The 56,142-nt window shown below is 70.4% G+C and carries 56 protein-coding genes (2 of these 56 only partly in view); 34 read left to right on the top strand and 22 right to left on the bottom strand.

Annotated elements, in window-relative coordinates; genetic code table 11:
* The 4 genes from OG595_RS23045 to OG595_RS23030 all read right to left on the bottom strand — a co-directional run.
* On the bottom strand, positions 1 to 863 hold the 5' portion of the coding sequence (locus OG595_RS23045) for a hypothetical protein (RefSeq protein ID WP_329274944.1). The gene continues 196 nt to the left of window position 1, outside the view; only the first 863 of its 1,059 coding nucleotides appear in the window; its start codon is at positions 861 to 863; the stop codon falls past the left edge of the window.
* A 335-nt stretch (positions 864 to 1,198) separates the two neighbouring features.
* Positions 1,199 to 1,864 carry a SigE family RNA polymerase sigma factor gene (locus OG595_RS23040; protein WP_329274942.1) on the bottom strand — a complete coding sequence of 222 codons (666 nt, stop codon included), beginning with the start codon at positions 1,862 to 1,864 and terminating at the stop codon, positions 1,199 to 1,201.
* A 390-nt stretch (positions 1,865 to 2,254) separates the two neighbouring features.
* Entirely contained in the window at positions 2,255 to 3,379 is a 1,125-nt protein-coding gene (locus OG595_RS23035; RefSeq protein ID WP_329274940.1) for an aspartate-semialdehyde dehydrogenase, read from the bottom strand.
* Between the two features lie 86 nt (positions 3,380 to 3,465).
* Entirely contained in the window at positions 3,466 to 4,746 is a 1,281-nt protein-coding gene (locus tag OG595_RS23030; protein WP_329274938.1) for an aspartate kinase, read from the bottom strand.
* 235 nt (positions 4,747 to 4,981) lie between these two features.
* Here OG595_RS23030 and OG595_RS23025 point away from each other — a divergent pair, with 235 nt between their 5' ends.
* Together OG595_RS23025 and OG595_RS23020 are read left to right on the top strand one after the other, a co-directional pair.
* The gene (locus tag OG595_RS23025) at positions 4,982 to 5,698 is read left to right on the top strand and encodes a response regulator transcription factor (RefSeq protein WP_329274936.1); all 717 of its coding nucleotides are present in this window, start codon (positions 4,982 to 4,984) and stop codon (positions 5,696 to 5,698) included.
* Complete coding sequence (locus OG595_RS23020; RefSeq protein ID WP_329274933.1) at positions 5,695 to 7,056, top strand: sensor histidine kinase; 1,362 nt, start codon at positions 5,695 to 5,697, stop codon at positions 7,054 to 7,056. Before OG595_RS23025 ends, OG595_RS23020 begins: the two co-directional genes overlap by 4 nt.
* A gap of 81 nt (positions 7,057 to 7,137) precedes the next feature.
* Here the strand turns inward: OG595_RS23020 and OG595_RS23015 are convergent, their stop codons facing one another.
* The gene (locus OG595_RS23015) at positions 7,138 to 7,635 is read right to left on the bottom strand and encodes an SgcJ/EcaC family oxidoreductase (RefSeq protein ID WP_329274931.1); all 498 of its coding nucleotides are present in this window, start codon (positions 7,633 to 7,635) and stop codon (positions 7,138 to 7,140) included.
* A gap of 274 nt (positions 7,636 to 7,909) precedes the next feature.
* Here OG595_RS23015 and OG595_RS23010 point away from each other — a divergent pair, with 274 nt between their 5' ends.
* The gene (locus tag OG595_RS23010; protein ID WP_329274929.1) at positions 7,910 to 8,899 is read left to right on the top strand and encodes a hypothetical protein; all 990 of its coding nucleotides are present in this window, start codon (positions 7,910 to 7,912) and stop codon (positions 8,897 to 8,899) included.
* A 117-nt stretch (positions 8,900 to 9,016) separates the two neighbouring features.
* Positions 9,017 to 9,649 carry a hypothetical protein gene (locus OG595_RS23005; protein ID WP_329274926.1) on the top strand — a complete coding sequence of 211 codons (633 nt, stop codon included), beginning with the start codon at positions 9,017 to 9,019 and terminating at the stop codon, positions 9,647 to 9,649.
* A 15-nt stretch (positions 9,650 to 9,664) separates the two neighbouring features.
* Here OG595_RS23005 and OG595_RS23000 read toward each other — a convergent pair whose 3' ends face one another.
* The 3 genes from OG595_RS23000 to OG595_RS22990 all read right to left on the bottom strand — a co-directional run bounded on the left by OG595_RS23000 (position 9,665) and on the right by OG595_RS22990 (position 11,410).
* Positions 9,665 to 10,324 carry a DUF5063 domain-containing protein gene (locus OG595_RS23000; RefSeq protein ID WP_329274923.1) on the bottom strand — a complete coding sequence of 220 codons (660 nt, stop codon included), beginning with the start codon at positions 10,322 to 10,324 and terminating at the stop codon, positions 9,665 to 9,667.
* Positions 10,317 to 10,916: a recombination mediator RecR gene (gene recR, locus OG595_RS22995; RefSeq protein WP_329274921.1), complete on the bottom strand. Its 600-nt coding sequence runs from the start codon at positions 10,914 to 10,916 to the stop codon at positions 10,317 to 10,319. Before recR ends, OG595_RS23000 begins: the two co-directional genes overlap by 8 nt.
* Before the next feature lie 146 nt (positions 10,917 to 11,062).
* Positions 11,063 to 11,410 carry a YbaB/EbfC family nucleoid-associated protein gene (locus OG595_RS22990; RefSeq protein WP_006373444.1) on the bottom strand — a complete coding sequence of 116 codons (348 nt, stop codon included), beginning with the start codon at positions 11,408 to 11,410 and terminating at the stop codon, positions 11,063 to 11,065.
* A 339-nt stretch (positions 11,411 to 11,749) separates the two neighbouring features.
* Here OG595_RS22990 and OG595_RS22985 point away from each other — a divergent pair, with 339 nt between their 5' ends.
* Positions 11,750 to 12,523: an SLATT domain-containing protein gene (locus tag OG595_RS22985; RefSeq protein WP_329274919.1), complete on the top strand. Its 774-nt coding sequence runs from the start codon at positions 11,750 to 11,752 to the stop codon at positions 12,521 to 12,523.
* A 255-nt stretch (positions 12,524 to 12,778) separates the two neighbouring features.
* Here the strand turns inward: OG595_RS22985 and OG595_RS22980 are convergent, their stop codons facing one another.
* The gene (locus tag OG595_RS22980) at positions 12,779 to 14,605 is read right to left on the bottom strand and encodes a serine/threonine-protein kinase (protein WP_329274917.1); all 1,827 of its coding nucleotides are present in this window, start codon (positions 14,603 to 14,605) and stop codon (positions 12,779 to 12,781) included.
* 141 nt (positions 14,606 to 14,746) lie between these two features.
* Between OG595_RS22980 and OG595_RS22975 the strand changes: the two genes are divergently transcribed.
* The 4 genes from OG595_RS22975 (at position 14,747) to OG595_RS22960 (ending at position 20,432) form a co-directional block, all read left to right on the top strand.
* The gene (locus OG595_RS22975; RefSeq protein ID WP_329274914.1) at positions 14,747 to 16,111 is read left to right on the top strand and encodes an aspartate aminotransferase family protein; all 1,365 of its coding nucleotides are present in this window, start codon (positions 14,747 to 14,749) and stop codon (positions 16,109 to 16,111) included.
* A gap of 118 nt (positions 16,112 to 16,229) precedes the next feature.
* Entirely contained in the window at positions 16,230 to 17,096 is an 867-nt protein-coding gene (locus OG595_RS22970) for a GntR family transcriptional regulator (protein WP_329274912.1), read from the top strand.
* On the top strand, positions 17,093 to 19,528 hold the full coding sequence (locus tag OG595_RS22965) for a dolichyl-phosphate beta-glucosyltransferase (protein ID WP_329274910.1): 2,436 nt from the start codon (positions 17,093 to 17,095) through the stop codon (positions 19,526 to 19,528). Before OG595_RS22970 ends, OG595_RS22965 begins: the two co-directional genes overlap by 4 nt.
* A 253-nt stretch (positions 19,529 to 19,781) precedes the next feature.
* Entirely contained in the window at positions 19,782 to 20,432 is a 651-nt protein-coding gene (locus tag OG595_RS22960) for a hypothetical protein (protein ID WP_329274908.1), read from the top strand.
* Positions 20,433 to 20,480: 48 nt separating this feature from the next.
* Here the strand turns inward: OG595_RS22960 and OG595_RS22955 are convergent, their stop codons facing one another.
* Positions 20,481 to 20,771: a hypothetical protein gene (locus OG595_RS22955; RefSeq protein ID WP_329274906.1), complete on the bottom strand. Its 291-nt coding sequence runs from the start codon at positions 20,769 to 20,771 to the stop codon at positions 20,481 to 20,483.
* A 147-nt stretch (positions 20,772 to 20,918) separates the two neighbouring features.
* On the opposite strand from OG595_RS22955, the gene OG595_RS22950 reads away from it, so the two are divergent.
* From OG595_RS22950 to OG595_RS22940, 3 genes are read left to right on the top strand one after another with little or no spacing between them, the layout of a single operon-like run.
* Complete coding sequence (locus OG595_RS22950) at positions 20,919 to 21,347, top strand: hypothetical protein (RefSeq protein ID WP_329274903.1); 429 nt, start codon at positions 20,919 to 20,921, stop codon at positions 21,345 to 21,347.
* On the top strand, positions 21,344 to 22,159 hold the full coding sequence (locus tag OG595_RS22945) for a pectate lyase (RefSeq protein WP_329274901.1): 816 nt from the start codon (positions 21,344 to 21,346) through the stop codon (positions 22,157 to 22,159). The genes OG595_RS22950 and OG595_RS22945 overlap by 4 nt, the downstream gene beginning before the upstream one ends.
* Positions 22,160 to 22,177: 18 nt before the next feature.
* Positions 22,178 to 23,014: a GH12 family glycosyl hydrolase domain-containing protein gene (locus tag OG595_RS22940; RefSeq protein WP_329274898.1), complete on the top strand. Its 837-nt coding sequence runs from the start codon at positions 22,178 to 22,180 to the stop codon at positions 23,012 to 23,014.
* A gap of 86 nt (positions 23,015 to 23,100) precedes the next feature.
* Here OG595_RS22940 and OG595_RS22935 read toward each other — a convergent pair whose 3' ends face one another.
* The 4 genes from OG595_RS22935 to OG595_RS22920 form a co-directional block, all read right to left on the bottom strand.
* The gene (locus OG595_RS22935; protein WP_329274895.1) at positions 23,101 to 23,520 is read right to left on the bottom strand and encodes a hypothetical protein; all 420 of its coding nucleotides are present in this window, start codon (positions 23,518 to 23,520) and stop codon (positions 23,101 to 23,103) included.
* Between the two features lie 44 nt (positions 23,521 to 23,564).
* Entirely contained in the window at positions 23,565 to 23,828 is a 264-nt protein-coding gene (locus OG595_RS22930) for a hypothetical protein (RefSeq protein WP_239148886.1), read from the bottom strand.
* Positions 23,829 to 23,948: 120 nt separating this feature from the next.
* Positions 23,949 to 24,830 (bottom strand): hypothetical protein, encoded by an 882-nt coding sequence (locus OG595_RS22925; protein WP_329274887.1) that lies wholly within the window; start codon positions 24,828 to 24,830, stop codon positions 23,949 to 23,951.
* 198 nt (positions 24,831 to 25,028) lie between these two features.
* The gene (locus OG595_RS22920; protein ID WP_329274885.1) at positions 25,029 to 25,502 is read right to left on the bottom strand and encodes a hypothetical protein; all 474 of its coding nucleotides are present in this window, start codon (positions 25,500 to 25,502) and stop codon (positions 25,029 to 25,031) included.
* A gap of 124 nt (positions 25,503 to 25,626) precedes the next feature.
* Here OG595_RS22920 and OG595_RS22915 point away from each other — a divergent pair, with 124 nt between their 5' ends.
* Together OG595_RS22915 and OG595_RS22910 are read left to right on the top strand one after the other, a co-directional pair.
* Complete coding sequence (locus OG595_RS22915; protein WP_329274882.1) at positions 25,627 to 26,463, top strand: helix-turn-helix domain-containing protein; 837 nt, start codon at positions 25,627 to 25,629, stop codon at positions 26,461 to 26,463.
* Complete coding sequence (locus tag OG595_RS22910) at positions 26,460 to 26,714, top strand: DUF397 domain-containing protein (RefSeq protein WP_329274880.1); 255 nt, start codon at positions 26,460 to 26,462, stop codon at positions 26,712 to 26,714. Before OG595_RS22915 ends, OG595_RS22910 begins: the two co-directional genes overlap by 4 nt.
* A gap of 28 nt (positions 26,715 to 26,742) precedes the next feature.
* Here the strand turns inward: OG595_RS22910 and OG595_RS22905 are convergent, their stop codons facing one another.
* A complete protein-coding gene (locus tag OG595_RS22905; protein WP_329274877.1) occupies positions 26,743 to 27,483 on the bottom strand; it encodes a hypothetical protein in 741 nt (246 codons plus the stop codon).
* A gap of 194 nt (positions 27,484 to 27,677) precedes the next feature.
* Between OG595_RS22905 and OG595_RS22900 the strand changes: the two genes are divergently transcribed.
* From OG595_RS22900 to OG595_RS22885, 4 genes are all read left to right on the top strand, one after another.
* Positions 27,678 to 28,319: an RNA polymerase sigma factor gene (locus OG595_RS22900; RefSeq protein WP_329274874.1), complete on the top strand. Its 642-nt coding sequence runs from the start codon at positions 27,678 to 27,680 to the stop codon at positions 28,317 to 28,319.
* Positions 28,316 to 29,251, top strand: a complete 936-nt coding sequence (locus OG595_RS22895; protein ID WP_329274871.1) for a CU044_5270 family protein — start codon at positions 28,316 to 28,318, stop codon at positions 29,249 to 29,251. The genes OG595_RS22900 and OG595_RS22895 overlap by 4 nt, the downstream gene beginning before the upstream one ends.
* Before the next feature lie 266 nt (positions 29,252 to 29,517).
* On the top strand, positions 29,518 to 30,321 hold the full coding sequence (locus OG595_RS22890) for a hypothetical protein (RefSeq protein WP_329274869.1): 804 nt from the start codon (positions 29,518 to 29,520) through the stop codon (positions 30,319 to 30,321).
* On the top strand, positions 30,314 to 30,784 hold the full coding sequence (locus tag OG595_RS22885; RefSeq protein WP_443073115.1) for a GntR family transcriptional regulator: 471 nt from the start codon (positions 30,314 to 30,316) through the stop codon (positions 30,782 to 30,784). Before OG595_RS22890 ends, OG595_RS22885 begins: the two co-directional genes overlap by 8 nt.
* Before the next feature lie 93 nt (positions 30,785 to 30,877).
* Here the strand turns inward: OG595_RS22885 and OG595_RS22880 are convergent, their stop codons facing one another.
* From OG595_RS22880 to OG595_RS22870, 3 genes are all read right to left on the bottom strand, one after another.
* A complete protein-coding gene (locus OG595_RS22880) occupies positions 30,878 to 31,234 on the bottom strand; it encodes a DoxX family protein (protein WP_329274866.1) in 357 nt (118 codons plus the stop codon).
* A gap of 563 nt (positions 31,235 to 31,797) precedes the next feature.
* Complete coding sequence (locus OG595_RS22875; protein ID WP_329274863.1) at positions 31,798 to 32,502, bottom strand: hypothetical protein; 705 nt, start codon at positions 32,500 to 32,502, stop codon at positions 31,798 to 31,800.
* A gap of 13 nt (positions 32,503 to 32,515) precedes the next feature.
* Positions 32,516 to 33,487 (bottom strand): hypothetical protein, encoded by a 972-nt coding sequence (locus OG595_RS22870; RefSeq protein ID WP_329274860.1) that lies wholly within the window; start codon positions 33,485 to 33,487, stop codon positions 32,516 to 32,518.
* A gap of 377 nt (positions 33,488 to 33,864) precedes the next feature.
* Between OG595_RS22870 and OG595_RS22865 the strand changes: the two genes are divergently transcribed.
* The gene (locus OG595_RS22865) at positions 33,865 to 35,127 is read left to right on the top strand and encodes a hypothetical protein (RefSeq protein WP_329274858.1); all 1,263 of its coding nucleotides are present in this window, start codon (positions 33,865 to 33,867) and stop codon (positions 35,125 to 35,127) included.
* A 75-nt stretch (positions 35,128 to 35,202) separates the two neighbouring features.
* On the opposite strand, the gene OG595_RS22860 is transcribed toward OG595_RS22865, so the two are convergent.
* Entirely contained in the window at positions 35,203 to 37,038 is a 1,836-nt protein-coding gene (locus tag OG595_RS22860) for a bifunctional metallophosphatase/5'-nucleotidase (protein WP_329274856.1), read from the bottom strand.
* A gap of 317 nt (positions 37,039 to 37,355) precedes the next feature.
* Between OG595_RS22860 and OG595_RS22855 the strand changes: the two genes are divergently transcribed.
* The gene (locus tag OG595_RS22855; RefSeq protein WP_329274853.1) at positions 37,356 to 39,347 is read left to right on the top strand and encodes an Ig-like domain-containing protein; all 1,992 of its coding nucleotides are present in this window, start codon (positions 37,356 to 37,358) and stop codon (positions 39,345 to 39,347) included.
* Positions 39,348 to 39,921: 574 nt separating this feature from the next.
* Here OG595_RS22855 and OG595_RS22850 read toward each other — a convergent pair.
* Entirely contained in the window at positions 39,922 to 41,298 is a 1,377-nt protein-coding gene (locus OG595_RS22850; protein WP_329274850.1) for an FAD-binding oxidoreductase, read from the bottom strand.
* Between the two features lie 160 nt (positions 41,299 to 41,458).
* Here OG595_RS22850 and OG595_RS22845 point away from each other — a divergent pair, with 160 nt between their 5' ends.
* From OG595_RS22845 to fabG, 9 genes are all read left to right on the top strand, one after another.
* Positions 41,459 to 42,478 carry a beta-ketoacyl-ACP synthase III gene (locus OG595_RS22845; RefSeq protein WP_329274847.1) on the top strand — a complete coding sequence of 340 codons (1,020 nt, stop codon included), beginning with the start codon at positions 41,459 to 41,461 and terminating at the stop codon, positions 42,476 to 42,478.
* Positions 42,479 to 42,597: 119 nt separating this feature from the next.
* Entirely contained in the window at positions 42,598 to 42,840 is a 243-nt protein-coding gene (locus tag OG595_RS22840; RefSeq protein WP_329274844.1) for an acyl carrier protein, read from the top strand.
* Entirely contained in the window at positions 42,837 to 44,057 is a 1,221-nt protein-coding gene (locus OG595_RS22835) for a beta-ketoacyl-[acyl-carrier-protein] synthase family protein (RefSeq protein WP_329274841.1), read from the top strand. The genes OG595_RS22840 and OG595_RS22835 overlap by 4 nt, the downstream gene beginning before the upstream one ends.
* A gap of 93 nt (positions 44,058 to 44,150) precedes the next feature.
* Positions 44,151 to 45,998, top strand: a complete 1,848-nt coding sequence (locus tag OG595_RS22830) for an acyl-CoA dehydrogenase family protein (protein WP_329274839.1) — start codon at positions 44,151 to 44,153, stop codon at positions 45,996 to 45,998.
* 5 nt (positions 45,999 to 46,003) lie between these two features.
* Positions 46,004 to 46,426 (top strand): acyl-CoA thioesterase, encoded by a 423-nt coding sequence (locus tag OG595_RS22825; protein ID WP_329274837.1) that lies wholly within the window; start codon positions 46,004 to 46,006, stop codon positions 46,424 to 46,426.
* Between the two features lies 1 nt (position 46,427).
* On the top strand, positions 46,428 to 47,366 hold the full coding sequence (locus OG595_RS22820; protein ID WP_329274835.1) for a fumarylacetoacetate hydrolase family protein: 939 nt from the start codon (positions 46,428 to 46,430) through the stop codon (positions 47,364 to 47,366).
* Positions 47,367 to 47,458: 92 nt separating this feature from the next.
* On the top strand, positions 47,459 to 49,054 hold the full coding sequence (locus tag OG595_RS22815; RefSeq protein WP_329274833.1) for an acyl-CoA carboxylase subunit beta: 1,596 nt from the start codon (positions 47,459 to 47,461) through the stop codon (positions 49,052 to 49,054).
* 40 nt (positions 49,055 to 49,094) lie between these two features.
* Positions 49,095 to 50,177 carry a branched-chain amino acid aminotransferase gene (locus tag OG595_RS22810; RefSeq protein ID WP_329274831.1) on the top strand — a complete coding sequence of 361 codons (1,083 nt, stop codon included), beginning with the start codon at positions 49,095 to 49,097 and terminating at the stop codon, positions 50,175 to 50,177.
* Positions 50,178 to 50,230: 53 nt separating this feature from the next.
* Positions 50,231 to 50,950, top strand: a complete 720-nt coding sequence (fabG, locus tag OG595_RS22805) for a 3-oxoacyl-ACP reductase FabG (protein ID WP_329274829.1) — start codon at positions 50,231 to 50,233, stop codon at positions 50,948 to 50,950.
* A gap of 79 nt (positions 50,951 to 51,029) precedes the next feature.
* Here fabG and OG595_RS22800 read toward each other — a convergent pair whose 3' ends face one another.
* On the bottom strand, positions 51,030 to 51,599 hold the full coding sequence (locus tag OG595_RS22800) for a helix-turn-helix domain-containing protein (RefSeq protein WP_329274827.1): 570 nt from the start codon (positions 51,597 to 51,599) through the stop codon (positions 51,030 to 51,032).
* 68 nt (positions 51,600 to 51,667) lie between these two features.
* Here OG595_RS22800 and OG595_RS22795 point away from each other — a divergent pair, with 68 nt between their 5' ends.
* The 4 genes from OG595_RS22795 to OG595_RS22780 all read left to right on the top strand — a co-directional run bounded on the left by OG595_RS22795 (position 51,668) and on the right by OG595_RS22780 (position 54,610).
* A complete protein-coding gene (locus tag OG595_RS22795) occupies positions 51,668 to 52,351 on the top strand; it encodes an AzlC family ABC transporter permease (protein ID WP_329274825.1) in 684 nt (227 codons plus the stop codon).
* Entirely contained in the window at positions 52,348 to 52,680 is a 333-nt protein-coding gene (locus OG595_RS22790) for an AzlD domain-containing protein (protein WP_329274823.1), read from the top strand. Before OG595_RS22795 ends, OG595_RS22790 begins: the two co-directional genes overlap by 4 nt.
* Before the next feature lie 832 nt (positions 52,681 to 53,512).
* Entirely contained in the window at positions 53,513 to 53,890 is a 378-nt protein-coding gene (locus tag OG595_RS22785) for a LuxR C-terminal-related transcriptional regulator (RefSeq protein ID WP_329274821.1), read from the top strand.
* A 273-nt stretch (positions 53,891 to 54,163) separates the two neighbouring features.
* Positions 54,164 to 54,610 carry a helix-turn-helix domain-containing protein gene (locus OG595_RS22780; RefSeq protein ID WP_329274818.1) on the top strand — a complete coding sequence of 149 codons (447 nt, stop codon included), beginning with the start codon at positions 54,164 to 54,166 and terminating at the stop codon, positions 54,608 to 54,610.
* A gap of 7 nt (positions 54,611 to 54,617) precedes the next feature.
* On the opposite strand, the gene OG595_RS22775 is transcribed toward OG595_RS22780, so the two are convergent.
* On the bottom strand, positions 54,618 to 55,901 hold the full coding sequence (locus tag OG595_RS22775; RefSeq protein WP_329274815.1) for an adenylosuccinate synthase: 1,284 nt from the start codon (positions 55,899 to 55,901) through the stop codon (positions 54,618 to 54,620).
* Positions 55,902 to 56,096: 195 nt separating this feature from the next.
* On the opposite strand from OG595_RS22775, the gene OG595_RS22770 reads away from it, so the two are divergent.
* Positions 56,097 to 56,142: the 5' end (the start) of a diacylglycerol kinase gene (locus OG595_RS22770; protein ID WP_329274813.1), read on the top strand. It continues 842 nt past the right edge of the window; only the first 46 of its 888 coding nucleotides appear in the window; the start codon lies at positions 56,097 to 56,099; its stop codon lies beyond the right edge, outside the window.

Genomic DNA, 56,142 nt, shown 5'->3' with positions numbered 1-56,142 from the left:
TCGGTGCTCTCGCTCGGGGTGGGCGTCGGCGACTCCGTGGAACCGCCCGTGGTGCCGCCGTCGGTGGTGCCGCCGGTCGTGGGACACGTCTCCGAGGGCACCCAGGCGAACTGCACCGTGTACGCCGCCCCGGGCGCCAGCACCAGTCCGCTGACCGAGGCTGACGGGTCGGGCAGGCCGCCGGCCGCGTCCCCCGCAGCGTGGTCGGCCGTGGCCACCTTCGACGAGTCCGCCGCGCCCTGCGCCGTCGTCGACACGGTGCCGGTGCCGCCGACCGTACAGCTGGCGCTGGAGACGTTGACGACCCGGAACGTGCCGTAGACGGTGCCGCTGGCGTCGGGGTCGCCGACCGAACCGGTGGCCGAGCCGAGCTGGGTCGCGTCACAGACGGGCGTCGTCGCGGAGCTGGACGTCGGATCGGCGCCGCCGGTCGTGCTGCCGCTGCCGCTGCCCTTGTCCGGGTTGGTCGCGCCGCCCGAGGGGCTGGTCGACGGCTTGTCCGTGACCGTGCCGGAGCCGCCTCCCGAGGTGCTCTCGCCACCGTCCGGGCCCTTGCCGTTGTCGTCGCCGCCCTCGGTCTGCGAGCCGTGGCCCGCGATGACGGAGGGGTCGGCCTCGGAACCGGTGACGTTCGAGACGTGCAGCAGGGCCGGGACGGCCGTGCCGATGAAGAGCGCGGCGGCGGCCATACCGATGGCGGCGTGCCGCTTGCGGGCCCGTCGGGCGGGCACCGCGCGCCGAAGATGGTCCAGCACCGCGTCGGTCGGCTGGATTCCGCCCACCGCCTGGTGCAGCATCGTGCGCAGTGCCAGCTCTTCCGAGCCGAGCCCGTCCAGGCTCTGGTCGTCGGGGCCGTGATTCACAGTTCCGTTCCCAGCGTGCGATTGCTTGTGCTCTTGCTCGTGGCGGCCCGGTCCATGGACTCCGGCCAGCCAACTCCCGTTGGTTCGAACCCCGTTGCCAGGAACCCTACCGGCCCCGAACCCCCCGGTCCGGAAACCGCCGCTCCCTGACCCGGCGTCCCCGCGCCCGTCGTGCCCGTCACGCCCGTCGGCCGCCGAGCCGGACCCCTCGTGTCCCGGCCCCTCGTGTCCCGGCCCCTCGGCCCTGTGCCCCGCGGGCCCCTGTGCCTGGTCCCTCTCCTGGTCCCGGTCGCGGTCCTGGCCGTCCTGACCCTGACCCTGGCCCTGATCGCCGCTCATGCCGGTTCCTCCATGGCGATGCGCAGCGCGGCGATCCCCCGCGAGCCGTACGCCTTCACCGAGCCGAGCGATATGCCCAGCGTGTCGGCGACCTGTGCCTCCGTCATGTCCGAGAAGTAGCGCAGGACGAGGACCTCGCGCTGGCGGCGCTGCAGGCCCTTCATCGCCCTGATGAGGGAGTCGCGCTCCAGCAGGTCGTACGCCCCCTCCTCCGCGCTCGCCATGTCCGGCATCGGCTTGGAGAGGAGCTTCAGGCCGAGGATGCGGCGGCGCAGCGCGGAGCGGGAGAGGTTCACCACCGTCTGGCGCAGATAGGCGAGCGTCTTCTCGGGGTCACGGACGCGCTTGCGCGCCGAGTGGACCCGTATGAACGCCTCCTGGACGACGTCCTCGCAGGAAGCGGTGTCGTCGAGGAGGAGCGCGGCGAGGCCGAGGAGTGAGCGGTAGTGCGCGCGGTACGTCTCGGTCAGGTGATCGACCGTCGTCCCCGCCGCCGCGCTCTCGTCGGCGCCGTCGCGCTGGTTGGGTATGCGGGCCGGCCGCGCTGCGGGCATCGGCGCGATCACCGGCATGCCGCCGGGCGCACCGGGCACGCGGGGTCGGCGGGGCGGACGCAGGGCTGTGCCGCGCGTCGCCGCTCTGAAATCCAGTACCTCTGCCACGCATGTTGGACACGCTTCCCCCCGTCAGGGTTGTACGCATCCGGCATCACTTTTGCGTCATCCGACACAGCCACCCTCATGCGTCCCGCTCTTCCCCTAAATCCATGGTCACCGCGCGTCCCCCGCATGGTCACGACGTCCCACGCCCTGGAAGGGCGACCGCAAAGACGCTCCCCGCCCTCTCCGCGGTTGCGGAGGGCGGGGAGCAACAACTTCTGTTCGTGCCGTTCTCGCCGATCTCACCTGGATCCTACAAACGTTTTCTGCCATCACCAGAGTGATTTCCGACAAGATCGACAGACCGCGACGGATCGGAGCAGAGGGTTACCCGCAGGTCAGGGCATGGTCAGGGCGCGGTCAGCGTGCGGTAAGGAGGAGACCAGGAGATCGTCAGGCCCGCTCGGCCGCCACCAGCTCGGCGATCTGCGCGGTGTTGAGCGCGGCGCCCTTGCGCAGGTTGTCCGCGCAGACGAACAGCTCCAGCGCGGTCGGGTCGTCCAGCGACCGCCGGATCCTGCCGACCCAGGCGGGGTCGGTGCCGACCACGTCCACGGGGGTCGGGAACTCGCCGGCCTCCGGGTTGTCGTACAGCACGACGCCGGGCGCGGTGGCGATGATCTCGCGGGCCCCGGCGACGGTGACCTCGCCCTGGAAGCGGGCGTGGACGGTCAGCGCGTGCGCGGTGACGACCGGCACACGTACACAGGTCACGGCCACGGGGAGCTTCGCCAGCCCGAGGATCTTGCGGGTCTCGTCCCGCAGCTGCATCTCGTCCGACGACCAGCCGTCCGCCCGGGCCGAACCCGCCCACGGTACGACGTTCAGCGCGACCGGCTCCGGGAACGGCCCCGTCCCCTCGCCCACAGCCCGCCGTACGTCCCCGGGGTTGGCCCCCAGTTCCGTACCGGCGACCAGGGACAGCTGCCGGCGCAGGGTGTCCACGCCGGCCCGGCCCGCCCCGCTGACCGCCTGGTACGTGGAGACCACCAGCTCGCGCAGGCCGTACTCGGCGTGCAGCGCGCCCAGGGCGACGATCATCGACAGGGTCGTGCAGTGCGGGTTGGCGATGATCCCGCGCGGGCGCTGCCGTACGGCGTGCGGATTGACCTCGGGGACGACGAGGGGCACCTCCGGGTCCATCCGGAAGACGCCCGAGTTGTCGATCACGACGACGCCCTTGGCGGCGGCGACCGGCGCCCACTGCCCGGCGATGTCGTCGGGTACGACGAACATCGCGACGTCGACGCCGTCGAAGGCCTCCTCCGACAGCGCCACCACCTCGACCTCCTCGCCGCGCACGGCCAGCTTGCGGCCGGCCGAGCGCGGGGAGGCGACGAGACGGATCTCGCCCCAGACGTCCGCGCGGTGGGACAGGATCCGGAGCATGACGGCGCCCACGGCACCGGTGGCTCCGACGACCGCGAGCGTGGGCCGCGCGGCCGACCGGGGCGCGACGACCGCCCCGGACGCGCTCGTCCGGGGTGCGCCCGACCCGGCCGCGCCCGATCGCGGCACGTCCGACCGAGGACCCGCCGTTCCGCTCACGGCGGTCGACCGGGGCACGGCCGGCGATCCGGTCGTGGTTGATCGGGGCGGAGCCATCAGCGGCCGGTGCCTCCGTAGACGACGGCTTCGTCGCTGTCGGAGTCGAGGCCGAAGGCCGAGTGCACGGCTCGGACGGCCCCGGGGACGTCGTCCTCACGGGTGACGACCGAGATGCGGATCTCGGAGGTCGAGATGAGCTCGATGTTCACACCCGCGTCGGACAGCGCCTGGAAGAAGGACGCGGTGACGCCCGGGTTGGTCTTCATACCCGCGCCGACCAGCGAGATCTTGCCGATCTGGTCGTCGTAGCGCAGCGAGTCGAAGCCGATCCCGCCCTTCGCCTTCTCCAGGGCGTCGATGGCCTTGCGGCCCTCGGACTTGGGGAGGGTGAAGGAGATGTCCGTGAGACCGGTCGACGCTGCCGACACGTTCTGCACGATCATGTCGATGTTGATCTCCGCGTCCGCGATGGCACGGAAGATCACCGCGGCCTCGCCCGGCTTGTCCGGGACGCCGACGACCGTGATCTTGGCCTCGGAGACGTCGTGGGCGACTCCGGAGATGATGGCGTGCTCCACCTGCTGGTCCCCTTGCGACTTGGGATTCTCGTTGCTGACCCAGGTGCCCGGCAGTCCGGAGAAGGACGAGCGCACGTGGATCGGGATGTCGTAACGACGGGCGTACTCCACACACCGGTGGAGCAGCACCTTGGAGCCGGACGCGGCCAGCTCCAGCATGTCCTCGGAGGAGATCCAGTCGATCTTCCGGGCCTTCTTCACCACGCGCGGGTCGGCGGTGAACACACCGTCGACGTCCGTGTAGATCTCGCACACCTCGGCGTCGAGAGCGGCGGCCAGTGCGACGGCGGTGGTGTCGGAGCCGCCGCGCCCCAGCGTGGTGATGTCCTTCTTGTCCTGGCTGACGCCCTGGAACCCGGCGACGATGGCGATGTTGCCCTCGTCCAGCGCGGTCCGGATGCGCCCCGGCGTGACATCGATGATCCGGGCTTTGTTGTGGACCGAGTCGGTGATGACGCCTGCCTGGCTGCCGGTGAACGACTGGGCCTCGTGACCCAGGTTCTTGATCGCCATGGCCAGCAGTGCCATGGAGATCCGCTCTCCGGCGGTCAGCAGCATGTCGAACTCACGCCCGGCAGGCATCGGAGACACCTGCTCGGCGAGATCGATCAGCTCGTCCGTCGTGTCGCCCATCGCGGAAACGACGACGACCACTTGGTGGCCGTTCTTCTTCGCTTCCACGATTCGCTTGGCGACGCGCTTGATGCCCTCGGCATCGGCTACGGATGAGCCTCCGTACTTCTGCACGACAAGGCCCACGTGCGCTCCTCGCTCAGTCCGTCTGCGGTCGGCTCAGTCTAACGAGCGGCCGAATTCCCCCTTCGGGGTATCGCATGGTGAGATGTCCCGCTCACCGCAGCGATCTTCGGCCGCTCCGGACGGCACCTGCCCACCCCGCCGCGGAATACACCCGCCGCGGAATACACACGTCATACGCGTCGTACGCGTCGCGACTGTTAATTAAGTTTCAAGGACTGCGGGCTAAGGTTCGGCTGTGCGCGTACTCCTGGTGGAAGACGATGAACCGGTGGCCCAGTCGCTGCGGCGCGGCCTGCTGCGCTACGGCTTCGAGGTGGCGTGGGTGGCCACGGGCGGCGCGGCGCTCAGCCACACCGAGCCCTACGACGTCGTCCTGCTCGACCTCGGCCTACCCGACACCGACGGCCTGGACGTCTGCAAGGCACTGCGCGCACGCGGTGACGTCCCGATCATCGTCATCAGCGCGCGCAGCGACGAGACGGACCGGGTGGTCGGCCTGGAGCTCGGTGCGGACGACTACGTCTCCAAGCCCTTCGGCGTACGAGAGGTCATCGCGCGCATAAGAGCGGTGATGAGGCGCGTCCAGCCGCGCGACCGGGCCGCCGAGGCGGGCCCCGACCGGTACGGCACCCGCCTGACGGTCGACCGCAAGGCCGCCCGCGTCCGGCTGGACGGCGACGAGGTCGCCCTCGCCCCCAAGGAGTACGACCTGCTGGCCTTCCTCACCGAGGAGCCGGGCGCGCTGATGTCGCGCGAGCAGATCATGGAAGCCGTCTGGGACGCGAACTGGTTCGGGCCGACGAAGACGCTCGACGTCCATGTGGCGGCGCTGCGGCGGAAGTTGAAGGGCGCGATCGCGATCGAGGCGGTACGGGGCGTCGGCTTCCGGCTGGAGATCGTCAAGGACCAGACCGCCAAGGACGAGATCGTCAAGGACGCTGAGCCCTCGTGAACCGCCAGCTCATCCGGAGTTACATCCTGCTCGTCGCGGTCGCGATCCTGCTGTTCACGGTGCCGGTGGCGTTCACACTCACCAAGCAGCTCCGGGACGACACCGAGTTGTCCGTCGTACGCGAGGCCAACACCATGGCGCTGCTGCTGGGCAACGGGGACGACATCTCGTGCGAGGCCCTGACCGAGGTGGCGAATGCGTACGGCGAGAAGACACCCGGCAAGGTCCAGGTCACCCCGCTCAGCAGTTGCGCTCCGGACCTGCCGAGGCCGGCCGGGGACGCGGCACTGACCCGGGCCATGGAGAAGAACGAGCCCACGACCGACTGGGGCTCCGACTTCATCTGGGGCAAGCACCTGACGGTCACCGTCCCCGCGCAGGGGGAGTCGGCCGTGCGGATCGTGTACTCCACCTCGGACATGACCAAGCGGCTGTGGAGCATCTGGGGGTTCCGGGCGGGACTGGCCGTGCTCGTGCTGGCCGCCGCCGCCGCGATCGGCGCCATCGCCGCCCGCCGCATCACCGCTCCCCTGCGCGAACTCAACGGCATGGCAAGCAAGTTCAGCGACGGCGACCTGACCGCACGCTCGCAGGTGACGGGCCCGCCGGAGACGCAGACGCTGGCCCGCACCCTCAACCAGGGTGCGGAGCGGCTGGACACGCTGGTCGCCTCGCAGCGGATCTTCGTGGCGGACGCCTCACACCAACTCCGCACCCCGCTCACGGCGTTGCGCCTGTCGCTGGACAACATCGCGGACGGCACCGACGACGAGTTCGTACGGGAGGACGTGGAGCAGGCGACCGCGGAGGTCGTCCGGATGAGCCGTCTGGTCAACGGGCTGCTGGTGCTGGCCCGGGCCGAGGCGAAGGTCACGGCGGCGGAGCCGCTGTCCCTCGGGGACATCGTGGACGAACGCCTGTCGGTGTGGAGGCCGGCCGCCGACGAGCGTGGAGTCACCATCACGCTCAGGGGGAGTGGGGGTGCCGACGGCCGGCTGCTTGTGCTGGCCAGCCCCGGTCATCTGGACCAGGTACTGGACAACGTGCTGTCGAACGCCCTGGAGGTGTCACCGGACGGCGGGACGATCACCGTACGGGCCCAACCACAGGGCGACGAGATGGAGTTGACAGTGACGGACGAGGGTCCGGGCATGTCGGACGCCGAGAAGTCCCGTGCCTTCGACCGCTTCTGGCGCGGCCAGGGCCTCACCGGGCGCTCCGGCTCGGGCCTCGGCCTGGCCGTCGTCAGGCAACTGGTGACGGACGACGGCGGCACGGTGACCCTGGCGGACGCGCCCGGGGGCGGGTTGAGCGTGGTGATCAGCCTGCGGGCGGCAACCCAGAAGAGCACAGGCTGACCTGACCGACTGGCCGACCTGACCGGCAGGGACCGTCCCATCCCGCTGTGGTCCGTTCCGGTCCGGGCTGGTCCGGGCTGATCAGCCCTCGGGCATCACCGAGGAGTGGTGGTTGACGATCAGCCACTTGCCGCCCCGCTTCTCGTACTCGTACGTGTAGCGGGCGTCGACCCTCTTCTTCTCGCCGGTCTTCGGGTCGGTGAGGATGAAGTAGTAGGAGCCGGCGTCGATCGCCGAGTTGTCGTCCAGGATGTTGATGTAGGACTTGATCTTCTTGCCGACCGGCTTGTTCAGCAGGAAGTGGTCGAAGTAGTCCTCGATCTCGGCGTGGTTGGTCCGGATCTTGTTGGAGACGGTCGGCAGCAGCACCGCGTCCTTCGCGTACCGGTCGGTGACCTTCTCCGGGTCGCCGGTCTGGAGGGTCTTGTTCCAGCCGTCGAAGAGGGCCGCGATCTGCTTCTTGGTGGGCTTCTTCGAGTCCGCGCCACCCGCCACGCTGACACCGGCCGTCACCGTGGCTGCGGTGACGAGGGCGGTGGCCGTGACGAGGGCGGCGCGTATGCGGGTCTTGCGGTTCATCGCAACTCCTGTACGGGTGAGGGGGGTTCGCCTCCTCCGCAACTCCTGCGGTGGAAGTGACTCCAGCCTCTCTTTTCGCTGGTTAGCGCCCGTACAGGGGACGTACAGGGGTCGGGAAGGAAGATTCCAACTCACTTACGGCGACGGACCGATCACGTTCCGGAGCGTCCCGGGCTGCACCATCGGTCCGCCGGTCCTCCCCAGGACGCGCACAGTTGCCCCAGTACGGTGAGCCCGGTCCGCAAGCACCGTCCCGCAGAGGAGAAGCACCCGCATGACGTCCCGGCAGAAGCTGTTCACGCTCGGCATGACGACGACGGTGGCCGCCGCACTGGCGCTCACCGGATGCGACCCGGGCTCGCAGGACAGTGCCGACGGCGCCTCCGGGAGCTCCGCGGCGAAGGGTGCCGTCACCGAGGCCCAGGCGGCGAAGATCCTCGACACCTACGAGACGGTCAACAACAAGGCCAACGCCCAGCAGGACTCAGCCCTGTTGGGCACTGTCGAGGGCGGGCAGCTGTACGAGCAGAGCAAGGCCGACTACCGCCTCTTCGAGACCGAGTCGAAGGAGGACCAGGCCTCCTACCGGAAGCCGTTCCACTACACCGGCCGGAAGTACTGGATCCCCGCGGGCAAGGACTGGTTCGCGGTGACGACCAGGTCCAGCGCCTCGAAGGACGAGGCACTGCTGGTCTTCGGCAAGGAGTACGACGACTGGAAGCTGATGTCGGCCATCCACTCGGACGTACCGCTCCCGGCGATCGCGACCGACGACTCGGGCCTCGCCACCGCCGTCGACGCCGCCACCCGCGTCGGCACGCTCGCCCCGAACCAGATCTCGGCGGCGTTCGAGGACCTGTACGCGACCGGCGGCAAGAAGGCCGGCGCGGGCATCTCGCACACCACCGCGGTCGCGAAGGACGCGATCGAAACCCACGCGAAGCGCGACAGCGGCAAGAACGCGGAGTTCGCGACCAAGGTGTACGTCAGCACACCCACCGAGTTCGACACGGTCTACGCCCTGCGCCTTAAGGACGGCGGCGTGCTGGCCGTGCTGCCGACCGCGCACGCCTCGCAGTACGTGCTGAAGGCCGCCTACCGCGAGAACTACGACATCACCCCGACCGAGGTGGAGTCGGTCTTCAACGGCCGGGATCGCGACACCGTGGTGAACACCTACCAGGGCATGGCCCTGGCCACCCTCCCGAAGACGGGCAAGCCGTCGGTGACGGCCCGCGAGTACCGAATCGTGGACTCGCAGTAACGGCAACGGCGACAACACCTACGGACAAGGCGACCGACGACAGGCCACGCGAACGAACCCCGACGAACGCCGTCCCGCCCGCACCGAACGGCCTCCCTCCGGCCCTAAGGTCTCTCCATGGGTGATGTGCGGGTGGTGCTGATCGGGGGGACGTCGAACGTCGGGAAGTCGGCCGTCGCCCAAGTCGTGGCGGAGCGGCTGGGGTTCACCTGCCGGTCGACCGACGGGCTGGCGAGGCATCCGGGACGGCCGTGGCGTACGCCGGGGTGGGAAGTGCCGGAGCATGTCGCCGAGCACTATCGCTCGCTCACCGTCGAGGAGTTGGTCTCCTCGGTCCTGGGCCACTACGAACGGCTGTGGCCCCTGATCGAGGAGCTGATCGTCCGGCACGCGGCCGGGCCGGGCGGCCTGGTCCTTGAGGGGTCGGCCCTCTGGCCCGCCCGCGTCGCGGCGCTCACCGTCCCCCGTACGGCCGCCGTATGGCTCACGGCCGAGGACTCCGTCGTACGCGCCCGGGTGCACCGGGCCGGCCGCTACCCGCAGGCGACGCCCGAGGAACGGCAGTTGATGGACAAGTTCCTTGCCCGCAGCGCCCGTTACCAGTCCCTCATGCGCGCCGAGCTGGGCCTGGACCCGGCCCGGGTCGTGGACTCGGGTGCCGGACGGCCGGTGGAGGCGGTGGCCGACGCGGTCCTGCGCACCGTGGACGCGGGGGACGGGGGACGGAGAGTCGGTCCGCGAACTCCTTGACGGGCTGCCCGACGCCTACTTGACCGTGCGCAGCCCCAGCGGTTCCGCGATCTCCTCCTCCATCACCTTGCCGGCCTCCTCCGCCAGGGTCTCGTCGCCGAGTTCCTGGTCCGTGTCCAGGCCGTCCAGTTCCGCCAGGGGCTGGTTCAGGCGGACGTGCGCGACCAGGGACTGAAGCGCGCGCAGGGTCGCGGACGCCGTCGAGCCCCAGTTGGAGAAGTAGGAGAACTGCCACCACCACAGGGCCTCCGTGGTGCGGCCCGCGCGGTAGTGGGCCATGCCGTGACGGAGGTCGGCGATGACGTCGGCCAGGTCGTCGGAGATACGGGCCGGGACCGGGGCCTTGCGGGGCTCGTAGGGGTCGAAGACCTCCGAGTAGACGTCCACCGGGTCCAGCATCAGCGCCAGGCGTTCGCGGATGTCGTCCACGTCGGGTTCCGGGCCCATGTCGGGCTCGTAGCGCTCGTCCGGGAGGATGTCCTCGTGCGCGCCGAGGCGACCGCCCGCCAGCAGGAGCTGGGAGACCTCCAGGAGGAGGAAGGGCACCGCCGAGTCCGGCTCGTCGCCCTTCGCCACCTCCGTGACGGCCACCAGGAAGCTCTCCACCTGGTCGGCGATCTGGACCGCGAAGTCGTCGGGGTCCTGCGTCGTGTCGTGCAGTGTGGCGTCAGACATCTAGAAGTCGTCTCCCCTCGAAGGCGCGGCCAAGGGTCACCTCGTCCGCGTATTCCAGGTCGCCACCCACAGGGAGGCCGCTGGCCAGGCGGGTGACCTTGAGGCCCATGGGCTTGATCATGCGGGCGAGGTAGGTCGCGGTGGCCTCGCCCTCCAGGTTCGGGTCCGTGGCCAGGATCAGTTCCGTGATCGTGCCGTCCGCGAGGCGGGCCAGCAGTTCCCTGATCCGGAGGTCGTCCGGGCCCACCCCCTCGATCGGGCTGATCGCACCGCCCAGGACGTGGTACTTGCCCCGGAACTCACGCGTCCGCTCGACCGCCACGACGTCCTTGGGCTCCTCGACGACACAGATCACCGTCGTGTCCCGGCGCGGGTCGCGGCAGATGCCGCACAGCTCCTCCTGCGCGACGTTCCCGCAGGTCGCGCAGAAGCGGACCTTCGCCTTCACTTCGAGGAGGGCGTGCGCGAGGCGCCGTACGTCCGTCGGCTCCGCCTGGAGGATGTGGAAGGCGATCCGCTGCGCGCTCTTGGGACCGACGCCGGGGAGTCGCCCCAGTTCGTCGATGAGGTCCTGGACCACGCCTTCGTACAACGGACTGCCTTTCCTGGGTGCTGCGGTGCTTCGGTCCTGCGGTGCTTCGGGGCTTGCTTACACGGTTCCGCGCGGCCTGCTGTACGTACCGTAGTTGGCCGCCGCCCACCTGAGGAAGGCAGGACCGGGGGCGCACGGTGCGAACGTCAGAACGGCAGGCCCGGGATGCCGCTGCCGCCGCCGCCCAGACCCTGGGCCAGCGGGCCCAGTTTCTGCTGCTGAAGCTGCTGCGCGTTCTCGTTCGCCGCCTGTACGGCCGCCACGACCAGGTCGGCGAGGGTCTCCGTGTCTTCCGGGTCGACCGCCTTCGGGTCGATCTTGAGGGCCCGCAGTTCGCCGGCGCCCGTCACGGTCGCCTTGACCAGACCACCGCCCGCCTGCCCGTCGACCTCGGTCCGCGCCAGCTCCTCCTGCGCGTTCGCCAGGTCCTGCTGCATCTTCTGGGCCTGCTGGAGCAGCTGCTGCATGTTGGGCTGGCCACCACCGGGGATCACGATCAGCTCCTCGTCGTCCGTAGTCATGCGAAGTCGTGCGAAGTCATACGAATGCGAAGTCGCGCGTAGGCATGCGCGCGAATTCGGCGTTCGGCACGAGCCTACGTGGTCGGCCCTGCCGTCGCTCCAGCACTCTTTCGAGTGAGCCGGTCCTGTGGCCTATACCTGATCAAGGGCTTCTTCCGAGCGGAAAAGAAGTGAAAGCCCGGTCACCGCCACCCATTGGGCGGTAGGAAGGAGGCGGCGCGACAGCTTTACACCAGCATCAGACGTCACGCGGGCGTCTTACGGTGTCACGCACTGTGATGTGGTCAGTCTGCTCAGCTAAGGGAGTGCCGGGTGAGCCAGCCGGAGATGCAGCCCGAGGGGCCGCCGCAGAGACCGCCCCACGACGGGCGGAGCGAGGGTCGCCCCGAGCTGGGCTTCGCCGGGCTGCGGCCCGGGGACCTCACCGGCCGGCCCTTCCCCCTCGGCGACTGGGGCGAGCCCGCGCCGCGCCTCGACGAGCTGTACCGGTGGGTGGAGCAGGGGGCCCTGGAGACGGCGGCCTGGTATCTCGCCGACCGCGTCTGGAAACGGCGCGGAGCCAGGGCACTGCGTACGGGCGCCGCGCTCGGGGCGGTCTCCGGGGCCGCGCTGCCGCTGCTCGATCTCACCGGGGTGATGGGCGGGGTCGCCCCCTGGGGGTATCTGGCGATGCTCGTCGCGGTGGCGTGTGTGGCCGCCGACCGGTTCTTCGGGGTCACCTCGGGCTGGATAAGGGACGTCGCCACCGCACAGGCCGTGCAGCGGCGGCTTCAGGTGCTGCAGTTCGACTGGGCGTCGGAGAGCGTGCGGGAGGTCCTGGGCCCGACGGAGGGGACGGCCGGCGAGGCCGCCGACCGGTGTCTCGGGGTGCTGCGGAGGTTCTCGGAGGACGTCACGGAGCTGGTCCGGGCGGAGACGGCGGACTGGATGGTGGAGTTCCGGACGGGGTCAGCGCCGCTGGGCATCCAGTCGGCGGGGATGGGGGTGCCCCGACAGGACGCGACGGTGCACCAGGGGCGCTTCGGGGTCGCCGCACCGGGCGCCCGCCCGAACATGCCCCGGCAGAGGCCGCCGGAGGCGCGCTGAGGCAGGTGGCTCCGGCCGAGGAAACCCCGCCAGGGAGTCCCTGACGGGGTTCCGGCGTGACCGGCCTGCCGGGATCACCGCTCGGGATGCCGCCTTGGCGGCGTCGGCCGCGTCCTGGTAGGCGGTCTTCGTGTCGCCCGTCACCTGTCGCCCGCCGCCTGTTCGGCGAGGTTCCTGGCCGGTGAAACCGCGCACACGGGGGTCCGATATCGGCCATGAATTGACCGGAAGTCGGCACCTTGCGGACCCCGGAGTTCAGTTCTCCCTCTCGTACGTCAGCTCTCCGCCGTTGTCCTCCGTCGCCCGCTGCAATGTGCCGCCGTCCTTGCTCAGGGTGAGGGTCGAGGCGGCGCCCGGGGTGCAGGCGGAGGGCGGTTCACCGGTGGTGACCTGGGAGGGGGAGATCCTCAACGCAGCGCCCTTGGCGGGCTGTTCGGCCAGGGTGGCGACGAAGACGCAGTGGTAGGTACCCGATTGCCCCGATTGCGTGGGGCCGTCGGCGACCAGTGTCAGCACCCTGTCGCCCACCCCGCCCTGCCTAATGGTCAGCCGCCGCGTGTTGTGGCCCGTGGAGTTGTCGATCGAGGCGGTCCAGGTGCCGAGGAAGCCGGACGGTACGGCACCGGCCTGCTGCGAGGTCGGTGTGGGGCTCGGGGGCGTGACCGGGGTGTCGGCGTCGCCGTTCAGCAGGGCCACTATGGACGCGCCGGCTCCGAGGGCGACGACCAGCGCGGCGACGCCGAGCGCCAGCGACAGTCGGGACCTCCTGCTCCGCGCCTGCACCCGTGCCGCGCGCACGGTGCAGGAATCGCCGCTGCCGGGGGTCGACACGCTCCAGGCCGCGGGCACGACAGGCTCGTCGAGCGCCGGGTCCCCGGGCCAGACAGGGGGCCGCCGGCTTTCACCGGGGGTGGCGGCGAAGGGCTGCGGGTGGTGCTGGGGGTGGCCGTGGCCGGGATGGACGGGCTGCTGTCCGGCGGGCGGGGCATGCTCGGGCGTGCCACCCGGCGCTTCCCGGTCCCACGGTTGCGGGTCCCGCTCTTCCCGGTTCCGTACTTCCCGGTCCCACGCTTCCCGGTCCCGCTCCTGCGCGGTGCCCTCCGGCCCTGTTCCCGTCTCAGCCCTTGTCTCAGCCCCTGCCCTCTCCCCTGCCTCCGGCTCCATCTCAAGCAACTCCACCGCGTGCCGCCCCAGTCGGGCGACCAGCGTGCCCGGCAGCCAGGTGTCCTGATCGTGGCCGTCGGTGCCGGCCGCGAGGGCGTTCGCCGGCATGCTCGTACGTTCCACTATCTGTTCCGGTGTGGGCCGCTGGGCCGGGTCCTTGTGGAGGCAGTCGCGGACGAGGGCGAGCAGGCTCTCCGGGACGCCCGTCAGGTCGGGTTCCTCCTGGGCGATGCGGAACATCATGGCGTGGGCCCCGCTGCCGGCCGCGCCGAACGGCAGGGCGCCCGTACCGGCGTACGCGAGGACGGAACCGAGGCAGAAGACGTCGGCCGCGGCGGTGACCCGGTCGCCCCGCACCTGCTCGGGTGCCATGAACCCGGGTGAGCCGACGAGCGCGCCCGCGCGGGTGAGGCCGCCCTCCGTCAGGGTCTCCAGGGCGCGGGCGATACCGAAGTCGATGACCCGGGGCCCGTCGATGGTGACCAGGACGTTGGACGGCTTGAGGTCGCGGTGGACGATCCCGGCGGTGTGGATGTCGTGGAGGGCGTGCGCGAGCCCGGCGGCGAGGACACGCACCGAGTGCTCGGGCAGCGGCCCGTGGTCGTGCCCGACGACCTGCGCGAGGCTCGGCCCGGCGACGTACCCGGTGGCGACCCAGGGGACGGCGGCCTCGGTGTCGGCGTCGAGGACGGGCGCCGTCCAGCGACCCCCGACGCGCCGCGCGGCGGCGACCTCCTGGCGGAACCGGTCGCGGAACTCGTCCTGCTCGGCCAGCTCGCGCCGGACGAGCTTGACGGCGACGGTACGTCCCCGCTCGGACCGCGCGACATACACATGCCCCATGCCGCCCGCACCGAGCCGCGCGACCAGCCGGTACGCCCCGATCCGCACCGGATCCCCGTCCCGGAGCTTCTCCATGCCCGTGCCGCCTCCCCGTCTCCCCTCCCCCGCACCCCCCTACTTTCCCATCAGGACACGCGACAACCTGTCGCGTAAAGCGCCGGACCGCAGACAGGACGCCGATATCCCGCCGCCTCCCCGGCCACCTACGCTCCCCGCATGACCCCTCAGCCCAACCCCCAGGCCGGTGCGGCCGTGAAGGCCGCCGATCGCGCGCACGTGTTCCACTCCTGGTCGGCGCAGGATCTCATCGACCCACTCGCCGTCGCCGGTGCCGAAGGGGCGTACTTCTGGGACTACGACGGCAGGCGCTACCTGGACTTCACCAGTGGGCTGGTCTTCACGAACATCGGCTACCAGCACCCGAAGGTCGTCGCGGCCATCCAGGAGCAGGCCGGGCGGATGACGACGTTCGCGCCCGCGTTCGCCGTCGAGGCGCGGTCGGAGGCGGCCCGGCTCATCGCGCAGCGGACCCCGGGCGATCTCGACAAGATCTTCTTCACCAACGGTGGCGCCGACGCCGTCGAGCACGCCGTGCGCATGGCCCGGCTGCACACCGGTCGCCCCAAGGTGCTGTCCGCCTACCGCTCCTACCACGGCGGCACCCAGCAGGCCGTGAACATCACCGGCGACCCCCGCCGCTGGCCCTCCGACAACGGCACCGCCGGTGTCGTGCACTTCTGGGCCCCCTATCTCTACCGGTCCCGGTTCTACGCCGAGACGGAGGAGCAGGAGTGCGCGCGGGCGCTTCAGCACCTTGAGGACACCATCACCTTCGAGGGTCCTGCCACGATCGCCGCGATCATCCTGGAGACCGTCCCCGGCACCGCCGGCATCATGATCCCGCCGCCCGGCTATCTCGCGGGGGTGCGCGCGCTCTGCGACCAGTACGGGATCGTGTTCGTCCTGGACGAGGTCATGGCCGGGTTCGGGCGCACCGGTGAGTGGTTCGCCGCCGACCTGTTCGACGTCGTGCCCGACCTGATGACCTTCGCCAAGGGCGTCAACTCCGGCTATGTGCCGCTGGGCGGCGTGGCGATCTCCGGCGCCATCGCCGAGACGTTCGCCACCCGCCCCTACCCCGGCGGCCTCACCTACTCCGGGCACCCCCTCGCCTGTGCCGCCGCCGTCGCCACGCTGACCGTGATGGCGGAGGAGGACATCGTCGGGCAGGCCGCCCGTACCGGCGAGAACATCATCGGACCGGCGCTCAGGGAGCTGGCCACCCGGCATCCGAGCGTCGGCGAGGTCCGCGGCACCGGTGTCTTCTGGGCCCTGGACCTCGTACGGAACAAGGAGACCCGGGAGCCGCTGGTCCCGTACAACGCCGCCGGGGAGGCCAACGCCCCGATGGCCGCGTTCGGCGCCGCCGCGAAGGCGAACGGGCTGTGGCCGTTCGTCAACATGAACCGCACTCATGTCGTCCCGCCCTGCAACGTGACGGAGGCCGAGGTCAAGGAAGGGCTCGCCGCCCTCGACGCGGCCCTGACGGTCGCCGACGAGTACACGGAGTCCGCCGGATAGGACAAGAAAGTGGTCAAGCGCACGGGAAACTCTCCCCGGAACCCGAACGCGTAAGGTGACGTGCTCGTAGTCATATGCGAGTACACATCCACACGCGCGAAGGGGGAGGTCCCCGACCATGCCCGCCAGCAGCGGCAACGGCGCCGTGACCCGCAGCACCCTGCGTCAGCAGATCGCGGCCGCGCTCCGCGACGAGGTGCTGGCCGGCCGTCTCCAGCCGGGTCAGGAGTTCACGGTCAAGGAGATCGCCGAGCAGTACGGCGTCTCCGCGACGCCCGTCCGCGAAGCCCTGGTCGACCTGTCGGCCCAGGGCCTGCTGGAGGCGGACCAGCATCGCGGCTTCCGCGTGCACGAGTACTCGCCGGCCGACTTCCGGGGCATGATCGAGGCCCGCGGTCTGGTCACCGACGGCATGTTCCACGGTCTGGCGAAGGGCCTGGCGACCGGTGCGGCCGGCGGCTCGGCGGGCGGTCGGGCGGACGGCCGGGTGAGTGGCTTCGCCGTCGACAGCCCGGGTCCGCGCGGCTTCTTCGTCCGCGTCGGCGACCCCCGTGCCGCCGCCGCCCTCGCCGGTGTCCGCCGCCGGGGCGAGGAGGCGCGGCGCGCCGCCACCGCCGGTGAGCTGAACATTCTCATCGGCTACGACCTGCGCTTCTGGCGCGAACTGGGCGCCCTGTTCGGCAACCAGTACCTCACCGACTTCCTGCACCGGCTGCGCGTGCAGTCCTGGGTGTGCGCGGTGCAGCACCTGCGCCGGCTGAGCGACCTGCGCGGTCACCTGTGGTCCCGGTACACGGAGGTCGTCGACGCGCTGACCCTCCGCGACCTCGCCGGGGCACACCGGATGGTCGACGACTACGACCTGCACTCCCTCGCCCTGATAGAGGGGCTCGCCGTCCTCGCCTCCGACGGAGGCGAGGACAAGGACAAGGAGAAGGACGACGGGGTCACCGCACCGGCCGGGAACGGGGGCACCCTCGGATGAGCGCGCCCACCCGTACGACCGGCACCCTCGACCTGACCGTCGTCGTCCCCGCCTACAACGAGGAGGAGCGGCTGGGCCCCACCCTCGCCGCGATCACCGGTCACCTCCGGGAGAACGAGAGCCGCTGGGGCGACTGGGAGGTGGTGGTCGTCGACGACGGTTCCACCGACGGCACCCGGGACATCGTCACCGGCCTCGCCGACCCCCGGGTCCAGCTCGTCACCAGCCCGCGCAACCGGGGCAAGGGCAACGCCCTGCGCCTCGGGGTGGCCGCCTCGCGCGGCGCCCGTGTCCTGGTCACGGATGCCGACCTGGCCGCGCCCATAGAGGAACTCGACGTGCTGGACGAGGCTCTCACCGAGGGGCACGCGGCGGCGATCGGCTCCCGTTCCGTCCCCGGCTCGACGATCGAGCACCATCAGCACCGGGTGCGTGAACTCCTCGGCCGGGCCGGCAACCTCCTGATACGCCGGGTCGCGGTCCCCGGCATACGGGACACCCAGTGCGGCTTCAAACTGTTCGACGGGGAGCGCGCCCGTACGGCGTTCGCCGCGTCCCGGCTCAACGGCTGGGGCATCGACGTCGAGGTCCTCCAGCACTTCCGCCGCGCGGACTGGCCGGTCGCCGAGATACCGGTCCGCTGGGCCCACCAGTCCGGCTCGAAGGTACGCCCGCTGGACTACGCCCGCGTCCTCGCCGAACTGACGGCCCTCAAGGCACGCGCGATCCGCCCGGCCGACCTCCTCGCGGTCACCCTGTTCCTCCTCATGGCGGTCGCCCTGTACGCGGGCCGCTGGCTCGACCCGGCGGGCCGCTACCTCCCCGACTCCCTCCAGGACCAGAACCAGTGGGAGTGGTTCTTCGCGGTGACGGCCGACAACATCAGCCACTTCCGCAACCCGCTCTTCACCGACCTCCAGGGCTTCCCCGACGGCGTGAACCTCATGGCCAACACGGTCATGCTCGGCCTCTCCGTCCCCTTCGCACCGATCACGCTCCTGGCGGGCCCGGCGGTCTCCCTCGCCCTGGTGATGACCCTGGGCCTCGCCGCGACCGCCACGGCCTGGTACTGGCTGATCGTGAAACGGGTCGTACGGCAACGGGGTGCGGCCTTCGCCGGCGCGGCCCTGGCGGCCTTCGCGCCCCCGATGGTCAGCCACGCCAACGCGCACCCGAACTTCGTCATCCTCTTCATGATGCCGCTGATCATCGACCGCGCCCTGCGGCTGTGCGAGGGCGAGCGGGTCCGCCGCGACGGCGTGGTCCTGGGCCTGATGGCGGCGTACCAGATCTTCCTCGGCGAGGAGCCGCTCCTGCTGGCGGCGATGGGGATGGTGCTGTTCGCCCTCGCCTACGCCGCCGTACGCCGGGACGTGGCGAAGGCCGCCTGGCGTCCGCTGCTGCGCGGCCTGCTGATCGGGGGCGCGGTCTGCCTCCCGATCGTCGCCTTCCCCCTCTACTGGCAGTTCGCCGGGCCGCAGAGCTACAAGAGCGTCCTGCACGGCGACAACGCGGGCAACAGCCCGCTCGCGCTGCTCTCCTTCGCCGAGCGCTCCCTCGTCGCGGGCAACGCGGAGAGGGCCGACGCGCTCTCCCTCAACCCCACCGAACAGAACGCCTTCTACGGCTGGCCGCTGGTCCTGCTGGCCTTCGCGATCGCCGTACGGATGTGGGAGCGCACGGCCGTGAAGGCGCTGGCCTTCACCGCGGTCGCCGCCGCCTTCCTGTCGCTGGGCCCCGAGTTCCGTATCCCGCTGTCCGACACCGTGCTGCCGGGTCCCTGGGCGCTGCTCGCGAAGAAGCCGCTGTTCGAGTCGGTGATCGAGGGCCGGGTCGCGATGATCTGCGCGCCCGCGCTGGGCATGCTCCTGGCCATCGCGCTGGAGCGGCTGGCGGCCACCCGCAACCTGACCGCGCAGTACTTCGGCACGCTGGCCGTCCTCCTCGCCGTGCTGCCGATCGTCCCGGCCCCGCTGAAGACGGTGGAACGCACGGCCGTGCCCCCCTTCATCGCGGACGGCATGTGGAAGTCGTACGTCGGCAAGGGCGAGTCGCTCGTCCCGGTGCCGCTGCCCGATCCCGGCAACGCGGAGGCGCTGCACTGGCAGACGGCGGCGGACTTCGGCTTCAAGCTGCCGGGTGGATACTTCAACGGGCCGTACGGCGACGAGCGCGTCGGCATCTACGGCGCCGCACCCCGCTTCACCTCCAACATGCTGCGGGACGTGCGCTACACGGGCGTCGCGCCGACGATCGGCGTCAACTGGCGGGCGCAGGCCAAGAAGGACTTCGCGTTCTGGAAGGCGGGCGTGCTGGTGCTGGCCCCCCAGGGCAACGACGGGGTGCTGCGCGAGACGCTGGAGCAGTTGACGGGCGAGAAGGGTAAGTGGACGGGCGGGGTGTGGGTATGGGACCTGCACGACGGGTCGTGAACCTCCGGAGCGCCCGGAGGCCTCGGAGCCCCCGGGGCTTCCGGGAAGAACGGCCGGTCGCGATCAGCCCCTGAGTCCCCGACCGATCCCGACCCCGGCCCGTCCCGACCCGGCCCGTCCCGTTCCTGACCTGTTCCTTTCGGTGTCTGGCCCGTCACACGGGGGTCCGACCCGCCCGCCACCCACTACGCTTCCCTGACTGCTCTGCCCACGGTGCCTGACCACCGCCTGCGACGATGCGAGGAGTTCTCCTTTGGCCTGTGACCTGTGGCTGGTCCCACTCGTCGACGTGCTGTGTCACACCCCCGACAACCCCTTCGCCGACGAACTCGCTCTCTACGACAAGGTGCTGGGCGAGGCGGGACTGCCTCCGGTGCCGGTGTACGCGTACATGCCGGGGCTGTCCGGCGACGTGGCCCCGATCGCGGGTTTCGACTACGACGCGCTCCACTTCCTGCGCCGCGCGTATCTCCTCCAGGTGTGCGGGCTGCCGGTGACGCCGGTGGACGAACTGGGCGGTGACTACGAGCAGTTGCTGGAGATGTTCGAGACGACCGCCCAGCAGTCGCACCTGGTCTGGCACTACGACCACGCGGGCGCCTACGTCCCGGTGGACTTCCCGCACCCTCTTTCGAGCGACGAACTCCTGGCGGGGGGCGGCCCGTTGGGCTCGTCCCAAACCCTGCTGAGGGAGCTGGAGTTCGTGGCCCCCTCGATCGGCATCGACCCGGCGAACCCGCCCTTGGCCCCGGCCCCGCCCATGACCCCCACGTCACTGGAGGAACCGGCGGCACCCGCCCCGCACGACTCCAGTCCGTTCGCCCGGGAACGGCACGTGTGGCTGGGGCTGAACGCGGCGGCGACACGGAGCCTGGCCCAGGGGTCGATGATCGTCTTCAGCTGAACGCGGGCGCCCGCGTGGGCATGGGCGCGGGCACACGCGGCGGCACGCTCACCGGATCCGGGAGAGACCCTTCTGCAGGTCGTCGGCGTTCATGACGGGGGTGAACGACACCTTGGCGCCGAAGTGGGTGAAGAACGGTTCCGCGATGGGCGGGATCTGCGAGGAGTCCTCCAGGTCGATGACCATCCAGCAGGTCCGGCAACCGTCCTCCGGGCCGAAGTACGCGGCCTCCGGCCTGAGGTGGTCCAGGGTCTCCTTCAACAGCTCCGGCAGCTTGCCGCTGCGTATGCCCTCGTTGCCCTTCTCCGTGTCGAACTGCGCCTTGAGCAGAACGCGCATGGCACTCACCTTCTCCTGATCGACGCACGGGTACGCAGTCGTACGCACTCGCACCAAATCAGGATATGCCCGGCATCGATGCTTGGCGTACGCACGTTCGGCCCACCCGACATGCACAAAACGTGACTACACGATCACGATGCGTGCATGAACCAACGCATACGCACCCTGGTGCCCCTCACCGCTTTCGCGGCGTCGGCCATGGTGTCCCTGCTGCCGGGCACGGCCACGGCGCAGGCGGCCCCCACCACCACCATGGTCAAGCTCCCGGCCGGCTACTGCTGTCAGGAACTCGCGCCGGCCGGCGACAGCCATCTCGCCCATGTCCTCGCCGAGGCGGACCTGACCGTCCCGGCGGACGTCTCCGTCGGCATCAACTGCCACCCGAGCAACTTCACGCCCGAGGAGCACGTCGAGGAGTGCGATCCCGGCGTCGCCGTGGAGTGCGTCGCCGACGCCCACGCGGGCCGGTACGGGCTGGTCGCGCTGGGCTGTGTCCCCGCGGGCTCCACCCACGCCATCGACCTCCACCGCGCGGCCGACACACGCACGGGACGGACGGTGACGACGTCATGAACGTGAACAGGACCAAGTACAAGAACGTGAACGTGAGCCGGATCCGCACCCTTCTCGGCGCCGGCCTCACCCTGGCGGTCGCCCTCACCCTCACCGCCGGGCCTTCGCCCGCATCCGCCGCGAGCTGGCCGGCCGCGAAGCGCACCCAGAAGGTGACCGCGACCATCAAGGTCCCCGCCGGCACCAAGAACTACGACTTCACCCGCTTCGTCGGCAGCGGCGCCCTCGGCGGCGGCGACCAGACCGAGAACCAGCCGCCCATCCTGGAACTCGCGGACGGCGCCACGATCTCCAACGTGATCATCGGGGCCCCGGCCGCCGACGGCATCCACTGCCGGGGCACCTGCACCATCAAGAACGTCTGGTGGGAGGACGTCGGCGAGGACGCGGCCACGTTCAAGGGCACGCGCGCCAACCAGACGATGACGATCGACGGCGGCGGCGCGCGCAAGGCGGCCGACAAGGTGTTCCAGCACAACGGCCCCGGCACGTTCGTCATCAAGAACTTCGAGGTCGAGAACTTCGGCAAGCTGTACCGCTCCTGTGGCGTCTGCAAGACCCAGTACCAGCGCAACGTGGTCGTCGACAACGTGACGATCAAGGCCCCCGGCCTGGACGTCGTCGGCATCAACGCCACGCCGTACGGCGACACGGCCAAGCTGACGCGCGTCACCGTCGTCGGCGACGCGGCACGGAAGATCGTGATCTGCCAGAAGTTCCGCGGGACGACCGTCGGCGAGCCCACGAAGACGGGCTCGGGTCCGGACGGCAGGAACTGCGTCTACCGCACGTCCGACGTCACCTACAAGTAGCGGTAAGGAAGAGACATCGTGGTCACCATCAAGCGTCTGTACCGCCTGCCGTTGCTCGTCGGACTGGCGAGCGCGGCCGTCGCGGCACCGCTGCTGCTCGCCCCCGGCGCCTCCGCCGCTCCCGCCCCCGGCACCGTCGTCGCCAAGCCGGCCGACTCGTGCACCGCCTTCAACACGGTGAAGATCCCGCCGTACTACCTCAACAACAACGTGTGGGGTGCGAAGGGCGCGACGGGCCAGGAGTGCACCTGGCTCAACTCGTACAAGAACGGCAAGATCAACTGGGAGACGTCCTTCGACTGGAAGGGCGGCGACCCGCACGGCGTCAAGGCGTACGCCAGCGCCGTCCTGGGCTGGCACTGGGGCTGGAAGGACACCACCACCAAGCTCCCGGTCCGCCTCAACAGCGGCCGCAAGGTGACGTCGTCCTGGAACTTCAACATCACCCAGACGACGCCGACGGTCATGAACGTCTCGTACGACCTCTGGTTCCACCAGAAGTCCAACCCGGACTGGCAGGACCAGCCGCACGACGAAATGATGGTCTGGCTCAACCGCCAGAACGGCGCGGGCCCCCTCGGCACCAAGCGCGAGACGCTGACCGTGGGCGGTGTCGCCTGGGACCTCTACGTCGGCAAGATCGTCAACACGAACAGCAGTTGGAACGTCTTCTCGTTCGTCCGCAAGACCAACACCAACTCGCAGACGACCGACCTGACGGCCCTGACCGGCGCGCTGGTCCAGCGCAAGCTCATGGCCAACACCAACTACCTGACCAGCGTGGAGGCGGGCACCGAAGTCTTCAGCGGCAAGGGCAAGTTGAGCACGTCGTCGTACTCGGTGAACGTGGGCTGACGATCCGACCGACCGATCAGCGGCCGGGGCCCGCGTCCTTTTCGGGGCGCGGGCCCCTTCCCATTGCCGGGTGCCGGGGCCGGGGGCTATCGCTGTCGCGGCAGCCTGAGCGTCCGTACGAGGGGCATGTCCGCGTACAGGTCGGGATCGACGGTCAGTACGCGTCGGCCGTCCGGCCAGTCCGCCGTCGGCCGGGACAGGTGGACCGCGTGGCCGAGCCGCCACTCCACCCCGTCACGCAGCAGCGCGCCCACGGTGGACGCGCCCGCGAAGTCCAGCTCGACGATCTCGACGGCGGGCAGAGCCCCGATGTGCTCGGCCAGCCCCTTGCGCATGCCGTCGGCGGCGGCGAGGCAGAGCGCCGGCACGTACACGTGCCGGGTGGGCCCGTGCTCGGTGTTGGACACGAATTGCGAGGCGAGTGAGTTGCCCGACCCGAGCGCCAGCAGCGCCGACTCGTCGAAGACGACTCCGGTCGATCCGCCGGATCCGGAGGGTCCAGGCATTCCGCCTCCCCCGACGTCGCCCTTTCCGCTTCCCCTCTCGGCGCTCACAGGCTCTCCACCTCCTGCCCGGCCTCCAGGTCCTGCCACACCTTCTCGACCCTGTCGTGGTCCTCGTCGGTGAGGGTGACGCCGAAGTGTGTCTCGCAGTACGCCTTGGTCTCCTCGTACCGCTTCCGCAGCTCTTCCTGGGTGGGTGTGGCCCCCGCCAGCTCGGCGATCAGGTCGCGCATGGTCATCCCGCGCTCGCGGGCGAGCACCATGAGGCGGTCACGGACCAGGGGGTCGACCTTGACGGTGGTGTCAGCCATGACGACAGTATACCTGCGGTATACCGTCTCGGGCCGCTCAAGCAATGCGGTCATCCTGTTTCCTTCCGGGTGGGTTGACCCGACCGCATAGACGTACGGCCGGGAGTCTGCGTGCGCCGCCTACGCGGGCGCGGGCCGCCCCTGGAGCAGGGCGCGGGCCAGTGCGCCACCGCGTCGGGCGGCGTCTCGGTAGCCGGTGGCGCCGGGCTTGCGAATCTCTACGGTCGTGACGGGTACGGCCGTTGGCCTGGCCGGCACCTGCCCGGCCGCCTCGGCGACAGCAGCGACCGGCACGACGGCACCAGCCGGAGCTGCCGGGCGCTTGCGGCGCAGGCGGTTCTCGACGATGGCGCGGGGTGAGTACAGCGGCGAGGGCAGCCCCTGCGTCAGCGCCGCGCGCACCTCCGTGCTGCTCGCCCCCGCCGCCCACCACTCCTCGACCAGCGGCGCCAGCCGCAACGCCTCGGCGGCACCGAGGGCGAGCCGGGGATCGGTACGGCTGAGCGAGCCGAGCAACCGCGCGGCGAGCGCGGTGCGTTCGCTCGGCGGAGCCCCGGGCTCGCCCGGCGGCACCTCGGCCTCGGCCGATGGCGTCTCGGCCGCTGACGCGTCGGCCGACGACGGGGAGGGAGGTTCTTCTTCCCTGGTCTTTTCGACCGAAGGGAGAGCTCCCGAAGCCACGGAATCCGACTCACCGGAGGCCAGGTTCTGAACTTCTTCGGATTCACCCGCCGGGGGCTCGTCGTCGTACGGAGTGTCGAACACCTCGTACACGGTGGAGAATTGCCCGGACTCCCCGTCCTTGCGCACCACCCGCCGCAGATACCGGGATTCCTCCAGCTCATGCAGGGCGGCGGCAATCCGGGCCCGCCCTTCCTTGCGTTGCTCGGCGAGGGTACGGATGGTGGCGCGGGCGCCGTTCGGCAGGCTGAGGAGGTACGTCAGTACGCCTACCGCACACCAGGAGAGACTCCGGTCGCGGAGAAGGGCGTTGCTGAACACTGAAAAGGCGCGCGTGGGCGTCGTACGATGAATTCGCATGCGGAGCACCGCTCTTCTCTGGTTGGAGCTGGCGCTCCTCGTGCCGAGCCCCCGGGTGTTGGCGCACCGCGGGGGCGTTCTTGTTGCCGTGACTCTAAGGGCACGCAGAGCGACGAATGCAAGCTGAACGGGCTTTTCCGGGGCGGAAGTTCGCGTTCTTCACTCTTCGGGGTGAAGCGCCGCCTTCAGAAGCAACGCGTGTACGAGGTGATCTCTCCCCGTCGGCCGATAACGCCAAGTCAGCGGCCATGTCCGGCCGTTGAGCGCCGGGACGGGGATGAAGGCGATGCGGCACGGGCCGGACGAGAGACAGGTGACGCCCGGCGGCCAGACCCGGTGGGTCGTGGCACCCACGGGCACGAGGAAGTAGACGGCACGACTCCCGTTCGCCTCCTCAACCACAGGCCCCGGCGCACCGCCGGTCATCCGGGCCAGCCGGTCCGCCGCCGCCCTGCCCTCGTCGCCGTCCACGCGTACCGCGTCGAACTGGACGCCCGCCTTGCGGAGTTGGATGCCGGTGGGCGGGATCCAGTCGGGGATGTCAGGGACGTCGAGGATCTCCGGGGTGAGTGGGGAGATCTCGGGGGCGAGTGCGGGTTCGGCGAGGTTTGTCTCGTCACTTTCTGTGTTCATGGGGACAGTTTCGGCAGGCAGGGCTAGCTTCTTCCATGACTCTGCGTCGAGGGTTGGTAGCTGTCGGAATTCGGCGCGGGTCGGTGGTGACCAGTTGAGTTCGGTTGAGTTCGGGAGTGACCGGATGGCGAGTTCGGACAACAAGGCTGAAGCAGGCGGCACGGCACACATGGTCGCCGCCCTCGCCAAGGCCCTGCGCGAGCAAATGGGGCTCACACAAGAAGAGTTGGGCAAGCTGATCGGCTACACGGCATCGGCGGTCAGCGCGATGGAGACGTGCGCGCAGCCCGCCAGCGACAAGATGCTCGTCAAGCTGGAGGAGGTTCTCGGGGGCGGGTTGGGCGTCTTCGAGAAGGCCCGGAAGTGGATGCTGCTGGAGAAGTACCCGGCTCGGTTCCGGGGAGTCGCGGGGCTGGAGCGGGGCGCGGTCACGATCTCCTCGTACGCGACCTTCGTCGTCGACGGGCTCTTCCAAACCGAGTCGTACGCCCAGGCACTCATCCGGGGCGGCTATCCGGCCGTCTCCGACCAGAAGCGCGAAGAACTCGTCGAGGCACGGCTCGCCCGCCGGGCACTCTTCGACCGCGCCCCGGCCCCGATGATCGAGCTGATCCTCGAAGAGACCGTGCTGCGGCGGCCGTTCGGCACCTGGGACATCATGCGCGGGCAGCTGCGCTCGCTCGCCGAGGACGCGCAGCGGGACAATGTGTGCCTGCAAGTACTGCCGCTGGATCGCGGACTGCGCGGATCGCATGCGGGTGACCGAGGTTCTATGAAACTCCTCGTCACCGAGGACCACGACCACGTCGTCTACATGGAGATCGAGGATCAGGGCATCCTGATCAGCGATCCACCCGAGGTGGCTCAACTCGCGCACCGCTATGCGAAGATCCGATCACAGGCACTGAGTCCCGACGACTCACTCAGCCTCATCGAACGGTTGGCAGGAGAGGAACCATGAGCAACGCCGGTGCACTGCGGTGGTTCAAGTCCAGCTACAGCGACGACGGTGGCGGGGACTGCGTCGAAGTCGCCTACGCCTGGCGCAAGTCGACGTACAGCGACAGCGGCGGCGGAGACTGCGTGGAGATCGCCCCCTGCCCCCACACCCCCACCGCCGCCATCCACATCCGCGACTCCAAGAACCCGAGCGGGCCGAACCTCACGGTCACCGGCGAAGCCTGGGCCGCGTTCCTCGCCCGTACCGCCTGAACTACGGCAGCGTTGCCGGGCGTTGGCCTCAGCAGTGGCAAAGCACGTCGAGGACGACGGCCTCGGCGTCGAGGTCGTCGAGGTAGCGGTTGGCCTGTTCCAGGTGGTCGACCGTGTCCACGAACGTCCACGAGCCGTCAAGGGCGACCAGGGCGAAGCCGGGTACAGCGCTCCGGACCGCCAGCAGTCGGGTTTCCTCATGGTCCTGCGCGAAGTATTCGACCGGGTCGTTGAGCAGCAACGACGTGCTGAAGTGCGGGTCTCCCGCGACGGCGCGCTGGGCCACCTCCTGCACCAGCGGCTGAGCCAGATGATCCCTCCTGGCGTCCGCCTGGGAGTAGTTTTCAGGATCGGCTTCGTGGCGGGCGAGAAAGTCGGTGCGCGGGGTGGCCGGCGGGTGTATCGCGCTCAGCTCGGTCCAAGCGGCGAGCCGGTCGTCGTGCGCGCGCGCCGCCCGGTTCCGCATACCGTCGAAGTCGAGCAGACCGCGAGGCCCGCCGTAGCACTCCAGCGGCCCAAGGGCACCAAGGTCGGCCTTCCTGCGCGGCACGGTTGACGCCGTGACGAGCCTGCGGTCGCCGTCGTGCAGAGGCAGCACGAGGTAGGCGTTGCCCGCGGCGGCGTGGATGGCCCACCAGTCCCAGTGGCCGACCGGATTCTGTCCCTCGGCGAGGCCCATGTTGTAGGGCGCCAGGGCGGCAGCCACCGCCCGTGGAACCTTCCGAGGCGCGGTCGGCGGCAGGCAAACAGTGGCGTGGAATTTGGTCATGCCCGGGAGCGTAAGCCCTGGGATTCGTCCGTCCGTACGACCGCCCGGCGGCGCACACGCCTCCCGTGCTGCCGCAAAGCCTTCTCCTGCTCGGGCCGCGTGGTCACGACGTGGGGAACCGGATTCCCGCGAACGGCGAAGTACCGGTGAAGGCACAGGACTTCAGCACCATCGAACCGACGAAAGGAGCCCCGATGACCGTCGAGCCAGACGTCAGAGTGGGGCAGGAGAGTGACGCCTCGGTGGTCGAACGGTCGTGGCACGAGCCCGAGGTGTTCGCCGTGCTCTTCGACCGCCATGCCGACTCGGTGCACGGATACGCGGCGCGCAGGCTCGGTGCGGAGGCGGCCGAGGACGTGATGGCGGAGACCTTCACCACCGCGTTCCAGCAGCGCTTCCGGTACGACACGGGGCAGGCCGGTGCCCGTCCGTGGCTGTTCGGCATCGCGACCAACCTCATCAGCCGCCACCGGCGTGCCGAGGCCCGGCGGCTGAGGGCGCTCGGGCGGCTGCCTCCGGACGGCACCGGTGGCGGCCGGGCCGACGAGACGGTCGCGGACCAGGTGGCGGCGCGGGTCAGCGCGCAGGCGGTGGGGCGTGAACTCGCCGGTGCGCTGGCCCGGTTGCCCGCCCGTCATCGGGACGTCCTGCTGCTGGTCGCCTGGGCCGACCTCGGCTACGAGGAGGTCGCGCGCGCCCTGAACGTGCCGGTGGGGACGGTCAGGTCGCGCCTGCACCGGGCCCGCAGAAAGGTTCGCGAGGCATTGGGCGGATCTGATCCGACAGCTCTCCAAGAGGAATCCGGGCAATCAGACGATGGAGGTCTCCGGCGATGAATGAACTCAAGCTCCTCAGGGAGTGGGACGCGGACGCGCCGCCCCTCACGGACGCCGCCCGTGCCCGTGCCCGCTTCCGCCTGCACCAGGCGATGGGGGAGCCCGCCGCCGCCATGACCATCGGCCGCCGTCCGCTGCTGCGGGTCGCGGTGGGTGCCATGGCCGCTGCGACGGTCGCCACGACCGTGGTGGTCGCCCAGAACACGGGGACCTCTCCTCGCACCCAGCCGGTGAGCGCGGCCACCGTGCTGCGAGGGGCGGCGGCCGAGGCGCGCAGTCTCGAAAAGCCGATCGCGCCGCGCGACGACCAGTTCATCTACACCAAGGAGATCATCAAGGAAACCCCGGTCGGAGGCGGCCGAACCAAGACATACGTCGACGAGAGCTGGAGCTCGGTCGACGGCTCCAAGAAGTCGTACCTCAGCGAGCTGGGCCACGCCGATTGGGTCCCGCCGTTCCGGCCGGGGGAGAGCATTTGGCCGCCGAACAGGTGGTCGGAGCTGAAGCAACTGCCCACCGACCCGGTCAAGCTGCCGATCGCGCTGCGCGGCCTCCTCAGGAAGCCGGACCCCAACCGGCCTTTGAGGGCCGACGAGTGGCCGCTGGTCCAGTTCGGCCTCTCCAACCTGCTCCGCAAGGCCGTTCTGCCGAAGGGACTGCGCCCCGCGGCGTTCGAGGCACTCGCCACCGTCCCCGGCATCAAGTTGCTGCCGGGCCGCACGGACGCGGACGGCCGCCCAGGCCTCGGCATCCAGTACGTCGGCCCGCCCGACACGCCCTGGGCTGACGGCGCACAGGTACTGGTCTTCGACGCGAAGACGTATCGGTACCTCGGTATGCGCGACCAGCGAAGGGCGGGAGGGACGACGTACGAGCAGTGGTCCACCGTGGCCGCCAACGCCGTCGTGGACCGAGTGATGCAACGGCCCTGACACACCCCACACCCCACACCCACTGAAGCACTGAATTCCTGAAGCCCCTGCGCGGTCACTCCGCCGCTCCGCCTCGACCGCTCGACGCCCGGAAACCTCACCGCGGCGTCGAGCGGTCGCGTCGTGCCCACCCCGCCGAAGTCCCCGCACAGCCGAAGTCCCCGTCCCGCCGAAGTCCCCTTTTGTATCGAGCATTTGACACAAGATCCCGGCCGGGGCATCTTGTACCCACTGCTTGATACAAGATGATCTGGGGGGATCTCCATATGCTCGACATGCTCGACACCGCCCCGCTCCAGACCCGGTTCCTCGACCACGCCGAGTACTACGCCCGGTGGTCCGGTCTGGCCATCGGCCTCGTGGTCGCGCAGGCCCTGTCCACGCTGGGGGACGTCGAGTTCGAGCAGCGCGTCGTGTTCTGCATCACGGCCTTCGGCCTGTGCGCGGTGGCCGGTGTCCTGCTCGCCGACGCCCTGACCCTGCGCCCCCAGGAGGCGGTACGCACCGCGAGTCTCGCACCGCGCCTGGTCAGAGACCATGTGCCGCCCCACATGGGCCCCCTGATCGCCCTCCAGGGCGTCTCCCTCGTCGCCCTGCTGGTGATCACGGCCGTCACTGCCTCCGTCGACCCCGACCGCGTATTCAGCACGGGCAAGGTCGCCCACGTCACCTGCAACGGCATGCGCGCGGCCCTCGGCCCCTGGCCCGGCCTGCACTACAGCCTCCCGATGTTCGGCGCACTCGCCATCGCCACCCCCACCTGTTTCTGGGCCCTGCGCCGCATCGCCCACGGCCCGGGCGAGGAACAGCAGCGCCGCGACCGCGCGTGGGCGGTCACCGGGGCCTGGGGCCTGCTGGTGTCGAGCCAGCAGCTGTACGCCGTACTGATGGTCACCGTGTCCCTGACGGAGACGGGCTGCGCCGGCGTGCTGGGCGCCCTCACCTTCTGGATGTTCTACCCCCTGGCCCTGCTGAACCTGTTCACCGTCGTCTGGTCCCTGGTCACCGTGGTCGCCCCCCGCGCGGTCGAGGACGAGCCGGCCGAGGACGGGACCCCCGGCGATGAGTGACCCCGCCGTCCGCGTCGACACCACCAGCCAGGTACCGCCGTACGAGCAGATCCGCGCCCAGCTCGCCGCGCTGATCCGCACCGGCCGGCTGGTCACGGGCGAGCGCCTGCCGACCGTGCGCCAGCTCGCCACCGACCTCGGGCTGGCGCCGGGCACCGCGGCCCGCGCCTACCGCGAGCTGGAGGCCGCCGGGCTGATCCGGACCCGCCGTGGCGCGGGCACCAGGGTCGCCGCGCTCCCGTCCGGGCCGTACGCACACGACGTCGACCAACTCACTACCCTGGCAAGGGACTTCACCTCCGCCGCCCGGGCACTCGGCGCCGGCACCGAGGACATCCTGACCGCCGTCCGCGACGCCCTGGACCCGGGGCCCGCCACCTCCCCGGCCACCGCCGCCAGCGGAGCACACGGCCCCAAGACGGCCGGCGTCGGCGCGGGCAGCAGGGGCGGGAAACGGGCCTGAGCAGTGGGCACTTGCCGCCGCCGACCGCACAACCACCCGAGTACGGCAGCCCGTTGATGTCCCGCGGCCGGACGAAGGCCGGGGCCCCGCCGGTTACCAGGGGCCGTGGTCGAGCAGGCCCAGGGTCAGGACAGCCGTCGCGGTGGAGAGGAACACGACCCCGCCCACGATGTTGCGGGAACCCACCCGCAGGTGGGCGATGATCGCGCCGATGAAGTACAGCACCAGGCCGCAGGCGGCGAGGGTGCCCAAGAGCGGAACCGCGAGCCCGGCCAGCAGCCCCACAGTGCCCGCTGCCAGCAACAGGCCCAGCACCGGGACCCACTTCCGGGGTATGCCCTTCATGTCCGCCTGGGTTTTGGGGTATTCGTGGCCGATCAGGTAAGTGACGGCGGCGGCGCCGTTGAAGACCGCGCCGAGGATCGTGACCGTGACGTAGGCGGCGAACACGACTTCTCCGTTTCTGTCGGGAACAGAGTGACTGGGCACTCCGGCTGGGATGCCGTGCCCCGGAGGACGAGCCGGCCACCCGGTTTTGTGACATGGGTGGTCGGCCGGTTCTGTGACATCGGCGGTCAGCCGGATCTGCCAGTCGTGTCGAACGCTCGCCCTACTCTTGTTCCGTGGCGAACTGGCGGCGGTCTCTTGGTCGTGGATTCTGGGCTGTGGATCGGGCTCTGGGCGGGCAGGAGCGTCCGACCCGGATCCAGAAGTGGGTTGCCCGACACCCGATCGGTACCGGTCTCAGTGTGGCCGTTCCCCTCGCGCTCTTCTTGCAGATGACGTCGCCCGAGGACGAAGCGGGTGGGCCCCTGCCCGCCGTACTGGGAGGGCTGGCCATGGGGCTCGTCTTTGCCCTCACGGCCTGCGCGGAGCGACTCCGACAGCGTCGGCTCAAGCGCCTGGGGATATGGGACGGATCCTGAGAGCCCAGGAGCGGAAGCGGAGTCCTCCTGCTTCCCCTGCGTCCTCCTGCGTCCTCCTGCGTTCTCCTGCGTTCTCCTGCGCTTCCGTCAGGCGCTCAGCCGACCTGCCCCGCCCATCGGGTGACGAGTCGTCAGCCATCCGTTCACCCCGGGACCGAGGTGGACCTCGTGCGGGCCGCGGAACCCGAGGGACCGCAACTGGTCCCCGTGGCGGGGGGACATCGTGATCGCGACGGCGGTCGCGTTCTCGTCGTCGACGGCGCGCAGGCCCGGGGCCAGCAGGTCCGCGGCCACCGTGTGGTCCCAGGCGCTCGTGTCGTGCAGCGCGCCGACGATGAACACCTTCCAGTGCGACAGTTCGGGTCCTACATCCTTCAGCCACATCGGCAGGACCGGGCAGTCGTCAGGACCGATGGCGAGTTCACGGGCGAGCAGGCTGCTGAAGCGGGTGTCGGGGGGCTCGGACCCGACGCCCGGCGGCAGCCAGACAGCAGCCGCGAGGAGCCCGCCGTCCGCCCGCTCGGCCACCCATATCCGGCCCTCTTCGAGGGCATAGTGGGCCAGCACCAGCCGCATGGCACTCCGCGTCTGCTCCCAGTCCGGCACGGAGCCCTCCGGAAGCGTGGCTGCGGATGCGGATGCAGATGTGGCCGTGGATGTGGATGTGGGCGACGCGATCATGCGTACCACCGCGGGCACGTCCACGAGTTCCGCCGCGCGTACGGCCGTCTGAAGGCGCAGTTGGAGCGTCGGCATCGCCGGTGTCGTCGGCAGCGCCATGGCCATCGTCATCGTGTTCTCCATTTCAGGCCGCCCGGCTCGTGCCGGTGAGAATCCGGGCGGGTCGCAGGTCCGGCATCGGTACGGGTACGGACAGGGGTACGGGTACGGAGTTCGGGCCTGTCCGGCGGGGTGCTTGCTGAGGTCGGGACTGGGACTGGGACTGGGGCCGGGGCCGGGGCTGCGGCTGCGGCCTGCTGAGCAGGACCACACCGTGGGCGGCCGTCGCCGCGCCGACCAGGGCGAGGAGGGTGCCGGTCGCGCCGTACTGGAAGCCCTCGCCGAGCAGGGTGACGCCGATGGCGGACGCGGCGACCGGGTTGACGAGGGTGAGCAGCGCGAGGGGACCGCCGAGGCCGCTGCCGTACGCCTTCTGGGCGAGCAGCAGCCCGCCCGCGGCGAACCCGACGGTGAGGACCGCGACCAGGGCCGTACTCCACGACATGCCCGCCCCGACGGCGAGCTTCTGGGCCAGTGTGGAGCCGACTCCGGAGGCGATGCCGGAGGCCGCCGCGAAAGCGAGGCCCGCGTGGGCGGAGGGGCGCGAGGCCAGGCGTGCCAGCGTCGCGATGAGGGCGGCGGCGGCGAGCGCGACCAGCAGGACCTCCGTGGTGCTCAGGGCGCTGTCCGGCCCGCTGCCCGAGGCGGTGACCGTCAGGAGGGCGGTCAGTCCGGCGAGCGTGAGGGCCATGCCGCGCCACTGCGTTCCCGGGGTCCGGCGGCGGGTGGCCAGCGAACCCAGGGGGACGGCCACCACGAGGGTCAGTACACCGAGCGGTTGTACGAGGCTCAGCGGGCCGTACCGCAGTGCGACCACATGCAGCAGCGCGCCACCGGCGTTGAGGAGGACCGCCCACCACCACGAGGCACGGGTGAGCGCGCCGCGCAGGTTCGCCGTTCCGGCCGCGGTCCGCTCCTGGACCACGGCGGCCGTGGCGTAGCAGAGCGCGGAAACGAGGGAGAGGGCGACGGCCAGAAGTACTGGGGAGCTCGTCATCACATATTCCCATCGATACGAAACGGTTTCGTACCGACAAGCTACGGCGACCCTGATCGAAACGCAAGCGTTTCTCTAGTGGAGATCGGACACGATCGCCGACCCCGCCCGACATCGGCCCAGGTCACGGACTGATCGAGTCCGGATAAAAACCTAATTCTCCAGCAACCATCCCGCCCCGGCACCGTCTTACAGTCGCAGGGGCTCACTCCGGACCAGGACGTACGGGACGGACACATCGGAGCCGACACTGCGCATCTCGCACGCACTACGCAGCACTGCACCGCGCTATACCGCACCGCACTGCATCGCACCACCGAGCACTGCATCGCACTCCATCGCACCGCATCGCACCTTCAGCGAATCCGGGGGGATTCATGTTTCGCACCATTCGTATCGGTCGTCCACTCGCCATGGGGGCGGCCGGTGTGCTGATGTCGCTGGGCGCGGTGGCCGCCACCGCGCCTGCCGTGTGGGCCGCGCCGGGGACGCCGACTCCGTCGGCCGGGCCCTCGCAGACCTGCTGCCACACCGAGCTGACCGTGGACGGGCCCGGCACCCTGGGGCTGGCCGGGCAGCCGGTCGAGTTCACCGAGAAGATCACCAACACCTCCGCGACCGAGTCGGAGGACGTCTTCCTCAACCTGGTCGCGGACGCCGGCGCCGGCATGCCGGAGAACGGCCTGGCCATCTGGTACCGCACGGACGACGGGGCCTGGGAGAAGGTGACGCTGGAGTACCACAGCGGTTCGTTCCAGGGGACGCTGCCGCCCACCATCACGCTCGGCCCCGGCGAGAGCCGTGTCCTGCACCTGCGTCTCGGGCTGCCCATGGGCGAGCCGCACAACGGCGACAGCGACGGCGGCACCCAGTCCGTCAGGCTGACCTCGTCCGTCGGCGCCGCGGACGGTTCCTGGGTCCTCCAGGCACGTGACGTCCGGACCATCCCCGTCAAGGGCCTGACCGCCCGCCTCACCGGTGTGCCCGCGACGGCCGTGCCCGGCGGGGCGCCCGTCGAGTTCAAGGCCACCGTGGCCAACTCGACGGCGTCGGACTACGTCAACGTCAGCAGCGTCCTGTTCACCGACCGCCACACGACCGTGCAGGTGTACCGCGAGGGCGAGTGGGTCACGCTGGCCCCGGTGCTCACGGCCGCCGAACCCGACACCGCGGGCTTCTACCTGCGTGGCCCCGACTACGCGGCCCCTGCGGGCGACAGCAGCACCGTACGAGCACGGGTCTCCTGGAAGGCGAACGCCCCACTCGGCAAGACCCGCCTCGCTCAGAGCGTCATCGTCAACGCGGGCGGCTCCGTCCCGTTCCGGGGCACGTACCTGGGCGCCGCGTCCGCCCAGGTCACGCTGACCGGCAGCCGGTCGACATCCCCGAGTCAGAGCCAGAGCCCCACCACGTCGGCATCACCATCGACGTCCGCATCGGCATCAACCGGTGCCACTCCCACGTCCACAGCCACTCCCACGCCCGCCACATCCACCCCGGCCGGCACCGGCACCGGCACCCAGCTTGCCAGCACCGGCAGTGACAACAGCGGCACGATCGCCCTGTCCCTCGGCGGCAGCGCGCTGGTGCTCGGCGGAGGCTCCCTGGCCGCCTACGCACGGCTGCGGCGCCGCGCGTAACGCCGGTCCGGACGGATTGCGTGTCTCCGGTAACTCCCATGGCCCTCATGGGAGTTACCGGAGACACAACTCCCGTCAGGCGGCGGGGAACACCGCCGTACCGCCCTGCGTCAGCTTCCAGTTGGTGACCGCGAAGTCGGCGGGGTCCAGGGTTCCCTTCGTCGTCACGTAGTCGATCATCAGCTGGCGGATCTCGTTCGTCGAGCTGTACGCGATGTCGGCGGCGGCGATGTGCGGGTAACCGGAACCCCCGTTGGCGCGGTAGTTGTTCACGGCCACGACGAAGACCTGGTCGTCGGTGACCGAAGTGCCCTTGTAGGAAAGGTTCTTGATCCTCGAACCCTCCGCCTGCGCGATGTCGATCTCGTAGTCGACGCCGGCGGCCGTGTCGTACATGTAGTCCCAGAAGCTGTTGGCGTTCGTCAGCGTCGCGGTGTCGACGGCCGTGCCCGCCGGCACCTGGTGGTAGTACTTCGCCGCGTACTCCAGGTAGTCCTTGAGCTGGGCTCCGGTCAGCTTCTTGCCGTACAGGGTGTTGTCGTAGATGTAGAGCCCGGCGACGTCGCGGATGCTGACATCGCCCTTCGGGATGTCGGCGCTGCGGCTGAACGGCGCGGCGACCGAGATGAGCGGGAGGGCGGCGTCGGCGGTCGACAGGCCGGTGGCCACGGTGGCCATCTGGACCTGGTGGATGAAGTCCATGACGGGTACGTCCTTCCAGCACGCCTCGGCCGCCGACAGGTCCGCCGTACACGTGCCGACAGCCGTGTTGACGTACTTCACGACGAGGTCGTGGTCGGCCTTGAGCAGCCTGGTGATGTGCTCGTCCTCCGCGACCGCGTTGCTGTTGAGGGTCTTCGCCTTCGTGCTGGTCACCTTCCACTGACCGCGTTCGAGTTCGAGCTCGAAGTCGAAGACGGTCAGGCGCATGCCGTAGCAGTACGGCTCGGAGAGGACCACGTCCTTGCCGGTCGTCTTGTTCGTCACCGTGTAGGACGACACCTCGGTGTGCGTGTGCCCGACGAGGATCGCGTCGATCCCGGGCACCTGCTCGGCCACCAGGTTCGACGCGTTCTCGACGTAGGGCAGCTCGGTCCCGTACGACGAACTGCCGTCCAGGCCCGAGTGGTCCGTGAGGAAGACGACGTCGCAGCCGAGGGCGCGCATGCGCGGGACGTACTTCTTCGCCTGCTCCACGAGCCCCGTGAACGACATCTTCCCGGCGACGTTGTCCTTGTCCCACAGGGCGATTCCGGGGTTCGTGAGGCCGAGGATGCCGACCTTGATGTCCGGTGCGCCGGGGACCCGGATGCGCTTGACGGTGTACGGCTGGAAGGCGGGCCGGAGCGTCTTCGCGTCGAGCGCGTTCGCGCCGAGGAGCGGGAAACGGCACTGGCTCTCGAACTTGCGGAGGGTGTCGATGCCGTAGTTGAACTCGTGGTTGCCGAGGGCGGCGGCGTCGTAGCGCATGGCGTTCATGGCGACGGCCATGGGGTGCTCGGGGCCGCGCTTGCCCTTGCCCGCGTCGATGGGGTCCACGCGCGCGTAGTAGTACGCCAGTGACGTGCCCTGGATGATGTCGCCCGCGTCGACGAGCAGGACGCGGTCCTCGCCCTTCTCCGCGCGCTGCTGCTTGATGAGGGTGGCCACGCGGGCGACACCGACCGAGTTGCCGGCCTTGTCGGTGTAGGCGGCGTCGGTGTAGTAGTCCCAGTCGAAGACGTGGCTGTGCAGGTCGGTGGTGCCCAGGATGGAGAAGGACCAGGTGCGGGGCGGCTTGCAGTGCGCGCTGTCGGGACGCTCGGCGGCCTGCGCGGGGGCTGCCGCGACGGTTCCGGCGGCTGCCACGACGGCACCGGTGACGGCCGACTTGTGCATGAACTGACGGCGGTTCATGGGCGATATGGGCATGGGCGGGACTCCTGGGCAGCTGGGACGGCCGGGGCGGCAGAGGACAACGGGGGACAGTACGGGGACAACCGGGGACAGCAGGCGGGTGGCTACACGCGTAGATCGTGGCGGCACACGGGCCCGCCAGGAACCAAGAACAGGCCATGACAGGCCATGTCCCGGTCAATTCCACCGAAAAGCGGGAGTCCCACACGTCCCGTCAACCCCGTGTGAACCTTCTGTCAGTGGTGTGACCTACGCTGCTCTTCACTTGTTCCACACAGAGACCAAGTGGCCCCGCTGCGGGGCACTTTCGTACCGGGGGGTTCGAAACCATCGTGCACAGACGCACTCTCTCGACCGCGCTTGCGGTCGCACTCACTTTCGGTTTCGTCGCGCTCACCACCGGCGTCGCGGGCACCGCCATGGCGGACGACCAGCGGGACCTGGGCATCGTCTCGTTCGGGGACATCGTCGTGGACGGCCTTCACCAGCGCGTCTTCGTCACCGATCCGGTCAGCGACCGGATCGTCGCCACGGACTACCGGGGCAACTTCGTCGCGGAGGTGTCCAACCTGCCCGGCGTCAAGGGCCTGGAGCTGTCCGCCGACTCCAGGACGCTGTACGCGGCGGTGCCCGACGACCAGGGCGACAAGGCCGACGCGATCGTAGCCGTCGACGCGGCCACGGTCACGGTGTCGGCGCAGTACCCGACAGGGGACGTGAACCCCCAGTCCGTGGCCCTCGCGGGCGGCAGGCTGTGGTTCGGATACGGCTCCCCGGGCACCGGCAACATCGGCTCGGTCGACCTGACCGACCCGGAGCACAAGGTCACCCTGGACGCCGACGCGGCCAAGCCGTGGAGCGCCGCTCCCCTGCTGGACGCCGCGCCGGGCTCCGGCAGCCTGGTCGCGGGCCTGCCCGGCCTGGCCTGGTCCGAGCTGGGCGTGTACGACGTCTCGTCGGGCACCGCGACCGCCACCGCGCGCAAGACCGTCGCGGGCAGCGAACTGCGCGACCTCTCGGTCACGGCGGACGGCGGGCGGGTCGTCGTGGCCGCCCAGGACCCGTCCAACCACGTGACGTACAAGACCTCCGACCTCACGGCGGACGGCAAGTACTCCAACACCGCGGGGTCCGCCAACGCGGTCGCCGTCGCCCCCGACGGCACGGTCGCCGCGGGCAACGACACGTACTTCGGCCAGGGCCTGAACGTCTACAGGCCGGGCCGCGCGGCCTCGGTCCGGGACTACGACCTCGTCAACGGGGACAGCACCGGTCAGCTCGCCACGGCGGGCCTCGGCTGGGCACCGGACAGGTCCCGGCTGTTCGCGGTGACGGCCGCCGGGGACAACAAGTACGACCTGCGCGTCCTGAACAACCCGACGAAGGCTGTCACCAGCGTCTCCGTCACCGCCCCCGCCAAGTCCGACCGCACGAAGAAGCTCACGGTCAAGGGCAAGATCACCAGCAAAGTGGCCCTCCCGGCGGGCACCAAGCTGACCATCACCCGCAAGGACCTGGACAACCCCGGCGGCCGGAAGATCGGCACGGCGACGGTCGCGTCGAACGGCACGTTCTCCTTCACCAACAGCCCGCCGGCCGGCGGCAAGGTGACGTACACGCTGTCGTACGCGGGTGACGCCGACCACCTGGCGTCCTCCGGCTCGGACACGGTCGACGTCTCGCGCGCGGCGGCCACGCTCCGCCTCTCCAACAACAAGAAGACGTACGACTACGCGAAGAGCGTCAAGTTCACGGCGCACCTCGGCAAGACGTACAAGAACCGCAAGGTCGAGATCTGGGCCGACCCGTACGGCTCCGACCGGCCCGACAAGCTGGTCAAGGCCGGCACGGTCAACAGCAACGGCGACTTCTCGGCCACGTACAAGCTCACCCGCGACACCCGCCTGACGGCACGCTTCACGGGCGACTCGCGCTACGCGCCCAAGACGGTCGCCAGCACGGTCTACACCAAGGTCAAGGTGTCGACGTCGATCAGCCGCCAGTACAAGAACAAGAACGTGTACGGCCAGACGTACGCCTACTTCCACCAGGCGACGGTCCCGCTGTTCACCACGTCCATGACGGCGTACCCGCACCGCGAACAGCGCCTCCAGATCGAGTACTTCTACGAGGGCTCCTGGTACGACGGCGGCTCCCAGTACTTCGCCATGGACTCGTCCGGCATCTCGCGCGTGGAACTGGGCGGCACGCACGACATCGGCTACCGCTTCCGCATCCGCTCGTCCTACCTCGACGGAGCGTCGGGCGACAACGTGAACACGACGACGCACGGCGCGTGGAAGTACTTCATCTTCACGAGCTGAGGACGTGGCTGCCTGCGGGCCCGTGGCACTGGGAGGAACAGCTGCCACACAGCGCACGCCCCTGACGGCGTGACACCGCGCCACAGCGCGTGGCGCGGTTCGGCCGAGGAGTACGTACCGAGCGCGGCGTGCGTTCCGTCGGCGGCCACGAGGAGTTCTGCCGGGACGAACAGGTGCGGAACTCCTCGGGTCGCACCGGAGCCCCACCGGGTGCCGTCGTCCCGGACGATGTCCGGTGCGGGCCCACAGGTCACGGACGGCTTGCCGAGCGGACCGGGTATGGCCGGCGACCCGCACCCGATGCCGACGGACGGCGAGGCGTCCGCCGCGGAAGAGCCGCACGGCTTCGCACGGCCCCGAGGCCGCGGGCCGGACGGCCACGGCCAGGGCGTCCACCGGATCAGGGCGCCTCTTCGGCGGTGGTGCGGCAGAACCGGGCATGTCGCCGACCGTCTTGTCGCCGACCGTCTTCCGGCCCTCGGCAATCACTCCTCCCGCACAGGGGAGCCGGCGCGGCGGAGCCGAGGCTCGCGCCGCCGACGGCCGCCGTCCGTCAGGGCTGATGCCGTCGGCGTCAGGTGGTGAAGACCTTGCCCGGGTTGAGGATGCCCGCCGGATCCCACACCCGCTTGATGCCGCGGTGCAGGTCCAGTACCGCCGGGCCCAGTTCGTCGGCCAGGCCACGCATCTTCAGCAGACCCACGCCGTGCTCGCCGGTGACCGTGCCTCCCAGCGCGAGCGCCTGGTCGACGACCTCCTCGAACACCCCGCGGCAGCGGGCGAGTTCCCGCTCGTCGCCGCGCGGCACGACCAGCATCGGGTGCAGGTTTCCGTCCCCGGCGTGCGCCAGGGTGGCGATGCGCACACCGTGCCGCGCGGCGGCGTCCTCGATGCAGGCGAGCATCTCGGGCAGCAGGCTGCGGGGAACGCAGACATCCTCGCTGAGCACCATGCCCAGGCGTTCCAGCGCGGGATAGACCAGGCGCCGCGCGGCGAACAGGGCGTCCGCCTCGGCCGGATCGCCGGACCGCGCGCTCCAGGTGGCGCCGACCGCCTCGAAGCAGGCCAGCACGGTGTCCGCCTCCTGGGCGCCCACCGCGCCGGGCGCGTCACAGCGGGCCAGCAACAGCACGTCGCCGCCGTCGGTGAGGCCCATGTTCTTCCACTCGTCGACGGCGCGCAGGGAGAAGCGGTCCACGAGTTCCAGGGCACTCGGGACCACACCGGAGGCCACCACCCGGGCGACGGCCCGGCCGGCGCTCGGCAGGTCGGCGAAGTAGCCCACGACGGTGTGCTCCTGGGCACGCTCACCCCGCAGCCGCACCGTGACCTCGGTGACCAGGCCCAGGGTGCCCTCCGAACCGACCAGCAGACCGGCGAGTTCGAAACCGGCCGAGCTCTTGGCGGTGCGCCGCCCCAGCCGGACCACGTCACCGCGACCGGTGACCACCTCAAGGCCCAGCACGTAGTCCCGGGTGACGCCGTACTTCACGCAGCACAGTCCGCCCGCGTTGGTGGCGACGTTCCCGCCGATCGTGGACCACGGGGCGCTGGCCGGATCCGGCGGGTACCAGAGACCCTTGGCGGCACACGCGGCACGCAGGTCCTCGTTGACGACGCCCGGCTGCGTGACGGCCAGCCGCTCGTCCGGGTCGATGCGCAGGATCCGGTCCATCGCCGCGAAGGACACAACCACCGCGCCCTCGACCGCGTTGGCGCCGCCGGACAGGCCGGTGCCGGCCCCGCGGGCCACCACCGGCACGCCGTGCTCCGCGCAGTAGGCCACGACGGCCGCCACCTCGGCGGTGTCGTGGGGCTGCACCACGGCCGCCGGGAGCGCGTAAGGCGCGCCCGCTGCTTCGTCGTGGGCGAAGGACGCTGCCCGGGACGGGTCGGTGATCACCCGTCCGGCCGGGAGAAGCCCTGCGAGATCAGTCGGTGTCGTGGTCACCCCGGCGAGATTGGCACCCGGCGCGGCAGCCGTTCAATTGGCCGTTGGTACAGGCCGTGGCGCCTGTACCAACGGCCAATTGCCCGGCCCTCGGGGCTTCGGCCAGCCTTGCTCGACGTCCGGTCAAGGCCGGGTCCGCAGTCCTCAGGAGGGTGAGTCGATGACGGCAGTGCTGATGGGAATCGGAGGCTTTCTCCCGCCCGTGACGGTCACGAACGACGACCTCTCCCGCACCCTGGACACCACGGACGAGTGGATCCGTACCAGGACGGGCATCCGCGAGCGGCGGTTCGTCTCCGAAGGCCTGTCGACGGGGAGCATGGCCGTGACGGCCGGTGAGCGTGCCCTGCGGTCGGCCGATGTGTCCGGGGTGGACGCCGTGGTCGTGGCCACCACCTCGCCCGAGCGCCTCTGCCCGGCGGTGGCGCCGGAGGTGGCGTCGCGACTGGGTCTGGGACCGCTGGCCGCGTTCGACCTGACCTCGGCGTGCAGCGGCTTCCTGTACGGGCTCGCCACCGCGTCCGGCCTGATCGCCGCCGGCACCGCCGACACCGTGCTGTTCATCGGGTCGGAGGCGTTCACCACTCTGGTGGACCCGGAGGACCGGTCCACGGCGCCGATCTTCGGCGACGGCGCGGGCGCGGTCGTCCTGCGCAGGGGCGAACCGGACGAGCCCGGCGCGCTGGGCCCGTTCGACCTCGGCAGCGACGGGGCGCTGGCCGACCTGCTGGCTGTTCCGGCGGGCGGTTCCCGGCAGCGTTCCGCCGACGGCGGCCTGGGGCACGGCACGGTGCCGACAGGTGACTGGTATCTGCGGATGGAGGGGCGTCCCCTCTACACGCAGGCCGTCGAGCGGATGACGCAGTCGGCGCAGGCGGCTCTCAAGCGCGCCGACTGGTCCGCGGCGGACGTCGACTGGTTCGTCGGCCACCAGGCCAACATCCGGATCGTGCGCGCGGTCGCGGAGGAGCTGGAGCTTCCCGGGGAGCGGGTCGCGGTGAACATCGACAGGGTCGGCAACACCCTGGCCGCGTCCGTGCCCCTGCTGCTGAACGACTATGCCGCCCGCGGGGACCTGAAGGCGGGCCAGCGGGTGCTGATCTCCGCCTTCGGGGCCGGTCTCTCCTGGGGCTCGACCACGCTCGTGTGGCCGGAGGTCCGGGCGGAATCCGTCGACTGACGGCTTCCCGGTCCAGAGACCCCCGTTCCCTCTTCGCCTCTCGAACCCCTACAGCCCCTACAGCCCCTAAAGCCCCTAAAGCCCCTAAAGCCCCTAAAGCCCCTAAAGAAGGAGACATCATGAGTTCCGTCCACGACTCCGTCGTCGAGGTCTTCGTCGCCCGTTTCGATCTGGACGCCGAGACGGTGGTGCCCGAGGCCACCCTCGACGACCTCGGTCTCGACTCGCTGTCGCAGCTCGAACTGGCCACCGCCCTGAAGAAGCGCCTGGGCGCCGTGATCAGTGACGAGGAGCTGTCCGAGATCTCCACGGTCTCCGACATCGTCGCCCTGGTCGAGAAGAAGGGCGCCGCGGCCCGATGACCGGCTTCGCGGCCGCCGTCACCGGCATCGGGCTGGTGACTCCCGCCGGTATCGGCGTCAAGGAGAGCTGGGACCGCGTGGTCGAGGGCCGACCGACGGCGGCGCACCACGCCGACCTGGAGGGTCTGCCGGTGACCATGGCGTGCCGGGTGCCCGGCTTCGCCCCGGCCGCTCTCGGGCGCACCGCCTGGCAGTGGGACCGCTACGCCCAGTTCGCCATCGCCGCCACGCGCGAGGCGTTGGACCAGGCCGGGCTCGTCCCGGGCGAGTGGGCGGACAGCTCACGGGTGGCGGTGATCCTGGGCTCCGGCGCCGGCGGCACCGCCACGCTGGAGGCGCAGCACCGCGTACTGCTGGAGGAGGGGCCGGAGGAGATCTCCGCCATGACCCTCCCGATGGGACTGCTCAACATGGCCGCCGGCCAGGTGGCGATCGACATCGGGGCCCACGGGCCGTCCTCAGCCCCCTGCACGGCGTGCGCGGCCGGGGCCAGCGCGATCGGCCTGGGCCGCGAGCTGCTCCGGTCGGGGCTGGCCGACATCGTCGTGGCCGGTGGTGCCGAGGCGCCGATCACGCCGCTGTACCTGTCCTCGTTCGCGAGGATGCGGGCACTGTCACGGCGGCTCGACGACCCGGGGACCGCCTCGCGTCCCTTCGACACGGCCCGCGACGGATTCGTGCTCGGCGAGGGCGCCGGAGTCGTCGTACTGGAGTCCGAGGAGCACGCGCGGGCCCGGGGCGTGCGGCCGGTGGCCCGGGTCATCGGGTACGGCGCCTCCGCGGACGCGCATCACGTGACGTCCCCGCACCCGGAGGGCAAGGGCGCCGAACTGGCGGTCCGTGCGGCGCTCGCGGACGCCGGGCTGACCGGCCGGGACATCGACTACGTCAACGCGCACGGCACGTCGACCCCGCTCAACGACGTCATCGAGGCGGGGGTGATCCACCGGGTGGCCGGCCCGAACGTGCGAGTGAGCTCCACCAAGGGCGTCACCGGGCACCCGCTGGGCGCGGCCGGTTCCATCGAAGCGGCGTTCGCGGCGCTCACCGTGCACCACGGGGTGATCCCGCCGTCGGCGAGCACCGCCGAGGTCGATCCGCGGGTGGAGGTGGACGTCGTGCACGGCGCGGCGCGCCACGCCCGCGTCGGCGTGGCCCTGAGCAACTCGTTCGGCTTCGGCGGCCAGAACGCGGCCCTGCTGATCGCCTCGGCCTGATCCGTTCCTGAGTTCCGCCTGATCGCGGCCGCACCCTCCGCCGGTCCCCTCACAACCACCGCGGGAGTCACCGCCGCGGGAAAGGACCCACACATGACTTCGTCGGCCTCCGCCGAACTGTCCCGGCTGCTCTTCGACGGCAGGTACGAGCAGACGCACCAGGACCTGCACGAACTGCTGCTGGACCCCGTATTCGACCCCCGCGAAGGCCTGGACATGACCGAGGCCGGGAAGCTGGCCTACGAACGGTCGCGAGCCGTGCACGCCGGACTGGAACGTCCGCGGGAGATCCTGGCCGATCCGTGGCGGCTGTTCGCGCTGGCCGAGTGGCCGTCGCTGGTGGACGTCTCCATGTTCTCGCTGCTGATGGTGCACTACAACCTGGCCTTCGGCACCGTCGTGGAGCACGGCGACCGGGAGGACCTGAAGGACCTGTCCGACGAACTGGACCGGCTGGACTCCTTCAGCCCGTACATGGCCACCGAGCTGGGCTACGGCAACAACGTGGCCGCCCTGCGCACCGAGGCCGTCTACGACCCCGCCACCGAGACGTTCGTCCTGAACACGCCCGACGCCCTCGCGCAGAAGCACATGTCCTACAGCGGGTTCCAGGACGTCCCCAAGCTGGCCGTGGTGATGGCCCGGCTGAAGGCGGACGGCAAGGACCACGGCGTGTACCCGTTCCTCGTCCGGATCAGCGACGGGAAGCGGTCGTGCGAGGGTGTGCACGCCGCGCCGTGCCCGGAGAAGCCGGTGCAGGGTCTCGACAACGGCCTCACCTGGTTCGACCACGTGCGCGTCCCGCGTCGCCAGCTGCTCCACGGCGACATGGGCGGCTTCGACGACGACGGCGTGTTCCGCCCGGCGTCCGGCAACCGGCGCAAGCGGTTCCTGCGCGCGATGAACCGCATTCTGCCCGGCCGGCTGTGCGTGTCCAGCGCGGCGACGGGTGCGGGCCGGGCGAGCGTGTACATCGCGCTGCGGTTCGCGGCGCAGCGGCTCACCAACGCGCCCGGCCGCAACGACCTGCCGGTCATCGAGTACCGCAGCCACCAGCTCGCGCTGTACACCGCGCTGTCCCGGACGTACGCGATGACGCTGCTGCTCAACCATGCCAAGCGGGAGTTCACGGCAGCGCCGCAGGATGCCGTCCCCGCCGAGCTGAACCATCTGGTGTCGATCACCAAGGCGCTGTCCACCTGGGAGATGACCGACGTCGTCGCCACCTGCCGTGAGCGCTGCGGTGCGCAGGGCATCTTCAGCGCGAACCGGATCGCGGACTACGGGTCGCTGCTCCAGGGCCTGGTCACCGCGGAGGGCGACAACCAGGTGCTGCTGGCCACCACGGCGGGGCAGATCATCGCGCAGTACGGCGCCGGCGCAGGCGCCGAGCCCGCGCCGGCCCCCGACCCGGTGGGACGGGATCTGGGGGACCTCGCGTTCCTGGTGGCGGCGGTACGGCACCGAGAGGAGGAACTGCTCCGGGAGGCCGCGTCGGCCATGGCCGACGACACCGGCGACCGGACCTACTTCGAGGCCTGGAACGGCACCGTCAACACCGGCCTGGAGATGGCCCGGGCCCGGGGTGTGCGGACCGCGCTGGAGTGCTTCGCCGCCGCGGTCGACACGCCGGAGGACGAGTCGGCGAGGACGGCACTCGGCCTGCTGGCCGCGCTGTACGGGCTGAGCGAGGTACGCCGGGACGCAGGCTGGTACCTGGCGCGCGGTGTGCTGACAGACCGGCAGGTGGAGCTGCTGCCCCGGGAGGCGGACACGCTGTGCGCGCGGCTCCGGCCGTACACCGACGCCCTGATCGGCGGCTTCGGCCTCTCCCCTGAACTGCTGCGGGCGCCGATCGCCGCCGACGACTACGTGAGCGCCTTCCAGCAGCGCACCGGTGCCTTCGGACCGGCCGCCGGCGCGGTCGCCGAAGGGGGCTGAGCGCCATGGCGAGGCACAGCTACCTCTGCCCGATCCGCTGGTCGGACATGGACGTCTACGGCATCGTCAACAACGTCTCCCATGTGCGCTACCTGGAGGAGGCGCGGGTCGACTTCGTCTTCCGGATGGCGCCGAACGACGGCGACGCCTTCTTCAAGGACGGGTCGGTGGTGGTGAGCCACCAGATCCGCTACCGGCGCCAACTGGTCCACCGGCACGAACCGGTGGAGATCGAGATGTGGGTCTCCGACCTCCAGTCTGCGACGGTGGCCATCGACTACGTGGTCCGCGACGGCGACACCGTGTACGCCACCGCCTCGACCGTGATGGCGCCGTTCGACTACCGGGCCGGACGGCCCCGGCGGCTGACGGACGACGAATTCCGCTTCTTCGAGAAGTACCTCGAACAGACACCGGCGGCCGGCTGAGATGCGGCTGCTGCGGATCGGACCGCCGGGCGGTGAGCGGCCCTGCGCGGTGGGCCCCGACGGCGTCGTGCGGGACCTGGCCTCGTGGGTACCGGACTGGACGGGTGCGGCCCTGGACCCCGACGCGCTGCGGGAGACGGCGGAGCGGCTGGCACGGGAGGCCGCCCGGCTGCCGGCGGTCGGCCCTGCCGCCGGGCGGGTCGGCCCGCCCGTCCGGCCGGGCGGGCATCTGCTGTCGATCGGGCTCAACTACCGGGCGCACGCCGCCGAGGCGGGCCTGGCGCTGCCCGAAGAGCCGATCGTGGCCAGCAAGGCGCCGACCACGCTCGTCGGCCCGTACGACGACCTGCTGCTGCCGCCCGGCGGTGAGAAGACGGACTGGGAGGTCGAGCTGGCCGTGGTGATCGGCCAGCGCGCGCAGTACCTGCCGGACCCCGCCTCCGCGCTGCGCCATGTCGCGGGGTACGCCACCGGCAACGACGTGTCGGAGCGGAGCTGGCTCCTGGAACGTGGCGGGCAGTGGGTGAAGGGCAAGTCCTTCGAGTCGTTCAGTCCGGTGGGCCCGTACCTGGTCACCCCGGACGAGGTGGGCGACCCGGGCCGGCTGCGGCTGACCTGCCGGGTCAACGGCCGGCTGATGCAGGACGGGTCCACCGCGGACATGGTCTTCGAGGTGTCCCACCTGCTCTGGTACCTGAGCCAGTGCATGGTGCTGCACCCCGGTGACGTGGTGCTTACCGGGACGCCCGGCGGCGTCGCGCTGGGCCGCCCCGACCAGCCGTACCTGCGAGCCGGTGACGTGGTGGAGGCGGAGGTGTCGGGGCTGGGCGCACAGCGGCAGCGCTGCCGGGCGGTGGTCCTGGGCGACGCCCGGGCCGACGCCCAGGAGGTCACGGCCACCCCCGTCCTGCCTGCCGCGCCCGCACGGACCCGGTCGTGACCGGGCGTCGGCCCCGGCGCGATCCGCGCCACCACGACCCCACCGGCCACGGCGCCGGTGGGCGCGTGGACCCACGGAAGGGAAGGGAACGGATGACCGTCCAGCAGGGACTCACGGAGCAGCCGCCGGGCACCCGCACCGGCATCCGGGCGCGGGTGGCCGACCTGCACGCGACCAGGGAACGGGCGCGCGGCGGCCCGAGCGAGCGCGCGACCCGGGCCCAGCACGCCAAGGGCAGACTGACCGCCCGCGAACGGATCGACGTGCTGCTGGACGCGGGGTCGTTCAACGAGATCGAGCAGTTGCGCCGGCACCGGGCGGTCGGCTTCGGCATCGAGGAGCGCAGACCGCACACGGACGGCGTGGTCGCGGGCTGGGGGACGGTCGAGGGCCGCACCGTGTTCGTGTACGCGCACGACTTCCGGATCTTCGGCGGCGCGCTCGGCGAGGCACACGCGGAGAAGATCCAGAAGGTCATGGACATGGCCACCGCGGCCGGTGCTCCCCTGGTCTCGCTCAACGACGGCGCCGGGGCGCGCATCCAGGAGGGCGTCTCGGCCCTGGCCGGCTACGGCGGCATCTTCCGCCGCAATGTGCGGGCCTCGGGCGTGATCCCGCAGATCTCGGTGATCCTGGGCCCGTGCGCGGGCGGTTCGGCCTACTCCCCCGCCCTGACCGACTTCGTGTTCATGGTCCGCGGCACCTCACAGATGTTCATCACCGGACCCGACGTGGTGAAGGCCGTCACCGGCGAGGACGTCAGCCAGGAGAATCTCGGGGGCGCCGATGTCCACGCGCAGCTGTCGGGTGTCGCGCATTTCGTGTACGACGACGAGTGGACCTGCCTGGGCGAGGTCCGGTACCTGCTGTCCCTGCTGCCGTCCAACAACCGGCAGAACCCGCCGACCGTCCCGTGCGTCGACCCGGACGACCGGCGCAACGACGCCCTCCTCGGCCTGGTTCCGGCCGAGGGCCGGCTGCCGTACGACATGCGCCGGGTGATCGAGGAGATCGTCGACCACGGCGACTTCCTGGAGGTCCACGAGGCGTGGGCACGCAACGTCGTGTGCGGGCTGGCCCGGCTCGGCAGCCAGGTGGTGGGCATCGTCGCCAACCAGCCGCTCGCTCTGGCAGGGGTGCTCGACATCAAGGCCAGCGAGAAGGCCGCCCGGTTCGTGCGGACGTGCGACGCCTTCAACATCCCTCTGCTGTCGCTGGTGGACGTGCCGGGCTTCCTGCCCGGGGTGGACCAGGAACACGACGGGGTGATCCGCCACGGGGCCAAACTGCTGTACGCCTACTGCGAGGCCACGGTGGCACGGGTCCAGTTGATCCTGCGCAAGGCGTACGGCGGCGCGTACATCGTCATGGACTCCCGCTCGATCGGCGCCGACCTCTCGTACGCCTGGCCGACCAACGAGATCGCGGTGATGGGCGCCGAGGGCGCCGCGAACGTCATCTTCCGCAAGCGGATCGCCGAGGCCGACGACCCGGACGCCCTGCGTGCCCAGTTGGTCAAGGAGTACCGGTCCGAGCTGATGCACCCCTACTACGCGGCCGAGCGCGGCCTCGTCGACGACGTGATCGACCCCGTCGAGACCCGGGCGCTGCTCATCCGCGCCTTCCGGATGCTGCGGAACAAACACGCGGACCAGCCGTCCCGCAAGCACGCCAACATCCCCCTGTGACCTGAGAGACCCCCGTGACCTCTTGCCCCGGAGCGCACCCATGACGATCACCTTCACCGCCGAGCCCGCCGTCCGCCGAACGGCCGCCGAGCGGACGGCACTGATGGAGTCACCCGCCTTCGGCGAGGTGTTCACCGACCACATGATCAGCATCGACTGGAAACGTGACAAGGGCTGGCACAATGCCCGGCTGCACCCGTACGGGCCGCTGGTGCTCGATCCGTCGGCCCAGGTGTTCCACTACGGCCAGGAGGTCTTCGAGGGCATGAAGGCGTACCGGCGCCAGGACGGCACGGTGGTGACCTTCCGCCCGTACGCCAACGCGGCCCGGCTGAACCGCTCGTGCGCGCGCATGGCGATGCCGACGCTGCCCGAGGAGACCTTCGTCGAAGCTCTAGAACTGCTGGTCGGCGCCGACCGCGACTGGGTCCCGGACCGGCCCGGGCACAGCCTCTACCTGCGCCCCTTCATGATCGCCACCCAGCCCACCATCGGCTTCTACGGCCCTTCCTCCGCCTACCGGTTCATGGTGATCGCCTCGCCCGCGGCCTCCTACTTCGCGGCCGGGGCGAAACCGCTCACCGTGTGGCTCTCCCAGGACTACACCCGGGCGGCCCCCGGCGGCACCGGCGAGGCCAAGTGCGGCGGCAACTACGCGGGAACGCTGGTCGCGCAGGCGCAGGCCAGGGAGATGGGCTGCGACCAGGTGGTCTGGCTGGACTCGGCGGAACGCCGCTGGGTGGACGAGATGGGCACCAGCAACCTCTTCTTCGTCCACGGTGACCGGCTGGTGACACCGGAGCTGTCCGGGACGCTGCTGGCGGGCGTCACCCGGGACTCGGTGCTGGCCCTGGCGGCAGAGCTCGGTCACCGGGCCGAGGAGGGGCGGATCAGTGTGGAGCAGTGGCGGGCCGACGCGGAGTCGGGGGCGCTGACCGAGGTGTTCTCCTGCGGTACCTCCTCGATGATCACCCCGGTCGGCTTCGTCCGGAGCGCGGACGGGGACTGGACGATCGGCGGCGGCACGCCCGGCCCGGTCACCGAGCGGTTGCGCGCGGAGCTGACGGGGATCCAGGACGGTTCGCGACCGGACCCGTCCGGCTGGGTCCACAAGATCGCCTGACCGGTGTCCGCCGGGTCCGGCCGACCGAAGACGCAGAAGGGTGTGTGGACGACATGAGCCGTTCGGTCCTCGTGACCGGGGGGAACCGGGGGATCGGCCTCGCCGTGGCGCGTGCCTTCGCGCAGGCCGGCGACAGGGTCGCGCTGACCTACCGCACGGGTGAACCACCGCGGGCCGCGACCGGCCTCGGCTGCCTCGCCGTCACCTGCGACGTCACGGACTCCGCGCAGGTGGAGCGGGCGTTCAAGGAGGTGGAGGCGGCACACGGCCCGGTGGAGGTACTGGTGGCCAATGCCGGCATCACCCGGGACCGGCTGCTGCTGCGGATGGCCGAGAAGGACTTCACGGACGTGATGGACACCAACGTGACGGGCGTCTTCCGGGTGGTTAAACGGGCCGCCGAGGAGATGGTCGACGCACGGCGGGGACGGATCGTCCTGATCTCCTCGGCGGTCGGCCTGCTGGGCGCGGCCGGGCAGACCAACTACGCGGCGTCGAAGGCGAGTCTGGTCGGCTTCGCCCGGTCCGTCGCCCGCGAACTGGGCTCACGGGGGGTCACCTGCAACGTGGTGGCGCCGGGCATGGTCGACACGGACATGACCAAGGCGCTCGACGGGAAGCAGCGTACGGCCGTGCTGAGCAGGGTACCGCTGGCCCGCGGCGCGGAGCCGACGGAGGTGGCGGCCGCGGTCCGGTTCCTCGCCTCCGAGGACGCCGCCTACATCACCGGGGCCGTCCTGCCCGTGGACGGCGGCTGGGGCATGGGGCACTGAAGCCGGGCCGCGCACGTGCCCAGGAGTGCTCAGGAGTGCTCAGGAGTGCTCAGGAGTGCTCAGGAGTGCTCAGGAGTGCTCAGGAGTGCTCCGAGACGAGTACCGCGCGCGTGCCGGGCTCCAGTGCCCGGAAGACGTGCGGGACGTCGGCCGGGTAGCTGATGTAGTCGCCCGGGTGCAGTTCCACCGGTTCGTCGGCGGTGCCCACCAGGGCCCGGCCGGCGCCGATCACGACATGCTCCACGACGCCGGGCATGTGCGGGGCGGAGGAGCGCTGCGGACCCGGCTCGGCCGCGATGCTGTAGACGTCCCGCCGCGCCCCCGGAGGAGAGGCGGCCAGCAGGGTGGCCCGGTAGTCGCTCTGCGCCGAACCGATGGCCGGTCCCTCGCCCGCGCGGATCACCTGGACAGGTGGACGGGAGACGGCCAGCAGTCGGGAGAAGGGGATCTCCAGGGCCACGCACAGCGCCCACAGCGTCTCCAGGCTGGGATTGCCGGTGCCGGACTCCAGTTGCGAGAGCGTGGACTTGGCGAGCCCGGCGCGTCGGGCGGCCTCGGTGAGGGAGAGCCCCGCCCGGACCCGTTCCGCCCGCAGGGAGGCGGCGATCACTGCCAGGGGCGGCTTGAGAGTGGGGTCGACGTCGGACACGTGCGTTCGCTCCAATGGTCAATCGTTCGTCTTGACGAACACCCTTCAGGGTGTTCACCATAAAAGCCATGCGTACGTTATGGGAAACGCTGGGCAAGGGGCCATCGCGGGACATCGCGCTCGTCTGCCTGGCCGTAGGGGTCATCGGTCTGTCGTACGGGGCCATCGCGGTCACCTCGGGCTTCCCGTGGTGGTTCCCGGTGCTCATGGGAGCGCTCGTCCTGGCGGCGTCGTCCGAGTTCCTCTTCGTCGGGATCATCGCCGCCGGGGGAAGCCCGATCGCCGCGCTGCTGGCGGGCCTGCTGGTCAACGCCCGCCACCTGCCGTTCGGGCTGGCGGTGCCCGATGTGCTCGGGCGGGGCTGGCGCGGGCTGCTCGGCACGCACCTGATGAACGACGAGACGGTCGTCTTCGCCATCGCCCAGGAGGGGATCGCCCGCAAGCGGGCCGCGTACTGGGCCTGCGGCCTGGGCATCCTGGCCTGCTGGCCTGTCGGCGCCGCGCTCGGCGCGCTGCTCGGCAGCGTCGTCCGGGACACCGACGCCCTCGGCCTGGACGCGATGTTCCCCGCGGTGATCCTGGCCCTGATCCTGCCCGCGATGAAGGACCGGGCACTGCGGCGGACCGCGCTGGCCGGCTCGGCGATCGCGCTGGCCCTCACCGCCTTCCTGCCGGCCGGACTGCCGGTCCTGGCCGCGCTGGCCGCGCTGCCGCTGTTCCGGACGAAGAACCTCGAAGGAGCGGCGCGATGAGCAGTTCCTTTCCCCTGCTGCCGGCGCTGGCGGCGATGTCCGCCCTGGCGGCCGGGACCTTCCTGCTGCGCCTCTCCGGTCCCGCCCTGCGGGCGAAGGTCACTTTCCCGAAGCAGGTCGAGAGGCTGCTGGAGGTATCGGCGGTCGTGCTGCTCGCCGCGCTGACGGCCACGGCGGCGCTCACCGGGGGCGACGGCTTCGCCGGCGCGGCCCGGGCGCTCGGGGTCCTGGTCGGCGGAGTGCTCGCCTGGCGCAGGGCGCCCTTTCTCGTCGTCGTCCTCGCGGCGGCCGGGACGGCGGCACTCCTGCGCCTCGCCGGCGTTCCGTGAGGTCATCCGAACACACCCGAAGAGCGCCCGGAGGCACCTCTCCGGGCGCTCTCGCTCATTTCACCCGGCGACGTGTTGCCCGACAATTCGAGCCTCACGGCGAAATGCAGCCACTCATCTCAGATATTGGATCCGGCATTGCTCAACCCAGTAGCAACCGAGTAACTTAACGTAAGGCAACGGCCTCCAGAGGCTGGCCACCCGTGTACGCATTGCTCGGCTTTTGTTCGGGATGCCGTTCCATCGAGACACTCGGGGGGGACCATCATGGGTGGGGGAGCCGGACCCCTTCCGTTGCCTGCACCACAGGAATCCCGCCGCAAGGCCGGATCACGTCGGGCTTTCGACCCGCCGTCCGCTCCCCGCAGCCGCCCCGAATTCCTTTCCGGCGTCGACGCCGGCCCCGCACCTTAGCGGGCCGACCAAGATTTCGAGGGCACTCCGGCAACCCTCGGAAGAAATTCCGCCCATTTACCGCTGCGCCCATATCGAGCCACCCGGAGCGAGGCGAGTTCGGCAGGCTGGACCAAGGCCGGTCGAGCCGAATCCGAGGTAAGCCACCGGAAGCGGCCGAAATACACACGCCGCTCACCACAATTCGGCTGGCCGAGAATTGATCTGCCCGCCGTGCCCCACGCCTGCCCTCATTCGCCCCTCGGAACGCCGACGCACCGTTCGCCACGCCCGCGTCCCGCGGCCGACCGGCAGGACGACCCCCACCCGTCCAGCCGCCCTGCGGGCCTCACCGGCAGGGCCCGCACGCGTCGTCGGCGCGCGCAGACTCACCCCACGAGACGACCTCCCATCAGCCAGAGGACACCGAGGAACCGTCATGTACACCGCAGAATCTTTGACAACATCCCACCACTTCGCCGCCGGCCGGCAGACGGCCCTGATCCACCATCATGTCTGGGACGCCGCTCTGACCCTGGTGCCGCTGTTATCCGGGCGTGAACTCGATGTCTTCCGGATGCTGGCGAAGGGGTCGTCGAACCGGGCCATCGCGACCCAGCTGGCCATCACCGAGCGCACCACCAAGGCCCATGTCGCCCAGATACTGGCCAAACTCGCAGTCGAGTCCCGTCTCCAGGCCGGCATCGTCGGGTTCGCCTGGGAGATCCTCACCCACGGCGGCACGGTCCCCTGCGCCACCGATCCGACCAGATGCCACACCCTGAGCGCTTCTCGACCTCACGCCGGGAATGCGTGATTCTCCGAGCAGAGCCCCATGGCCCGCGTAACGGCTGTCCCCTGCCGACCCGTCCGCCGAGAATCCGCACTGCGGACGGTCCCACCACGCCCGTTTCCGCATGTACCCAGAGGCACCCCTTCGGCGCCCCGAGTTCGCCGAATGCGTCGAATACGCCAAAGACGCCGAAGACTTGGAGTGCTTCGACTACACCACAATGAAGCACAAGAAACATGAGAAGCACAAGAAGCACTGGGTGCCCGGCTTCACGGATTCCACAGGAATGCGGGCTTCGTGGGCGGCCTGGCATTCGCCGAGGCCACCGGCTGGGTGGAATCCAAGGTCTCACGGCTGGAGAACGGCAAGCGGAATCCCGGCGAAGACGACATCCGTACCTGGTGCACCACACCCAACAGGCAAGAACACATCGACGAGTTGTGGCTCGAATGGCGCCGCCAGTTTCAGACCGGCGCAGAGCAGCGGCAGAAGAAAGCCCTGCCGGTCCACGCCGAGGCCTTCGCTCTCCTGAAGCAGTCAGCGCTCTACGGCACGGCCGTCCGAGACCCGGTCCTCACCGCCGGCCGCCAATTCGATCAGCTGCCGGGCGCCCAGGAGAGCACCATGCGGCCCGCACTCCCGCATGGGCCGCCGTCGGTCCAGGAGGCTGCGGGGCGGATGCGCGGCCCCCGATGCCTCTCCGGCAGCCGACGCTGGAGCGGTGCCGGCTGCCGGAGAGGGTGAGAAGCGGTCAGATGAACGAGTTGATCTCGATCGTCTCCGTGCGCCCCGGGCCGACGCCGATCGCCGAGATCGGTGCGCCGGACATCTCCTCCAGGGCCCTCACGTACGCCTGGGCGTTCTTCGGGAGGTCCGCGAAGGTCTTGGCCTTCGTGATGTCCTCCGACCAGCCGGGGAGGGTCTCGTAGATCGGCTTCGCGTGGTGGAAGTCGGTCTGCGAGTACGGGAGTTCCTCGACGCGCTTGCCGTCGATCTCGTACGCCACGCAGACCGGGATCTCCTCCCAGCCGGTGAGGACGTCGAGCTTGGTGAGGAAGAAGTCGGTCAGGCCGTTCACGCGGGTCGCGTAGCGGGCGATGACCGCGTCGAACCAGCCGCAGCGGCGGTCGCGGCCCGTGGTGACGCCCCGCTCGTGGCCGATGCGGCGCAGCGCGTCGCCGTCCTCGTCGAAGAGCTCGGTGGGGAAGGGGCCGGCGCCGACGCGGGTCGTGTACGCCTTGAGGATGCCGATGACCCGGCTGATCTTCGTCGGTCCGACACCCGAGCCCGTGCACGCGCCACCGGCGGTCGGGTTGGAGGACGTGACGAAGGGATAGGTCCCGTGGTCGATGTCCAGGAGCGTGCCCTGGCCGCCCTCGAAGAGGACCACCTTGTCGTCGTCGAGCGCCTTGTTGAGGACCAGGACGGTGTCGGCGACGTACGGCTTGAGCCGGTCCGCGTAGGTGAGGAGTTCCTCGACGACCTGGGCGGCCTCGATCGCCCGGCGGTTGAAGACCTTGGTGAGGAGCTGGTTCTTGCCGTCCAGCGCCGCCTCGACCTTCTGCGTCAGGATCGACTCGTCGTACAGGTCCTGGACCCGGATGCCGACCCGGTTGATCTTGTCGGCGTAGGTCGGGCCGATGCCACGGCCCGTGGTCCCGATCTTCCGCTTCCCGAGGAAGCGTTCCGTCACCTTGTCGACGGTCACGTTGTAAGGCGTGATGATGTGAGCGTTACCGCTGATCAGGAGCTTGGACGTGTCGACGCCTCGCTCGTTCAGCCCGTTCAGCTCGGAGAACAGGACCGACGGGTCGACGACGACGCCGTTGCCGATGACGGGTGTGCATTCAGGTGTGAGGATTCCGGAAGGGAGGAGGTGCAGGGCGTACTTCTGATCGCCCACGACTACCGTGTGGCCGGCGTTGTTGCCGCCCTGGTAGCGCACCACATAGTCCACAGACCCGCCGAGCAGGTCCGTGGCCTTCCCCTTACCTTCGTCACCCCACTGAGCACCGAGCAGCACAAGTGCGGGCACGCGCGTACACCCCTTCCGGGCGGGGCATGTCCAAGGCCAGGGGCGTACGCGTCTGAGCTCACGGCTCATGCCTCGTACACCGGCGACCATCGTCGGCCGCAACCCGTCGGACCCGGATGCCCCGGAATAGACCAAGCCCCTGGCGCAATAGCGCAAGGGGCTCTTGCACAAAGATGCTACCCGAGGAAGCGAGGCATGACCGAGGTGGCGACTTCCGACCAGCTCTTCGTGGTCATCGACC

The sequence above is a fragment of the Streptomyces sp. NBC_01451 genome, assembly GCF_036227485.1.
Taxonomy (GTDB): domain Bacteria; phylum Actinomycetota; class Actinomycetes; order Streptomycetales; family Streptomycetaceae; genus Streptomyces.
This window is presented reverse-complemented; position numbering and strand designations above follow the sequence as displayed.

Coding starts and splice junctions, on each gene's coding strand:
- OG595_RS23015 (WP_329274931.1), bottom strand. CDS start 7,635: ATGAACCGCAAGACCCGCATACGCGCCGCCCTCGTCACGGCCACCGCC.
- OG595_RS22945 (WP_329274901.1), top strand. CDS start 21,344: ATGAACGTGAACAGGACCAAGTACAAGAACGTGAACGTGAGCCGGATC.
- OG595_RS22825 (WP_329274837.1), top strand. CDS start 46,004: ATGGCGAGGCACAGCTACCTCTGCCCGATCCGCTGGTCGGACATGGAC.
- OG595_RS22790 (WP_329274823.1), top strand. CDS start 52,348: ATGAGCAGTTCCTTTCCCCTGCTGCCGGCGCTGGCGGCGATGTCCGCC.
- OG595_RS22840 (WP_329274844.1), top strand. CDS start 42,598: ATGAGTTCCGTCCACGACTCCGTCGTCGAGGTCTTCGTCGCCCGTTTC.
- OG595_RS22970 (WP_329274912.1), top strand. CDS start 16,230: ATGCCCGCCAGCAGCGGCAACGGCGCCGTGACCCGCAGCACCCTGCGT.
- OG595_RS22885 (WP_443073115.1), top strand. CDS start 30,314: ATGAGTGACCCCGCCGTCCGCGTCGACACCACCAGCCAGGTACCGCCG.
- OG595_RS22835 (WP_329274841.1), top strand. CDS start 42,837: ATGACCGGCTTCGCGGCCGCCGTCACCGGCATCGGGCTGGTGACTCCC.
- OG595_RS22860 (WP_329274856.1), bottom strand. CDS start 37,038: ATGCCCATATCGCCCATGAACCGCCGTCAGTTCATGCACAAGTCGGCC.
- OG595_RS22795 (WP_329274825.1), top strand. CDS start 51,668: ATGCGTACGTTATGGGAAACGCTGGGCAAGGGGCCATCGCGGGACATC.
- OG595_RS22865 (WP_329274858.1), top strand. CDS start 33,865: ATGTTTCGCACCATTCGTATCGGTCGTCCACTCGCCATGGGGGCGGCC.
- OG595_RS22890 (WP_329274869.1), top strand. CDS start 29,518: ATGCTCGACATGCTCGACACCGCCCCGCTCCAGACCCGGTTCCTCGAC.
- fabG (WP_329274829.1), top strand. CDS start 50,231: ATGAGCCGTTCGGTCCTCGTGACCGGGGGGAACCGGGGGATCGGCCTC.
- OG595_RS22950 (WP_329274903.1), top strand. CDS start 20,919: ATGAACCAACGCATACGCACCCTGGTGCCCCTCACCGCTTTCGCGGCG.
- OG595_RS22820 (WP_329274835.1), top strand. CDS start 46,428: ATGCGGCTGCTGCGGATCGGACCGCCGGGCGGTGAGCGGCCCTGCGCG.
- OG595_RS22905 (WP_329274877.1), bottom strand. CDS start 27,483: ATGACCAAATTCCACGCCACTGTTTGCCTGCCGCCGACCGCGCCTCGG.
- OG595_RS22875 (WP_329274863.1), bottom strand. CDS start 32,502: ATGACGATGGCCATGGCGCTGCCGACGACACCGGCGATGCCGACGCTC.
- OG595_RS22980 (WP_329274917.1), bottom strand. CDS start 14,605: ATGGAGAAGCTCCGGGACGGGGATCCGGTGCGGATCGGGGCGTACCGG.
- OG595_RS22955 (WP_329274906.1), bottom strand. CDS start 20,771: ATGCGCGTTCTGCTCAAGGCGCAGTTCGACACGGAGAAGGGCAACGAG.
- OG595_RS23010 (WP_329274929.1), top strand. CDS start 7,910: ATGACGTCCCGGCAGAAGCTGTTCACGCTCGGCATGACGACGACGGTG.
- OG595_RS22895 (WP_329274871.1), top strand. CDS start 28,316: ATGAATGAACTCAAGCTCCTCAGGGAGTGGGACGCGGACGCGCCGCCC.
- OG595_RS22935 (WP_329274895.1), bottom strand. CDS start 23,520: ATGCCTGGACCCTCCGGATCCGGCGGATCGACCGGAGTCGTCTTCGAC.
- OG595_RS23005 (WP_329274926.1), top strand. CDS start 9,017: ATGGGTGATGTGCGGGTGGTGCTGATCGGGGGGACGTCGAACGTCGGG.
- OG595_RS22920 (WP_329274885.1), bottom strand. CDS start 25,502: ATGAACACAGAAAGTGACGAGACAAACCTCGCCGAACCCGCACTCGCC.
- OG595_RS22965 (WP_329274910.1), top strand. CDS start 17,093: ATGAGCGCGCCCACCCGTACGACCGGCACCCTCGACCTGACCGTCGTC.
- OG595_RS22845 (WP_329274847.1), top strand. CDS start 41,459: ATGACGGCAGTGCTGATGGGAATCGGAGGCTTTCTCCCGCCCGTGACG.
- OG595_RS23000 (WP_329274923.1), bottom strand. CDS start 10,324: ATGTCTGACGCCACACTGCACGACACGACGCAGGACCCCGACGACTTC.
- OG595_RS22975 (WP_329274914.1), top strand. CDS start 14,747: ATGACCCCTCAGCCCAACCCCCAGGCCGGTGCGGCCGTGAAGGCCGCC.
- OG595_RS22870 (WP_329274860.1), bottom strand. CDS start 33,487: ATGACGAGCTCCCCAGTACTTCTGGCCGTCGCCCTCTCCCTCGTTTCC.
- OG595_RS22930 (WP_239148886.1), bottom strand. CDS start 23,828: ATGGCTGACACCACCGTCAAGGTCGACCCCCTGGTCCGTGACCGCCTC.
- OG595_RS22910 (WP_329274880.1), top strand. CDS start 26,460: ATGAGCAACGCCGGTGCACTGCGGTGGTTCAAGTCCAGCTACAGCGAC.
- OG595_RS22785 (WP_329274821.1), top strand. CDS start 53,513: ATGTACACCGCAGAATCTTTGACAACATCCCACCACTTCGCCGCCGGC.
- OG595_RS22810 (WP_329274831.1), top strand. CDS start 49,095: ATGACGATCACCTTCACCGCCGAGCCCGCCGTCCGCCGAACGGCCGCC.
- OG595_RS22915 (WP_329274882.1), top strand. CDS start 25,627: ATGGCGAGTTCGGACAACAAGGCTGAAGCAGGCGGCACGGCACACATG.
- OG595_RS22815 (WP_329274833.1), top strand. CDS start 47,459: ATGACCGTCCAGCAGGGACTCACGGAGCAGCCGCCGGGCACCCGCACC.
- OG595_RS22900 (WP_329274874.1), top strand. CDS start 27,678: ATGACCGTCGAGCCAGACGTCAGAGTGGGGCAGGAGAGTGACGCCTCG.
- OG595_RS22830 (WP_329274839.1), top strand. CDS start 44,151: ATGACTTCGTCGGCCTCCGCCGAACTGTCCCGGCTGCTCTTCGACGGC.